Raw genomic sequence first — 54,168 nt, forward strand, 5'->3', positions numbered from 1 at the left:
CCCCGAGGCCACCCGCCACCTGCCCAAGGGCATCATCGCGAACCCGAACTGCACCACCATGGCCGCGATGCCGGTGCTCAAGCCGCTGCACGACGTGGCCGGGCTGCAGCGTCTGATCGTGTCGTCGTACCAGGCTGTTTCGGGTTCTGGACTGGCCGGTGTCGAGGAGCTCGCCTCGCAGATCCGCGCGGTGGCACCCGACGGGGAGAAGCTGGTGCACGACGGGTCGGCCGCGGAATTCCCCGCGCCGAACAACTACGTCGCGCCGATCGCGTTCAATGTGATCCCGCTGGCCGGTGCGCTGGTCGACGACGGCTCGTTCGAGACCGACGAGGATCAGAAGCTGCGCAACGAGAGCCGCAAGATCCTCGGCCTGCCCGACCTGCTGGTGAGCGGCACGTGCGTGCGCGTTCCGGTGTTCACCGGGCACTCGCTGTCGATCAATGCCGAGTTCGCCGAGCCGCTGTCGGTGGCGCGGGCGCAGGAACTGCTGGCCAAGGCGCCGGGTGTGCGGTTGGTCGATGTGCCGACTCCGCTGGCTGCCGCCGGTCAGGATGATTCGCTGGTCGGGCGGATTCGTCAGGATCCGGGTGTGCCGAGTGGGCGTGGGTTGGCGCTGTTCATCTCGGGTGACAACCTGCGAAAAGGTGCTGCTCTCAATACGATTCAGATCGCGGAAGTTCTGCTCGAGAACCGCTGAGACATCACTGAAGCGGCCCGGGTCACCTGATGGGTGACCCGGGCCGCTGTGTTTCAACGGATCGCGCGGATGCCTGGGGTGCGGGGGTCGTTGCCTACGCAGGCGAGGATGGCGCAGCCTGGGGGGATGCTGGCGAAGGGGGCGGCCAGGGGTTGGTTGAGGCAGTCGAAGACTGTGCAGCCGGGGTAGGCGCCGGGGCCGATACCGAAGACGGCCAGGAGGATGTTGGCGTCGATGAGTTTGCCTGCGTCGAATTCGAGTGGGGGTTCTACGTAGGGGTCGGCGATCGGGACCTTGGTGTCGGTGATGGCGGTGAACAGGCGGCGGAAGAATTCGTGGGGGAGTTCTTCGGCGTGGGCGAGGATGCCGCTGGGGCCGTAGGCGGTTTGGTTGCCGAAGGGGCCGGTCCACATCACCGTGAGGTCCAGGCTCGGTAGGAAGAACACATTCTGCAGGCCCAGGCCGGACATGAAAAACGTGTCGTCGGGCAGGAATTCGGGAGCTTCACCGCAATCGGCGCCCAACCAGAACAGGTAGCCGTAGCAGGGGTTGGCCTTCGACGGTGTACGGGCCGCGCGCAGATACTCCGATGACAGCACCCGGTGCGCGCCCCATCGGCCGTCGTTGGCCACGAGCAGGCCGATCTTGGCCAGGTCGTTGGGCGGCAGCATGAGGTGCGCGTACCCGTAGGTGTGGCCGGAACGGTCGCTGGCCCAGTAGTAGTCGCCGCGCGGAATGCCGAGCGGGTCGAACAGTTCTCGTTGCGCGAACTGTTGGAGGGGTTCGCGCACGGCCAGTTCGATCACATACGACAGCAGGTCGACATTGCGCTGGCTGTAGCTGAAGGTGGTGCCGGGCGGGTTGGTCAACTCCACCGACAGCGCCTGCACGGCAGAGTGCGGGTCGATCGGGATCACCGCGGTGATGCCCTCCGACAACACCCCCACCTTCATCCCCGAGGTCTCGGTGAGCAGGTTCTCCACGGTGATCGACCGGTGCACCGCATCGCCCAGACCCGGCGGCAGATAGCGGTCGATCGGGGCGGAAATGTCGAGTTTGCCTTCGTCGGAAGCGATTCCGGCCAGCATCGACACCACCGATTTGGTGACGCTCCAGATATTCCACGGCGTATTGCCGGTCTCGCCGTTGCGCAGCCCTTCACCGACGAGGCAGTTGTGCCGGAAGATCTGGACATTGAGCCGATTGCGGGTGGCGGCGAACTGCAGTGCCGCTTCGAGTTTCGCCGAATCCATCCCGACCTGTTCGGGTTGCGCACGTTCGAGGTCGCGATCGGAAGTCACCTCGCAGGTCGCACTCGGCGCGGCCCCGGCCGGGACGGCGATCAAGCTCGCCGAGGCCAGCACAGCAGCGATCGTGGATGCGAAAACGCCCGTGATGTGCCGCATGTGGGGCAGCGTAGACCCGTTTCCGCACCGTAACCCGTATAGCGGGGCCGCCGCATCCCCTATTCGCCGGTATGTTCACGTCCCCGTAATGCGTACACCGCCGCACCCACCGCGAGCACACCAAGACCCGTCAACACCGACCCGATCGGCAACGAAAACCCGACCACCACACACCCCACCGCACCCAGCACCGGAACCCACCTCGCCGGCCTGCCCTCCGCCACGGTCAACGTGGCCGCGGACAGATTCGCGACAAGGTAATACGCGAGCACCGCGAACGACGAGAACCCGATCGCCGCCCGCAGATCCACCGTCGCCGCCAGCACCGCGACCACCACACCCACCGCCAACTCGGCCCGATGCGGCACCGCGTACTTCGGATGAATCGCCGCCAACGACCTCGGCAGATGACCATCCCGCGCCATCGCCAACGACGTCCGCGACACCCCCAGGATCAACGCCATCAGCGACCCCGCCGCCGCCAACACCGCACCCACCCGCACCACCGGCGCCAACCACGACGCCCCCGCCGCCTGCACCACCTGCGCCAACGGATCACGCGCCGCCGCAAGCCCACCCGACCCCAACGTCACCAACGCGGCCACCGCCACCAGCGCGTACACCGCCAACGCCACCGCCAACGCGAGCATGATCGCGCGCGGAATAGTCCTTTGCGGATCCCGCACCTCCTCGCCGAGCGTGGCGATCCGCGCGTACCCCGCGAACGCGAAGAACAACAACCCCGCCGCCTGCAACACCCCATACGGGCCGACCGCAGCATCGAGAACTGTTGCCTCAGAACGACTTCCACCCAACCCCACCACCACAACCGCGGCCAACACCGCCAACACCAACACCACGATCACCCGCGAAGCCAACGCCGACTTCTGCACCCCCACATAGTTGACCCCCGTCACCACCACCACAGCCCCCACCGCCACCGCATTCGCCTGCCCCGGCCACGCATAACTCCCCACCGTCAACGCCATCGCCGCACACGACGCCGTCTTCCCGACCACAAACCCCCACCCCGCCAAATACCCCCAAAACGCACCCAACCGCTCCCGCCCATACACATAAGTCCCCCCCGACACCGGATACAACGCAGCCAACCGAGCCGACGACATCGCATTGCAATAAGCCACAACCGCCGCCACCCCCAACGCCACCAACAACCAAGACCCACCCACCCCCGCCGCAGGCCCCAACGCCGCAAAAACCCCAGCCCCCACCATGGCCCCCAACCCCACCACCACCGAATCCCCCAACCCCAACTCGCGCCGCAACTGCCCGTTCGAAGTCATGCGTCCATCTTTGAGCATCCGTACGGGGCCCGCGACCGGACGTAGCCGACATCACCAGGGAATTCCGAACACGCCTGCGCACTCGATAGCGGGATGGAACACTGGCAGAAGACATTTCATGTCGACAATCTGGTCAGGGGGATCAGCATGGCACCGTCGAGTCTCGACGACGCTTTTCGGGGAAACGCGGCAGATTTCAAGGCGAACGAGGTGTTCTCCGATCGCGACACCGAGTGGGCGGCGGCGGTCGAGAGCGTCCGCAACGTCTGGGAAGCCGTGTCGGCCCCGACGTTCGACGTGGAAGATCTCGAAAGTCCGCGGCGCAACGTGCTCGTCTTCTACGGCGTCGGCGGTATCGGTAAGTCGACGCTGTCGGAGCAGCTGCGGCGTCGCTTCGGCGGCGACGACGTGGCGATGTCGCACTGGGACGTGCCGGATCCGCCGCTGCCCCGGACAGTTCCGGTGTTTCTCGACCTCGCGAGAAGCACGACCTTCGACTTGACCGAAGTGATTCTGGCGATCCGGCTGGCGCTGGCCTCGCATGGGCATCGAGCGCCGGCGTTCGACCTCGCGCTCAGCCGATACTGGGAGGCCAACCGCGCCGGTGAGTCGCTCGATGACTATCTGCGCGCGCGAGGACGATTGAGCAGGATCTCGTCGAGACTGCCCGAACAGGTCAACGAACTCCTCGGTGAAGTCGCGGACAACTTCGAGTTGCCGGGCATGGTGGGCGGGTTGGTGAGTCAGAGTGTCAGTGCGCTGGTCAAAGGGCTACGCGAGCGACACGACCACGCGCTCGCGTTCCGATGCAGGCGGCTACCCGCCATTCTCGAAGCGGAGCCAGACCTCAACGCGCTCAGTTACTACCCCCACCTGCTGGCCTGGGACATCGCCCAGCTGCCGCCGAAGCAGGCGCTGTTGCCGGTCGTTCTACTCGACACCTTCGAAGACATCGCCGAGCGCGGAAACCGGGAGAACGAACGGCTGATCAACCGCCTGGTCTGGCTGATGCCGAACGTGTTGTTCGTGGTGACCGGTCGCAATCGGCTGGAGTGGGATGACGCCCGCCTACGCGAAACGCTGTGGCACACCGGGGCGGTCCGGTGGCCGTTACTGCGAGCGGAGACCGGGGAGCCACGTCAGCATCTGGTCGGTTATCTCTCGCCCCACGACCGCGAGACGTTTCTCGCGCAGCGGTTGATCAGCGATGGCCTCCCGATGATTCCGAGCGAGCACCGTCGGTTGATCGCGGACAGATCCGAAGGCCTGCCGCTCTACCTCGACATGGCCGCTTCGCTGTTCGTCGACCTTCTGCAGAGCGAGGGCACCGTCCCACCGGTCGAGGCATTCGACCGCGACTTCGAGGCGCTGGTCACCAAGACCTTTCGTGATCTCACCTCGGACGAAAAGCTGGTCGTCCGCGCGGTCAGTCTGCTTGAGTCCTTCTCGATCGAGCTGGCGACCGCCGCGGCGGGGTTAGCGCATGACAGCGCGGCGATGTGCGTGGTCGAGCGTCCGTTCGTGGAACACGACGACTCAGGGCTGTGGCCCTACCGGGTACACAAACTGGTGCGTTCTGCGATTCGCACGGCTGATTTCAACCGGAATTCGCGCGAACCGTGGAGCGACGCAGACTGGCGCCGCGCCGCGCAACGAGCGTTCGATGCGATCGGCGCGCAGTGGCGCGACGCGGCCGACGACCGCCGGGTGCTCGTGGCCTGTCTGTGCGCGGGTCTGCGACTGGCCCGCGATTTTTCGTTGCGTCTGGGATGGCTCGAAGACGCCGCCGTCGACTTCGCGCGAGACTCGGCGGTCGAAGTGATCGATATCGGCGACCCTCCGCGCGCCGTCGACGGCACACCGCTGCCCATCAGTGCCGCGGCGACCGCGCTGGCCGCGACGTTGTCGGTGGTCGCGAGCCGCAACAGTGCCCACCGGCAGTGGGTTGCGGAAAGGCTGCGCGCGATCCTCGAAACAGGCGACCTCCCAGCGCAATTGCGGGAGATCCCGATGTACTACATCGCCATGTGTGAGCGCGATCTGGGCAATTTCGACGCGTCCATGCAGGGAATGCGCGCGGTCGCACTCAGCGGTGGACGGTTGGCACCCGATGCCCGCCGCGGTCTGCACCATTTGCTGCGCAGGCTGGGCAGATTCCGCGACGCGCTCGAGATCGCCGAACAGCTCGGCGTGAACGGCAGGCAACAGCGTGCGCTCGGCGAGCTCTGGTGGTCGCAGGGAAATATCGCGCTGGCCTGTACGTCGCTGGCGGTGGCGCGAGAGCAAGCGTCGTCGAACGGCCTGTCGGGGGAGGCTGCGCTGTGTCAGTCCTATCTCGCGTTCGCCGCCGCCTTTCAAGACCGAGCCAGAGCCCGAGTTCAGGTCGACCACGCCCTCGAGCTGATCCAGAAGACAAAGGTCGGCTGGGCGGAAGTGTTGCTACAGGTCGCCGAGCTGGTCGTAGAGGCCGGGCACGATCCTGAACTCCCGCAACGGGTCGATGAAGTAGCCGCCGCTGCCACGGCTGTCGGGCTGACATCGTTGGCCGGCTATGCCCGACTGGCCGGGTGTTTCCACGCCGCCGTTGTCGATTCGCCGCAGCTGAGCGAGCGTGCTCGAATCCTGTTGCGGGAGAGTGTGAACGGTGCTGAGTTTGCGTACCTGATCGAGATCGCCTATATGCTCACCAACCAGGATTCGCCGTCGGCCCTGCGCTCGGACTGGATCGAAGGGCAGGTCACGGCGAAACAGCGGTGGAGTGGGTTGGTCACGGATCGGCGGGCCGAGCTCGCCGCTACTGGGAGGATCTGACGAATCGGGCATGGCTGAATACACGAGATTGGAAGATCTGGACCGGGGCGTGATCGCCGACCGGTATGGACTGGGTGAGATCGCGATCGAGCCGGTGCCCGGTGGCGCGGCCAATTCGAGCTTTCGCGTCCATGAGGTGAAGGGTGCGGATTACGCACTGACTGTCCTGGACAACGTTCCCGACAGCGCGCCCCTGTTGGCATCACTGATGGGCATGCTGGAAAAGCATTTCAAGACCACAGTGTTGGTTCGAACGGTCGACGACCAGCCGACGGTCGTCCTCGGCTCAGGCGGTGACTCCGAGCGCAGGGTCATGATTCTGAAGCGCTGGGTCGACGGAAACGTCTACCCCGTCTTCCCTGCCGAGCTTCTCGGCGAAGCAGGCAAAGAGCTCGCACGTCTGCACCGGATTTCCGTGGACGAGGTGGTCGGCGACGCACAGCTACCGGCGCAAGGCCGCAGGTTGTCTGCCGAACACCTTTCGCGGATCGTCGATTTCGAAGATCGGGAGTTCGCGGACTGGCTGACGCGGCGACTCGACGCGTTGGGCGACATCCATAGTGGTCGGCCGGACACGCTGATCCACGGCGACCTGTATTCGGACAACATCATCGTGGACGAAGCGGGCAACCTCGTCATCATCGACTGGGAAACCGCGTGCCGCGAGGACCCGATGCTCGATCTCGGCATGGCGATCATCGGTCTCGGTGTCGTGGACGGCAGCCTCGTGAGAGAACGTGCGGAAGCGATCGTCGAAGGCTATTCGTCCGTCATCGAGGTGACACCCGAGGAGCGGGCGGGCGTTCTACGCGGAATGGTCGAGCTCTCGGCCCTGATCATCGCCTACCACCGCTACTACCGACACAACGTCCGCTATCCGGGATCGCCCGCAGCGAACAAATATCGCGAGATGGTCGGCATCGTCGACAGCCTGGCCGCCTGCGCGCTGCACGGAAAATAGAAAACGCCGCCAGGTCGATGAGGGTGACCTGGCGGCGTCCGCTGGGGCCGACGCCCCACAAGCGCCTCTCGGCGGGTGGTCGCTCGTAGCGACTAAGGGGTGAGGCCCGGGGCTGTTCGGACGTCGACAGTGTGTTCAACAGAGGTCGGCTTCGAACTATTCCGACGGCTCGATGTGATCCGCACAACGGCACGAGGCAGGCACGGCTACGCGTACCTGCCTCGTGTGTCAGTGGGGGAAGGGCAGGCGCGGCGGCGGGGCCGCGCCGCGGAATCAGTAGTTGCTGAACCAATACAAAATGCTTGCCAGCAACCAGACGATCGCAGTTTCCATCGTCGCTCTCCTTTGTCGGTTCTTCCATCATCGCGCAAGACCCGCTGGTGCCGACAAGTTGTTCTTAAGAAGCTCTAGAGACCGACACCGCATTGTTGTTTCGGACACCGGAACATCCGGGTCCGATCGGTGGCGAGGGGTGATCGGTCGGACCCGGCGGTGCAGACCAGTGGGCGGCTCTTCCAGATGCTGAAGCCGCACTGCCGACGGTAACCGCACTGACGGGCTGGGCCGAGCAAGTTCCATGACGTGTCGTGCAGTAGTGGGCCGGGCCGGTCGCAGTGTTGGTGATCGGCCCGGCCGTTTGCGTATGTCACGGTTTCGGGTAAGGGTTGGGGGGTGGTCGATATTGCGGAGCACTCCGACGCGCTCGACCGTGCTGAGGTACGGCTGCGCGAAGAGTTCGCGACGATGTTCGAGCTGGAGACGATCCACCGTTTCCTGCACTCCTCCTACCAAGACTTCGCCGCCAGGGCGTCGGTGACCCTGTATTTGCCGTTGCTGGCCGAGCGATTCGGGCGTCAGCGGTTGCACGCGCTGGCCAAGATCGAAGGCAAGGTGGCCAAGCCGCGTCCGACGGTGCTGTTCCTGTGCACGCACAACGCGGGACGATCGCAGATGGCGTTGGGCTTCTTCGAACAGTTGGCGCTGGATCGCGCGGTGGCCTGGTCGGGTGGGTCGGTGCCCGGCGGGCAGCTCAATCCGGCCGCGGTGGCGGTGATGAGCGAAGTGGGCGTTGATATTTCGCGTGAGTACCCGAAACCGTGGACCGACGAGATCATTCGCGCCGCCGACGTGATCGTCACCATGGGCTGCGGCGACACCTGCCCGCTGGTGCCGGGGGTGCGGTACGAGGAGTGGATCATCGAGGACCCGGCCGGGCTGGAAGTCGAGCAGGTGCGGCCCATCCGCGACGACATCGGTGTGCGCGTGATGGGCCTGCTCGCCGAGTTGGGAATCGACGTCACCGAGCCTGTAGGTACGCCACCCAGCCTCTGAAATCGGTGATATCGGTGGCGGCCACGGCGGCGTCGTAGGTGCAGGCGAAGCCGACTACGCAGCGTCCGTCGGACAGATCGATGCTGGTCAGAGCCATGGGCGGCGGTAGTTCGGCGAGGAATCGGCCCAGGCCGGCGGGGGAGATCAGGAACAGTTCGCCTCGGATCGGTGCGCCCTGGCCGTCGCCGTGGCGGACCAGTCCTGGTTTGGGTGGGACGGTGTCCAGGGCGGTGAGGCGGTAGGCGTCGGTGGTGGTGATCTCGCCGGCGAAGCGGGCACCCAGTTGTTCGAGTTGCCAGTGCAGGGGTTGATTTCGCAGGTGTGCGCCGAAAACTGCAAGGGGCACACCGGTTTCGATGAACAGTGGGGGTGGGGTTCCGGTGATGCGAGCGGCTAGGTCGACGGCGATTTGGTCGGCGAAGGCGGGGACTACGACTGTTACGCCGAATGGAAGTCCTTGTGCCGTGGGTTTTCCGGGGACGGCGACGGCCGCGAGGTCGAGCAGGTTGCAGAAGTTTGTGTAGGTGCCCAGACGGCGGTTGATGGCGAGTGGGTCGGCTTCGACTTCGGCGATCGAAGGGTGTTCGGTGGTTGTCGGGAGGAGAAGTCCGTCGAAGTCGGCGAGCAGTGCCGTCGCGGTCGTGCGTGCTGTGGCCAGGTAGTCCAGGTCTTGCGCATAAGCGGATGCGTTGAGTTCTTTTGCCGCGCTGATGATTCCAGCGACAGTGGGGTCCAGTCCCGGCACACCCTTGTCGACGAATTCGCCGACGGCCGCATAGCGTTGCGCGACTATCGCGCCGTCGTAGAGCAGCCGGGCGGCATCCAACAGTGGTGAGATATCGACTTCGGTGATGCGCCAGCCTTGATCACGCAGGGCTGCAACGGTTTCGGTGAAGGCGGCACGATATGGCGCGCTCAGTGGTTCGAGATCCTCGGGGCGGGGGATCGCGAGAGAAGGTTCGGTGGATGGGGCGAGGCGGACATCGGTAGGCCAGCCTCTACTGCGCGGATCACGAGAGTCCTTGCCCGCCATGATCTTTGCGGCAGCGACAGCAAGCTCCAAGCCGGCGGCGAAAACGGTGACCGCGTCATAGTCGGCGCAGGCCGGCACCACCCCGTGGGTGGGGATCACGCCCAGCGTCGCCTTGATGCCGACGATACCGTGCAACGCGGCAGGCACGCGACCCGAACCGGCCGTGTCGGTGCCGATAGCCAGATCGACGATGCCCAGCGCGACGGCCACCGCGGACCCGGAACTCGAACCGCCCGAGATCAATTCGGGGTAGAAGGCGTTGCGCACCGCGCCGTACGGGCTTCGAGTGCCGACCAGTCCGGTCGCGAACTGGTCGAGGTTGGTCTTGCCCAGTACCAGCGCACCCGCCGTGACCAGTCGCTGCACCGCCGCGGCGGTTTCGGTGGCCTCATAAGCGAATTCGGGACACGCGGCCGTAGTGGGCAACCCCGCCAGGTCGACGTTGTCCTTCACGGCCACCAGCAGACCGGCCAACGGCAGATCCGCACCGGCGGCGACCCGACGTTCCAGCTCGACAGCCTCGGCGGCCAGCACATCCTGCGCACGCAGCGTGATCCACACCTCGGGCCGATCCACCTCGGCGATCCGGGCGTAGGCGGCGGTGACCCGCGCGGTCGGGGTGATTGCGGACATCGACGCTCCTGTTATTCGCTGCTCGACATGGCGGCGACCGCCCGCGAGATCCGTTCGAGCACCACATCCAGCGAGTCGCCGATGTGGGTGTGCAGCAGGCGCTGCGCCAGCACGAGATCGCCCGCGAGTACGGCGTCGAGAATGCCGAGGTGCTCGCTGATCGTGGTCTCGATGCGGTTGTTGATCATGAAGTCGTACATGCGCACATGCCGGATCCGGGAGTTCACCGCGACCAGCGCGCGCACCATCTCGGCATTGCCCGCCGCGGTCAGCAGCGCGACGTGGAATTCCTCGTCGACCACCACGAACCCCGGTTCCTGGGCGGGCGGATCGTCCTGCAAAGCCAGCCACTTGCGCTGCTCGGCTCGCAGCAGCGCGGCGTCGTGGGTGATCCGCGGATCCACCCGCACCCGCGTCATCCCACCCAATTCCAGGGTCAGCCGCAGCTCGTACAGATCGCGAATCCGCGCCACACTGGGCCGCACCGGACTGAACCCGAACTCCTCGCGCTGCAACAGCCCGTCCGAGCACAGCATCGTGAGCGCCTCCCGCACCGGCGTGCGAGAAATCCCGAACCGTGTCGACAACTTCGGCTCGGTGAGCCGCTGCCCGAACCGAATATCCCCGTTCATCAACTCCCCCCGCAACGTCGAATACACGACGTCCCGCAGCGGCCTCCCCGCCCCCTCGCCCGCTGCATCCACCCTTGTCGACATGGATGTATACGCTATCGACCACTAATTTCTATCAAGTGACAGAAAGTAAGCGCCACGTTATCCCTTGCTCACACACACGACCCTCACCATCGCCATCCCGACGCGGGGAGAACTTCTCAACGAACCCCGAACACCCAGGCAACCCCACCCGACCCCGGAGCCGCCCACACTGACACCACGAGCCCACCGCCGCGCTCCCCACTCCGCTAACCCGGAAGGGCAACCCATGAACCCCGCCATCCTGGCCCTCATCCTCGGCCTGCTCACCACCACGGCCCTCACCATCTACTGGCCGAACCCCCTCGACCGCGACCCCTCACCCGACCTTCGCGACGGAACAGGCAGGGACACCGGATCTCGGTAGTCCGCCGAGCCGGCGCGCTCGGCGTCGAACTGGATGCAGGCTGCGGACCGCAGCGACTCGTCGTCGACCTCGCATAGACAAGCGAAAAGCCCCCGACCGAAGTCAGGGGCTTTTCTGTGTCTCAACCAACACGTCGGGGTGACAGGATTTGAACCTGCGACCTCTTCGTCCCGAACGTTGCTCCAGGCTCCCGGCTGGTCCCACCCAGTGCCGCTGAGCTGGCTTTCTGTCACGTCGGGTGCCGATGAGTTCCGTCTGGTAGCAGCTGCCTCGCTGCCTTTTCGCTGCCTAGCTTGCAAGGTGGCATCGCTGCTTATGGCAGCGTCTCGTTCAGCGGACAAACGTGAGGACATACTCGTAGCCTGATGGGCCGTACACCACTGACATGGTATGAAGCGACCAGCCTTGCGCTGCCATCTCGTTCATCTTCTTCTCGGCCTTTCGGCTGTCACCAAAAACGACTACCTGATACATAGCCTGGATCGTACGGCGGCATAGGGCTACGCCGGGGGCGTTCAGGCCACCGGACTCTTCGGTCGCTAGGTGACTTCCCTTCCCCTGCTTCCTCATACTGGCCATCTCTGCGCTGAGGGAAGGGCTAGTCAAGGGGGCCGATAGGCATCACGGAGTGACGCGAAGCGCCCTTTACTCGCCCGCACCGAAGTCAGATCATCGGGCCATGAGGAGGCTAGGAAACCTACTGTTCCCGCGGTTGTCGACGTTGTCTGTCGGGACCACAGCCAGTCGACCGGGCAGAGTGTTGGCGGATTCGTTGTCGGCTGCGGGAGGTCGATCGGGTACGGCACCCGTCGCGCCCTGCTCTGCTCGGTTGTTGCAAGAAGTAGCCAGATAGGCGGAATGGGCGTGCTGCCACTCGCCAAAGCGGTGCCGACGCGCCCAACGCTCCCGCCTGCCGGAGCGAAGCGGAGGCCGGCGGGTTGTGCGGTGCCGCGCGGCGGCGCCGCTGGGCGGCGTCAGCCGCCCCTTGACTCTATATAGCGGAATTCGGCAACCACTTCGTGAAGTGACGGGTGCTCAACAACTTGGGGTGCCGTGAATCCGGCCCTGGCCTGCACCAGATCGGTTGTCGTACATGCCTTTCCACCATGCTCGCTCGACAGGTGAGGCAGAGGTCATGGCAGTGATTTTCGCGTCACAGGACCACGGGGCGTCAGGACGACCGAGAATCGAAGCATGAGCGGGCTCGTACTGACGACAGAGCGACGGATAGAACTGGCAGAGCTACTCAAGGACGAAGCGAGGTTGAACGCCGCGTTCCCCCACGTCGCGGACTATCTGGATACCGTGATGCGCCTGCCGGGTTCGGGGGATCGGGAGCATGATGCATCGTTCGATCTCAGGATGGTGCATTTTCTGACGGGAGGGGCGACTGTATCCGGCAACCCGTATTGGGACGTCGTGGCACCAGTCGTTTCCCGAGACAGCGAAGGCCGCCGTGGCGTTCATGGCCATTCGGGTAAGGCGCGACTGGCGTATGCGGAGACAGTCCTACAGGCCGCCTACGCGTATGCGATTCCGTCGCCTGAGACGCTGGCATGGGTCGGGGACTTCGCCGCTGGCCGCACGCTGCTGGAACTGGGAGCGGGTCGCGGGTATTGGGCTGGACAGCTCGCGGATAAGGGATGTCGGGTAAGGGCGTTCGACTCCGAACCGCCGAACGAGACGGTGAATCCGTCATTCCCCGTCGTGAGCGGGCAGAAGGCGATATGGCACCAAGTAGAGGGCCTGGAAGCGTATGCAACCGCGGACAAGGCCGATGCCGTGTTGTTCCTGTGCTGGCCGCCTGGGTGGGGGGATTCGATGGCGTCCGAAGCGCTGGCCGCGTTCGAGCACGACGGCGGTACCCAGCTCGTCTTCGTCGGTGAGCCCCAGGGCGGAAAGACTGGCGATGATGCGTTTTTCGCCAGGCTGGCCGAGCGGTGGGAGCTCGTCGCGGAGGATGCCGATTACGTGTCGTGGTTCCGTAACTGCGATGTCGCACAAGGATGGGTCTTGCGGCAGTAGCGGAACACAGAACAGCCCGGCCACGTCATCGGTGATGGTGTGACCGGGCTGGTGCTTTGACCTGGGTTAGCCGTTCGTGGCGTCCGCGGGGTTCAGCGACATGCGAAAGACGAACGCCTCGTATCGATCTCGCGGGTAGGAGACGTACGAGATCATCACGACCTGGTCGCCTGGAGCGATGAAGCGCTGGTAGACCGACTTCACCAGGCCGCCAGGCGAAGCCCTCAGCCATTCCGCGTGAGTAGCCGTCGGGAGACTGTCCGAAATCGTCTCCTCGAGGAACGTTGCACCGGCGATGCCCTCGACGCCGATCGGCTGGTAGGTGTCCGAGATCGAAATAGGCCGGCCATCTTCGCTTGCACGCGTGATGGTGTGGGTGACCCGAGTTCCTGGCTTCAGTCCGAGCGCCGCGGCCACCTCGTCGCTGGCGCTGACCTCCTGGACGTGGCGGTCGACTACGACCTTCTGCTCAGACTCGTCGTCTGACTCGCTGCGGAACGTCTCTTCGGGATCCTCGAGCTGCCGTTCCGGAGACACCCGCACCAGATTCGGCCGGTCGGCGACGAACGTCCCTCGCCGCGGCACTGTCCTCACAAGCCCCTGACTGATCAGCAGGTCGACCGCCGCGCGAATGACGATGGCCGAGACGTTGTGCTTCGTCGTGAGTTCCGCGTAGCTCGGTAGCTGAGTGCCAGGCATCAGCTTCCCGCTGCGGATGTCGCGGGCGAACTTACCGGCGATGGCTACGTACTGCGGCTCGGACATGAATTTCATCCCTCTCGCGTTGGGCGTGTGTCTTCTTTTTCAGTATACGCAACTGGTCATACACACAGGTCAATGCCCGCATACGCCCTGGTTGGCAAACGTCCAGCACTTACGACTTGCGCGCAATTGCTTGTGTGCATACACAACTGCGCATACACTAGAGTCACGGCCGGACGACGAACCGGCCAGAGACTCGAAATGTCAACCGACACAAGGAGATACGGCAATGGCCATCACACGCGGATTCCGCTTCCAGGTACCGAACTTCCGTGAGGTCTTCCCGAAAGACCTGATCCTGATGGGCGAAATCGAGCCCCTGATCAAGTACAACCCCGACCGCAACGCGATGCCCGAGCAGCGTCGCGACTTCGATCCGAAGACCGGTACCGGTACGGGCTTGCTGATGTGGAAGGCCAACGTCACCGACCCGACCGAGTTGAAGGCCAACCGTGCGTCGTTCGCGCTGTGGTTCATTGCGGAGGTTGTGCCGATCCCGCAGGCGGAGGAGAGCTTGCCGGGGATGCGTCGCCTCGTGGTCGAGGGTCTGATGGCGGAACCGAAGATCGCTGGTCAGGGTGACTTCAAGTACCAGAGCTACCAGTTCTACGCCACCGGCATCGCGGGCGATAACTCCGGCGCAAAGGGCAACCGTCCCATCGCTGACAAGGCCGCGTGATCGTCATGTCGCACATCCTCATGTCGGGCAACCTCTGCGAATCGATGACGGTCGAGTACCACGGTCCTCGTACTGACCCCGACTTCGGGTTCACGCACCCGGCGAAGGTGTGGGTTCAGCTGGAAAGCACGGCGGGGCACTCGACGGTGTTCCTCACTATGGACCATGTTCGCCAGCTCGCCGAGCAGCTGCCGAGCTTGCTGATGGTCCACGACGCCGCCGAGCACGTCCGTACTGAGCAGATCGCCGCCGTGTTGGCCGCGACTGAGCCCAAGGCGGCGTGACCGTGAGTACGGCGGATCAGCAGCCCCAAAGTGTTCGGTGGGCGCGCTGGTCCGCCGTTCTCGTTGTCTCGGTTATCGGCCTGGCCGCGTTCGTGCTGTCGTTCGCGGCCCTGCGTGACCTCGCGGTCATGGCCCACACACCTACTCATCTGGCGTGGCTGTTCCCGGTCATCGTGGACGGCACCATCATTCAGGCCACTATCGCAGTGTTGGCGCTGGCCGACAGTCCCGAACGATCGTTCTTCACTCGGGTCCTGATCGCCGGGGCGACGGTCTCGATCGGCGGGAACATCGCTCACGCGCTGGCCTCGGGTCACGGTGCTGGTGCGGCGATCCTCGCGGTGATCGCCCCGGCTGCTCTGCTGCTGGATACCCACGGCCTGGCCGTGCTGCTCCGCGCCCGAAACGCCCCTACCGCCGAACCAGCGACTGTGCCCGAACCCGCTGTACCCGAACCGAGTTCGACGACTGCGCCGACTCATTCACCGAATCCGCTGGCGTCTATTCAGCCGATCACCGTGCCGCCGGTGCGGGCGGTCCAACCCTTCCAACCTCCGCGCCCTACCCCGGTCGCGGCTCCTACCGGGAGTTACTGACATGGCAAACACTGATCCCTTCGTCCCGATCTATTACGACAACGCCACCGACGTGGTGCCCGTGACCGGTGACCTCAACGCGGGCTACCTGCACCACCTGGGCCTGGTCGCGGTGTCCATCGACGGTGGTGCACTGTTCCTGGAACCCACGCAGGCCGCGATCCTGGTCGACCTGCTCACTGCGGCCCTCAACGACTACACCTTCACGCTGCGGGCGGTGGCGTGATGTTGGACCTGCTGCGCTTGGTCGCGGTCTGTGTGCTGCTGGTCGTGGGGATCGTGTTGTTCCCGCTGGCACCGATGATGTTCGGCGACAGTCACGACGACGCCCCGGTCATGATCTCCACCGACGTACCGCCGACTCCGGCCTGTGCGATGTTCTGCGATGACGGCGGGGTGCGGTGATGGGTACGACCATTGTTTCCCTGTCCACCGTGATCGCCGCTGGTGTGCTGCTGTGGTGGCGTCACCTCGACGGCGTGGTCTACCTCGGCCGCCAGGTCGATCCCCTCGACGCAGTGCCGGCGGAATTGCGCACCGCCGCCGTGATCCTGACCAACGAACGCCAGCTCGCCCTGATGTGGTCCGCGCTGGGCCTGGGTGCTCCCGGTTGCTGGCCGACCATCATCGGTGGTGTCGATCGAACCCCTTCCGGCGCCGTGCTGGAAGTGCAGATCGTGGGCGGACAGAAGCTCACGGACTGGACCAACGACGACACCGCCGACGCCCTGGCTCAGTACCTCGGTGTCCCGAAAGTGCTTATCTCCCAAGCCGGTCCGGGATTCGTTCGCCTGGAACTGTGGTGCTTCGACACCCTCGCCGAACCCGTCGAACCCGTTGTCTCGGTGCAGGACGCGACCGGGGTGGACCTGGAAGCGATCCCGGTCGGTGTGCACGAAGACGGTCGGTTGTGGCTGCTGCGGATCTTGGGTGCTCACATCCTGCTCGCTGGTGCCACCGGATCGGGTAAGGGCTCGGTGTTGTGGTCGATCGTGGCCGCACTGGCTCCCGCGGTGAAAGCCGGTTACGTCGATGTGTGGGTCGCAGATCCCAAGGGCGGCATGGAATTCAGCCGCGGGGAAGACCTGTTCACCCGTTTCGAGTGGGACTCGGCAGGCATTTTGGCCATGCTCGGCGAGGCCGTGGCGCAGATGCGCGAACGCACGTCCAAGCTCAAGGCCGCCAAGGTCCGTAAGTTCGTGCCTTCCCCGGCTGATCCGCTGGTGCTGATCATCGTCGATGAGGCTGCTGCCCTGTCGTCGTATGCCACCCGTGAGGAGCAAGAAGAGTTCCGTCAGCTCACGGGCTTGTTGCAGACCCAGGGCCGTGCGGTCGGGTATTCGGTGGTCTCGGCGGTGCAGGACCCGTCCAAAGAGACCATGCCGAACCGGCAGCTGTTCACCGTCCGGATCGGTTTGCGCCTGGACGAGCCGACCCAGATCAAGATGGTCCACGGCGAATCGGCCAAAGACCGTGGTGCTCGGTGCGATGAAATCCCTACTGCTACACCGGGTGTGGGTTATGTCGCCGAAGACGGTCGGGCGGGATTTTCTCGGGTGCGTGCGTTCTGGGTGTCCAACGACGATATCGACACCCTCGTTGCTACGTACGCCCCTGATCGGCCTGACTACACCCCGCAGGGTGACTACACCGATTTCGATCCCGACTTCATTCCCGGTGAAGACGGCGACCTCGGGCGGGCGGCATGAAACGCGGCCTGGTTACCGAGTCTCACGTGGTCATCTACTGCGATACCTGCGGTGATGTCCTCACCGACGCTGATGGGGAATCGATCTGTTTCGACACGACCAGCCAAGCCATCTCGTTCCTGAGCGTGAAAATCGGCGGCTGGATCTACGACGGCGATCGGATCACCTGCGACGCCTGCACGGCCACTGCCGAATGCGAAGCGAACGGGCATCGCTGGCCGCCGACCTGGCAACAGGCGATCTGGGCCAACTCGTCCGTCGAAGCCGACTGCCACACCTGCGGAATCACCAAATCCGAACTAGCACAGGAGAACTGATCATGGCACGTAAAAGCACCCGCACCGGTCTCGCGGACGTCATCGACTTCCAAGCCCGTTCCCGCTGCCGGTCCGAAGCTCGCGGCCTGGACCCGGTCACCGTCGCGGTGAACCTCCTGGCCGATACCGGCTCGATCCCGGCCACCTGGGACTACGACCCCGACCCGTACGGCACCGCGGCATGAAACCCCCAGGCAAAGACCGCGCCCGGTTCTGGGGCCTGCTCGCCGCCGGTCAGGTGCACTCGCTGCGCAAGGCCAGAACGGTCGCAGACGCCTACATCGCCGCCTGCACCAAACGCAATTCCACCGTGGTCTACCGGGTGGCCGAACACGACACCTGGCGCACCTACTCCGATGACACACCCGTCACCACCCAGCTCGAATTCGATTGGAAGACACGATGACCCGCACAACCACCACAACCACGAACGTCCCCGAGTTCGCTGACGTGATCATGGATCTGCTCGGCCGTGCACTGATCGGCATCGTGGTCGCGGCATTCCACCTGGCTCGATGGGCGGTCCTGTTCCCGATGGTCTCCGTCCCCGCCGGCCTTTCCGTCGCGGCCGGATGGTTCTACGGCTGGGCGTTCGGGATCGTCGTGGCGGTGCTGACAGTCGCGGGGATGGTGCTGTGGCGAGTGTTGAGTCCGCAGACCTTCGAGCGCTGGCTCACCGGTCGTATCCGGTCCCGGTTCCTGGCTTGGTTCCGCTACCGCCGGGTCTGGGTCAAGATGATCACCGCCTGCGGCCTGGCTACTCGTGACGGTGACCGGGTGTTCATCCCGCGGCTGATCTCGGTGCACATCGGCGAATCCCTCGACATCGTCCGTGCTCGCATGTTGGCCGGTCACTGCCCCGATTCCTGGACCAACCGCGCCGATCACTTCGCTCACGGATTCGGTGCTCAACAGGCCAAAGTCGGGCTCATCGGCCCTGGCCTGGTCGAAATCACCTTCCGCCGTTGCGATTCGCTGGCCGAGCCGATCATCGTGGACTTCGGTTCGCGCACCGATTCGACGGTCTCGCCACTGCGCAAGGCCGCATGACCACCGCTACCGACACCCATCTAGCTGAGGGAGGCCACACCATGGACAACGCCACCAACACCGCCGAATCCACCCCTGCGGCCTCCCTCGGCCGTACCACCGCCGCCCAACGCCGCGCACTGCCCAACCTGCGCGACATCGCCGAATCCGCCGCCGAGAAAGAAGGGGTGTGCGCGCGGGTGCTGCCGATGCGGGCCGTGGATGACCGCACCGGCAACATCAGCTACGTCGGCGCCCCCTGCAAGTCCCGCAACGAAGCAGTCTGCCCGGCCTGCGCCAAAGCATTCCGCCACCTGCGCATGGACCAGTGCCGCGAAGGCTGGTGCCTGGCAGCCGAACCCGTCGACACCCCCGTGGAACCGACCCAGGCACAACGTGAATTGTTGACCGCCCGCGCTGAGCTGTTCACCCAATACCACGACGCTCGCCGCGACGACGATCACGAACTCGCCGAATCCATCGCCGCCCTGGTGGCCGACCTCGACGCCGAGCTGCGTGAACTCGGCGTGCGTGGCCGGTTCCCGACCCTGCACGACAAGCCCCGCCGCAAAGCCAAGTCCACCCGCCGCCGCCAGGACGTGCCGAACCTGCCCCGGCGCAAGGTCGAAAAGCGCACGGTCGGCGCGGTCTACAACGGCTACCAGCCCTCGACGTTCCTCACCCTGACCCTGGACGGATACGGCGCGATCAACTACGTCTACGACCCCAAAACACAGAAGACGGTCTCGGATGGCTCCCCTGTCGATCCCGACAGCTACGACTACACCCGCGCTGCTCGCGACATCGTGCACTTCGCGGCCCTGTTCGATCGGTGGGCGCAAAACCTGCGTCGTGCTGTGGGCTGGGACGTGCAGTACTTCGCCACGGTCGAACCCCAGAAGCGCGGTGCCCCGCACCTGCACATCGCGATCCGCGGATCGGTGTCGAACAAGCTGCTCAAGGCCGTCACCGCGGCGACCTACCGTCAGATCTGGTGGCCGCACTTCGACCGACCCGTCTACGAGACCGGGCACATGCCGGTATGGGACTACGAGGCCGGCCTTTTCTGCGACCCCGACACCGGCGAACCACTACCGACCTGGGATGAAGCCCTGGACGTGATGGATTCCGTCGATGATCTCGAACCCGCGCACGTAGTCCGCTTCGGCCAACAGTCCAAACCGATCCAGGTCATCGGCGGCACCGACAAGGCAGAACACCGGGTGCGCTACCTGACCAAGTACCTCACCAAGGACGTCGCCTCCCTGCTCGAACCGGGATCACGCCGCGTAGCCGAGCACTACGACCGGCTGCACGCGGAACTGTGCGTGACCCCGTGCTCCCCGCGGTGCGGCGTCTGGCTGCGCTACGGGATCGTTCCCAAGGGCGCGACCGAGAAGACCCAACCCGGCCGGTGCAGGGGCAAGGCGCACCGTCGCGACACCCTCGGCCTGCCCGGTCGGCGGGTGCTGGTGTCGAACAAGTGGACCGGCAAGACCCTGCCCGACCACAAAGCCGAACGCGCGGAATTTGTTCGGCAACAGCTCGCTGCGGTGGGGATCGTCAAGCCGGACACCTCACACCTGCGGGTGTACCCGGTCCCTCCCGGTGACCCGGACGCGCCACCGCGGGAACACCTCGTCATCGCACTGGTAGCGGCTCGATCGAAGTGGCGAAACGAGTACAACGCCGCCCGCCTGGTGCTCGCAGGAGGTCGGCCCGACGAACCGGCAGGAACACATAAAAGTGGTGTGCCACAACGTAATTCATCCGTTCGGCAATCAGCAGCATAAGGGGAAAGCAATGGAATTGATCAAGGGTGGGCGCCGGGCTGAACCTGCGACCTACACCGTCGATGAGGTCGCGGCACTACTCGGTATCTCCCGAGGCGTGGCGTACCAGTGCGTCCATGACGGCGAGATCCCGGCCAAGCGGATCGGTCGGCGCTGGGTGATCTCCCGCGCAGCGTTCTCGACCTGGCTCGAAACATCAGACAACCTTCCGAAAGCGGTGTAACACAATGGGATTCATTGATCAGACCGACGCGGGAAAGTGGAAAGCGTTCTGGCGTGAGCCGTCCGGCACGCAGCGTTCCAAGACGTTCCGGACGAAGAAGGAGGCGAGCACCTTCCTCGCTCAGGTCGAGCTGTCGAAGTCGAGCGGCATCTACGTGTCGCCACACGCGGGCAAGGCCCTGTTCGGTCCTCACGCTGAGGAATGGATGAAGTCGTGGAACACAGAGCGGACAACGATGGCGCGCGATGAATCGATCATGCGTACTCACGTCCTGCCGAAGTGGTCGGCCTGGCAGCTCGGCAAGATCGACCATCTGTCGGTGCAAACCTGGCTGAGCGAACTGGGGGAGGGGCGTTCTCGTGCAACGGTTGCTGAGGCCAAGCGGCTCCTGTCGGGGGTGATGAGGTCGGCGGTGAATAACCGGCTGATCGGGTCTGATCCGACTGCGGGCGCGCGTATTCCGAAGCGGCGCGAACGGGACACCGATGAGCGGCTACTGACTCGGGAAGAAGTTCGGCAACAGCTTCTCCCGGCGATCCAACCGGCTCGGTATCGGGCTCTCGTCGCGTGCGGTGCCTTCGCTGGCCTGCGGTGGGGTGAGGCTGCGGGGCTGTGCGTGGATGCGGTCGACGTCGACGCCGGACTCATTCACGTGATCCGCACCGTGACCGAGGTGGCTGGGCATGTCGAGTTCAAACCTTTCCCGAAGTCGCGCGCTGGTCGTCGGTCTGTCCCGATTCCCGGCTGGCTGGTCGATGATCTACGCGAGCACATCCGCGAACACGATCAGGGCATGAACGGCTTGATCTTCACCAACGAGGTCGGCGGGCCGCTTCGTCGTACGCTGTTCCGCTCTCGGGTCTGGCGTATCGCGCTGGTTCGCGCCGGCCTTCTCGGTGAGGTATCCGAGGTGGATGGGAAGTGGGAAGCCGTGTGGAAGACCGCTGACGGGGAGGTCGACGCGGAGGTGTTCAGCAAGTACGACCAGGCCGTGCGGATGGTGGCTCGGTCGGAATTCGGAGGGGTTCGGTTCCATGACCTCCGAGATATGTTCGGGACGTGGCTGGCCGATGATGGCGTTCCGCCGCACAAGATCGCCGTCGTGATGGGGCACGAAAATGTCGCGACGACCTACCAGCACTACATCCGCAAGACCGACGATCACGACGCTGTCCGCCGGTCGATGGGTGACGAATGAAAGCTGGTGCTGCCTTTTCGCTGCCTCGACGGACCTGCACCGGGTGAAATGACCCGGACATGCAAAAAGCCTCTGACCTAGAAAACCAGGTCAGAGGCTTTTTGGTGTCTCAACCAACACGTCGGGGTGACAGGATTTGAACCTGCGACCTCTTCGTCCCGAACGAAGCGCGCTACCAAGCTGCGCCACACCCCGTGAGGCGAACCTGAAGTAGCTTACAACGTGCGGTCGGTAATCGTTAAATTGGCTGGTCAGCAGCCTAGCGGGCGACGGCTTCCGAGGTGGAGATGCCGTAGCCGGTGTCGGCGGAGTCGCGCTTGGGTTGGGCGCCGACCAGGGTGAGCAGGGTGGCTTCGGGGCGGCAGCAGAAGCGGTAGGGGGCCCAGGGGGAGGTGCCGATGCCTGCGGAGACGTGCAGTTGGGTGTGTTCGCCCCACTGGGAGGCGCCCTTCACACGGGAGCGGTCGATGCCGCAGTTGGTGACCAGTGCGCCGTAACCAGGCATCACGAGTTGGCCGCCGTGGGTGTGGCCTGCCAGCACCAGGTCGTAGCCGTCTTCGGCGAAGCGGTCGAGCACGCGCGGCTCGGGGGAGTGGGTGACGCCGATGCTCAGCTGGGCGAGCTGGTTGGGTGCGCCGGCGACGGTTTCGTAGCGGTCGCGCTGGATGTGCGGGTCGTCCACGCCGGCGGTGGCGATGCGGATGCCCGCCACTTCGAGGTCGCGGCGGGTGTGGGTCAGGTCCAGCCAGCCGCGTTCGGTGAAGGCGGCGCGCAGGTCCTTCCACGGCAGCGGGTCACCGTAGACGCGGCGGTGATCTTTCTTGAAATACTTCAGCGGATTCTTCGGTACCGGTGCGAAATAGTCATTCGAACCGAACACGAACAGACCAGGCCGGGCGAGCAACGCACCCAGCGATTGCACGACGGCGGGCACGGCCTTGGGGTGCGAAAGATTGTCACCGGTATTGACGACCAGGTCGGGTTCGAGGCGATCGAGTTCGCGCAGCCACTGCTGTTTGAGCTGCTGGCCCGGCATCATGTGCAGGTCGCTGATGTGCAGAATCCGCAACGTCGGCGAACCCGGCGCCAGCACCGGCATCGTGGCTTCGCGCAGGACGAACGCGTTCCGTTCGATCAGCGTGGCGTAGCCGATGCCTGCGACGGCGGCCCCAGCGGCTCCCAACGCGGTTCGGCGGACAGCGGACGTCGAGATAACGGGCATTTGCCCAGCATAGGCGACCTCATCCCGGATCGGCGTATGTGTTTCCGCACAAACGGTCGGGATTTTCCGCACCGGTCGAAATGTAATGGGCACCTGGGGGGCGAACGACTACGGTAAACCGCATGTCGGAACTGAAAGCCAAGCTGCGCGCGGATATGACCACCGCGATGAAAGCCAAGGACAAACTGCGTCTCGCGACCCTGCGGATGCTGCTCGCCGCGATCCAGAACTCCGAGGTCTCGGGAACCGCGGCGCACGAGCTCTCCGATAACGATGTCGTGGCGCTGCTGCAGAAGGAAGCGAAGAAGCGCAACGAGGCCGCGGTGATCTACGAGCAGAACGGTCGCGGGGAACTGGCCGCGAACGAGCGCGCCGAGGAAGAGATCATCGAGGAATACCTGCCGACTCAGCTCAACGACGCCGAGGTGGCGCAGGTCGCCGATACCGCGATCGCGCAGGTCGCCGAGCAGCTCGGGGAGCGTCCGGGGATGAAGCAGATGGGTCAGGTCATGAAGGCCGCGACCGTGCTGGCCGACGGTAAGGCCGACGGGTCGCGGATCTCGGCCGCGGTCAAGGCTCGACTGTAGGAACCAGCGCTGTAGCAACCAGCGCAAAGGGGCCGTCATCCAGTTCGGATGACGGCCCCTTGTGCTGTGACTAGCGCGGCACCGGGATCGGGATCGGTGGCAGACGCGGAATCTGCGGCAGTCCCGGGATCACCGGCGCGGGCGCGGACGGCGGCGGATTGGTCGGCGCGGGCACGCGGACGGTGCCGTCACTGATGTAGATCGTGACCACCGAGCCGGGGATGGCCGAGCCGTTGGGCGAACTGCCCATCACCGTGCCCTTGGGCTGTGAACCGGCCCCGGTCACCGCGGAGACCTGGAAACCCGCGCCGGACAGGATCGAGGTGGCCTCGCCCTGCGACTTGCCCGCGACGTCGGGGACCTGCGAGTTGTTGGCGCCGCGCACGTACTTGTCGTCCACGGGCGGCAGTGCGGGCGGCGGGAACCGGTCGAGCATCGGTTTGATGGCGTTGAACCAGGTGCGGGCGGGCTCGTTACCGCCGTAGAGGTCGCCGCTGCCGCAGTTGCGCAGCGGGGACGAGCAGATCTCGCCGGGGGTGGGGCTGTCGCCGTAGACGTAGACCGACGAGGCCAGCGCGTTGGTGAAGCCGAGGAACGCCGAGGAGCGGTGGCTTTCGGTGGTGCCGGTCTTGCCCGACATCGGCGCGGCCCAGCCCGAGGCGCGTGCGGCGCCCGCGGCGGTACCGCTGATGTCGTCCTTGCTCATCGCGTTGGCCAGGGTGTTGGCCAGGCCGGGGTCGACCACCTGCTCGCAGGCCTGCTGGGTGAGCGGGACGGTCTTGCCGCTGCGGTCGACGACTTCCTTGATCGGCGACGGCGGGCACCACTTGCCCGCCGAGCTCAGCGTGGCGGCCACGTTGGTGAGCTCGAGCGGGTTGATCGCGAACGGGCCCAGCGTGAACGAACCCATGTTGTTGTTCTTGATGTGGTCGGCCAGGCTGGCGTTGCCGCGCCCGGAGGTGCCGGGATCGGTGTAGGACCGCATGCCCAGACGCACGGCCATGTCCACCGCGGCTTCCACGCCGACGTCCTGGATCATTTTCACGAACGTGGTGTTGGGCGAGGTGGCCAGCGCGTCGGTCACCGACATCGAGCCGGGGTAGGCGCCGGCGTTCTTCACACACCACGCGTCGGCGGGGCAGCCGGGGGAGTTGGAGTAACCCATGCCGCGCGCGGCGTAGGTGCCGGGCACGTCGACCTGGGCGGCGATGCCCAGGCCCTTCTCCATGGCGGCGGCGGTGGTGAACAGCTTGAAGATCGAGCCCGCGCCGTCACCGGCCATCGAATACGGCTGGCCCAGCAGCGTCTCGTTGGCGTCGCGGTTGAGGCCGTAGGTGCGGCTGGAGGCCATCGCGAGCACGGGGTGCGAGTCCTGGCCGGGGCCCACCACCGACATGACCGAGGCGATGTCGTCGAGGTTCGGGTCGGCCTGCTCGTTGACCGAGCGTTTCACCGATTCCTGCAGCACCGGATCCAGGGTGGTCTTGATCAGGTAGCCGCCCTTGTCGATCTGTTCGCGGCTGATCCCGGCCTCGGCCAGGTACTGCAGCGCGTAATCGCAGAAGAAGCCCTTGTCGTTGGCGGAGATGCAACCGCGCGGCAGGCCCTTGGGTTCGGCCAGCACGCCCAGCGGCTCGGCCTTGGCCTTGCTGAACTCCGCGGCGCGGTGCGGGATGTTCTGCATCAGCGTGTCGAGCACCGTGTTGCGGCGGTCGGTGACGCCCTGCACGTTGGTGTACGGGTTCAGCTTGGAGCTGGACTGCACCATGCCCGCCAGCATCGCCGACTGAGTGATGTTGAGCTGGGAGGCATCGATGCCGAAGTAGGTCTGCGCGGCGTCCTGGATGCCGTACGAGCCGTTGCCGAACGGCACCAGGTTCAGGTAGCGGGTGAGGATCTCGTCCTTGCTCAGCTCGCGATCCAGCGTGAGCGCCATCCGGATCTCGCGCAGCTTGCGCGCCGGTGTCGTCTCGATCGCGGCGCGGCGTTCGGCGTCGGTCTTGGCGACCACGAGCAGGTTGAAGTTCTTCACATACTGCTGGTCCAGGGTCGACGCGCCCTGCTGCACCGCACCGGAGGAGGTGTTGGTGAGGAACGCGCGCAGCGTGCCCTGCCAGTCCACGCCCTTGTGGTCGGCGAAGCGTTTGTCCTCGATGGACACGATCGCCAACTTCATGTTGTTGGAGATCTTTTCGCTCGGCACTTCGAAGCGGCGTTGCTCGTACAACCACGCCAGCGGCGACCCGTTCGCGTCGACCATGGTCGACACGGCGGGGACCGTGCCTTCCACCAGTTCGGCGGACACGTTGTCGACGGCATCGGCGGCGCGGTTGGAGATGAACCCGAATCCACCGGCCAAGGGGAACAACAGCCCAGCGACAAGCACGGCGGCCAGCGCGCAGCTGCCGGCCAGCCTCGCGAGCGTTTGAGTGATCGGCACGATCCCAGACTAGAGGGTGGGGTCGACAGGTTCATGGGTGTGCTGCTCGAGGTCGCATGTCCGGCCGATGCCGAGGGGGTTGCTCGGGCGTGTCAACAAAATGATCACATCGGCGTGTCGCGACCGGCCACGCCGGTGATCAGCACTACTGCGCGGTTCTGGCCCGATTTGAAGGGACGGTCGTACCAAAAAATCGGGGGGCGGTCTTGCGCAATCGCCATACCTTTACCTAGATTGAGTACCCAGTGTGATAGAGCTAACACTCAAAGTGGAATGTGGTGCGGACCGCAGCGGTAGTTGGGTTGCTGTGATCCGCGCTCGCGATTCTGGAGCGCCGCACAACGGTGTTCGGACTGCAAAGGGGCACATCAAATGCACATCACAACCCCCATCGCCCGACTGGATGTAGAGCAGGCCGAGGCAAGGATCGCTTGGGTTGCCCAGGCGCGATGCAAGGAAGTGGACCCTGATCAGCTGTTCGTTCGCGGTGCGGCACAGCGCAAGGCGGCAACCATCTGCCGTCATTGCCCGGTGCTGATGCAGTGTGGTGCCGACGCTCTCGACAACCGGGTCGAGTTCGGCGTGTGGGGCGGGATGACCGAGCGGCAGCGGCGTGCGCTGCTGAAACAACATCCGGACGTGACGTCCTGGTCTGAATTCTTCAACGCCCAGCGCCAGCATCAGGTAGCGATCTAGCAGGTCGATACCGGACTGTTATCACAACGGCGCCGAGACCGCGTGGTTTGCGGAATCGGCGCCGTTGGCCGGTGTTGCTTCGAGTGCGAGCTATAGCCGAATTGTCTGAATCGATCGGGCTGTGGCCGCAGCGATCAGGCCGAGGCCGGGGTACCGGTCAGCTGATCGCCGACCGCGCGCAGTGCTTCCAGGTCCGAGACCTCGAAGGGCAGCGCGGTCACCGAGACGATCTTCACCCGAGGATGCGCGCCGGTGAAGCGATGCAGCAGGTGCCGCTCGCGCGTGGCGGTGGCGACCCGGTCGGCGTGGATGCGCAGCACCGCGGCGGTCAGCGGGTCGGCATCGGCCAGCTGGTCCGCGGCGGTCTGCGCGTGATCGCCGGACAGCCCCGACAGCGCGGGGTGCGTGCGGTTGAGCACCAGCCCGGCCAGCGGCATGTTCTCCGTCGACAGCCGGTCCACGAAGAACGACGCCTCGCGCAGTGCGTCCGGTTCCGGCGCGGCGACCACCAGGAAGTGCGTGCCCGGCGTGGACAGCATCGCGAACGTGCGCTGCGCGCGGTCCTGGAACCCGCCGAACAGCGATTCCAGCGACTGCAGGAACGTCGAGGCGTCCTTGAGCATCTGCCCACCGACGATGGTCGACACTCCACGCATCGCCAGGCTCATCGCCCCGGTGACGATCCGGCCCACGCCACGACCGGGCGCCATGATCAGCCGGATCATCTTGCCGTTGAGAAACGTGCCGAGGCGCTTGGGCGCGTCGAGGAAGTCCAGCGCGTTGCGCGAGGGCGGTGTGTCGACCACGATCAGGTCCCACTCCTTGCGCGCGGCCAGCTGCCCCAGCTTCTCCATCGCCATGTATTCCTGCGTGCCACCGAACGACGACGCCACCGTCTGATAGATCGGATTGGCGAAGATCTGCTCGGCCTTGTCGGCGCTGGTGTGCTCGAGCACCATGTCGTCGAAGGTGCGGCGCATGTTCAGCATCATCGCGTGCAGCTCACCGGGCACCTCGGGGCCCAGATCCACGCGCTGCGGAGTGTTGTCCAGCTCGGCAACGCCCAGCGACTGCGCCAGCCTGCGCGCGGGGTCGATGGTCAGCACCACGACCTTGCGGCCCGATTCCGCCGCGCGCAACGCGATCGAGGCGGCGGTGGTGGTCTTGCCGACCCCGCCCGACCCGCAGCACACGATCACCTTCGCGGTGGGATCGGCGATGATCTGCGCGACGTCCAGCAGCGGCGGGGTGGACACGTGCTCGCTCATCGGACTCCCTGCGCGGATAGCTGTTCGGCCAGTTCGTAGAGGCCACCCAGGTCCATGCCCTCGCTCAACGCGGGCAGCGACAACTGGGGGACATCGATGCCGGCCAGTTCGACGGCACTGGCGTTCTGTGCGGTCAGGACGATCGCGTGGTCGACCGTTTCGGCGATCAGGCCGTCGAAATCCGATTCCGACACGGTGATTCCGGCCTTGGTCAGGCCGGCGGCGATGGCGGTGGTGTCCAGCTCGCCTGCCACGGCCGCGTCGCGCTGCGACGGGGTGAGTTCGGCGGTGGCCGCCCGGTTGACGATCACCGTGCCGACCCGCAGGTCGTTCGCGGTCAGTTCGGCGATCGCGTCGGCGGTCTCCTGCACCGGCAGCGCCTCGAGCAGCGTCACCAGGTGGATCATCGTCTGATCCGAGTGCAGCAGCTTGGACACACCCTCGGCCTGCGAGGCGATCGGACCGCCCTTGGCGATCTCGGCCATGGCCGAGGTCACGTCCAGGAAGCTGGCGATCCGGCCCGTCGGCGGGGCGTCCACGACGATGTCGTCATAGGTGGGCTTGCCGTCCTTGCCGGTGCGGACCACGCATTCTTTGATCTTGCCCGTGAGGATCACGTCCCGCAGACCGGGTGCGATGGTGGTGACGAACTCGATCGCGCCCATCCGGCGCATCGCGCGACCCGCGAACCCCAGGTTGTAGAACATGTCGAGGTACTCGAGGAACGCGTACTCGATGTCCAACGCGAGCGCGGTGACCTCACCGCCGCCGTCGGCGCTGGCGATATGGGTCTCGGTGGGCGGCAACGGCGGCCGGTCGAACAACTGCGCGATGGACTGGCGGCTTTCGACTTCGACCAGCAAGACCTTGCGTCCCCCGGCGGCCAGCGCCAGCGCGAGTGCGGCCGAAACGGTCGACTTGCCGGTGCCTCCCTTGCCGGTCACGTAATGCAAGCGTGCCTTGGCCGCGCGTTGAGGCCATCCGGTCGACGGTTCGGGAACCGACGAAACCGGCTCTGCTGTTGGTGCTCCCACGTCGCCGAGCCTATAACCCGTTTCGCCGTGACGTTCGGGGTGAGCCCTAAACTCACACCATGAGTGAAGTCACCCTGTGGGAGTACGCGACCGTGCCGCTGTTGACGCACGCGACAAAGCAGATCCTCGATCAGTGGGGGTCCGACGGCTGGGAACTGGTTTCGGTGCTGCCCGGCCCGACCGGCGAACAGCACGTCGCCTACCTGAAGCGGCAGAAGTAGCCGTGGCCACCGCGTGGAAGGACGCGTTGGACCGGCTCGGTGTCACGCTGCCGCCGGTCGCCGCGCCTGTGGCGGCCTACGTCCCGGCGGTGCGCACCGGTTCGCTGGTGTACACGTCGGGCCAACTGCCCTTCGTCGACGGTGAACTGGCGTCGGTGGGCAAGGTCGGCGCCGAGGTGGATGTCGAGCAGGCCAAGGAGGCGGCTCGACTGTGTGCGCTGAACGCGTTGGCGGCGGTGCACGATCTGGTCGGCCTGGATCAGGTGGTTCGGATCGTGAAGGTCGTCGGATTCGTCGCCTCGGCACCGGGATTCAACGATCAGCCGATCGTGATCAACGGTGCGTCGGAGTTCCTCGGTGAGGTGTTCGGCGAGGCGGGCGTGCACGCGCGCTCGGCCGTCGGCGTCTCCGAACTGCCGAAGAACACCCCCGTCGAGGTGGAATTGATCGTCGAGGTCGGTTAGGCAGCCGCTATGGCACTGGAACATCCCGCGTACAGCCATGTTCGTCAGGTCACCCCGACGGCGTCCGTACTTCTGGCCGACAACCCCGGTCAGATGACGCTCGACGGCACCAACACCTGGCTGCTACGCGGCCCCGACAGCGACTCTTTCGTGGTCGTGGATCCGGGACCCAAGGACAAGAAACACACCGCCGACATCGTCGAAGCCACCGGCGGTCGGATCGCGTTGACCCTGATCACCCATCACCATCCCGATCACACCGGCGGTATCGATCACCTGGTGAAAGCCACCGGGACGCCGGTGCGTTCGGCCGATCCGAAGTACCTGCGCGGTGATGTCGTGCCGTTGGTCGACGGCGAGATCATCGAGGCCGCCGGCCTGCGGATCACCGTGCTGGGCACGCCCGGTCACACGTCCGATTCGGTGAGCCTGCTGCTGGACGACGCGGTCCTCACCGGCGACACGGTTCTCGGGCAGGGCACCACGGTGCTCGAATCCGCGCCGGGTGCGCTGGCCGGGTTCTTCGCGTCACTGGAAAAACTGCGTGAAGTCGGCGCGGGCAAGGCGTTGCTGCCCGCGCACGGACCCGACCATCCCGATGCCGCGCCGGTCGTGCAGTACTACCTCGATCACCGCCGTGAGCGACTGGATCAGGTCAGGGCCGCGCTCGTCGAATTAGGGCCTGACGCAGGCGCTTTCGCGGTGGTCCGCAAGGTGTACGCCGATGTGGACAAGCGGTTGTGGCCGATCGCGCGAAGTTCGGTGCAGGCGCAGCTGGAATACCTGCGGGCCGAACAACACTGACCACTGCTCGATCGCCGACGCAACTTGTCGGCGATCGAGTTGTGCGTGAAACGCAGACGTCCCGGCACGACGAAACCGCGACGGTGTGGACGAGGCCCTCTCCTCGTGAGCCCACACGCATGCGCGGTCCCGTCGTACCGGGACGGCAGCAGTTCTACGTCAGCGGGCGCGACGTGCCAGACGCTCGGAATCCGAGATCAGCACGCTCTTGCCCTCGAGGCGCAGCCATCCGCGATGTGCGAAGTCGGCCAGCGCCTTGTTGACGGTTTCCCGGGAAGCACCGACCAGCTGGGCGATCTCCTCCTGGGTCAGGTCGTGGGTCACGCGCAGCGCGCCCGCTTCCTGGGTGCCGAACCGCTGCGCGAGCTGCAGCAGTGCCTTCGCGACGCGACCGGGCACGTCGGTGAAGATCAGGTCGGCGAGGTTGTTGTTGGTGCGGCGAAGGCGTCGTGCCAGCACGCGCAGCAGTTGCTCAGCGATCTCGGGGCGCTGATCGATCCACGACTTGAGTGCGTCGCGATCCATCGTCACGGCGCGGACCTCGGTGACCGTGGTGGCGGTCGAGGTACGCGGGCCCGGGTCGAAGATCGACAGTTCACCGAACATGTCGGACGGACCCATGATGGTCAGCAGGTTCTCCCTGCCGTCCGGGGACCGTCGGCCGATCTTCACCTTGCCCGTCGTGATGATGTACAGCCGATCGCCGGGTTCGCCCTCGTTGAAGATGACGTGCCCGCGCGGAAAATCCACCGGCTGCAACTGCTTGGCGAGCGCGGCCACCGCGGTGGGCTCGACGCCTTGGAAGATGCCTGCTCTGGCGAGGGCCTCGTCCACGAATGTGCTCCTTATGGGATATGGCTTGCGAACCTGGTCGAGCGAATCGACCAACCGCGCAGTCTACGCGGGATTCCGGCACCACAGTGACAGACACCACGTAAAGAGTGGATTGCGCGATGTGCGCACAGTGTGAATCGGCTGGTCAGCTCGCCTTTGCTACATCCAGATCCGAGTTTTGGGTACGGCGCTTGCGCACGCGCGCCACAGCGGCGGGCAGGCCGAGCTTCGTCAGCTCTTTCACTTCGGCGTTGCTGGCGCTGTCCAGGTACTTTTGAACCTCTTCGTCGGGTTCGAGAAGCTTTCTGAGCCGATTCTCGACCCGCTCCATCCCCAGCGCGAACAGCATCAACAGCACTGGGAAGAGCACCACAGCGAGTCCTTGCATGTCTGGCAGTAAACACGGTCCAGGTCTCAGATGGAACACAGCGGGCAATCTGGCGAGGCAATGTTGTCGGAGTGGTTCCGTATGGTGAAGCGGTGCCTGTTTCCCCTGCCCCCGCCGCCGCAGGCGATGCCGATTCGACCGCGGTTCCCACCGGGATCACCGCTGCCCGCAAGCGGAAGAATCGTGCGATAGCTGGGGAAACGCGGATCGGTCTGGTCCGGCGCGCCCGCCGGATGAACCGCACGCTGGCCGAGGCGTTCCCCGGTGCGCACTGCGAGCTCGACTTCACCACTCCGCTGGAACTGGCCGTAGCCACGATCCTGTCCGCCCAGTGCACCGATGTGCGGGTGAACCTCACCACTCCGGCCCTGTTCGCCAAGTACCGCGGCGCGCACGACTACGCCCAGGCCAACCGGGTGGAGCTGGAGGAATACATCAGGGCTACCGGCTTCTACCGGAACAAGACCAGCTCCCTGATCGGCCTGGGTCAGGCCCTGGTCGAAAAATATGACGGTGAATTGCCTCACACCCTGGACGAATTGGTGAAATTGCCCGGGATCGGGCGCAAGACAGCCAACGTCATCCTCGGCAACGCCTTCGACGTTCCCGGCATCACCGTCGACACCCATTTCGGCCGCTTGGTGCGCCGTTGGAAGTGGACCGACGAGGAAGATCCGGTCAAGGTCGAGCACGCGGTAGGGGAGCTGTTCGAGCGCAAGGACTGGACGATGCTCTCGCACCGGGTGATCTTCCAGGGTCGCCGCGTGTGCCATGCCCGCAAGCCGGCCTGCGGTGCGTGCGCGCTGGCTAACGACTGCCCGTCGTTCGGGCTCGGTCCCACCGATCCGGCGGTGGCCGCGGAGTTGGTGAAGGGGCCCGAGCGCGAACATCTGCTGAAGATGGTCGGCCTGTGAGCGAACTTCTGCGAAGGCCTGCGGTGCGGTGGGTGCTGGCCGCGGTGATCGTGGTGTTGGCGGCGACGGTGGCGTTGTGGCCGCGGGAGGGGACGGGGAACACGGGGGTGGTTTCGCAGACTTCGCGACAGCCCTCGGGCGTGTCGGCGGAGGAGCGTGCGGCTGCTGGGTTGTCGGCGTGTCCAGGACCGGCGGCGTCCGACCCGGGAACGGGAGCGGCTGGATCCGCACCGCAGGCGACCGAGCCCGGACCGCGGGCGAACGAATCCGGACCGCGGGCGACCGAGACGGGATTGCGGTCGGCTGGATCGGGGCCGCTGGCTGGAATCCAGCTGACCTGCCTGGCTGATGGACAGCCGGTGGACCTCGCGGCGGCGCTGGCCGGAAAGCCCGCGCTGCTGAACCTGTGGGCCTACTGGTGTGGCCCCTGCGCCGTGGAACTTCCGCATCTGCAGGAATTCGCCCAGCGGGCGGGCTCGGCGCTGACCGTCATGACCGTGCACAGCGATCCCGACGAGGCGAAGGCGTTGTCACGCTTGAGCGGCCTCGGCATCACCCTGCCCGGTGTCGAAGACGCGCAAGCCGCGGTGCGCAGCGCGGTCGGTGCACCTGCCGTGCTGCCCATTTCGGTGCTCGTGCGGGCCGACGGCAGCATCGCGAGTGTGGAAGTGCGAACTTTCGCCGACGTGGCCGACATCGCGGATACGGTAGCCGCGAAGCTCGGGGTCACGGTATGACAGAGGACGTGATGGTGGCGTGCGGATCGAAGGCGATGGCGTGAACGAGGTAGGCAAGCTCGACGATTCCGGCATTCCGCCCTGGTTGCGCACCGCGATCCGGGCGGGCGGCCCCGACGCCGACGACACGCTCGCCAAGTCCCGCGCCCTGCGCCGGGCCATGTCGCTGACGGGCAAACCACGCCAGGCCGCGGTGCTCGTGCTGTTCGGCGGCTCGCCCGACCCCGACGAGTCCGCGCCGGGTGGCCTGCCCGCCGACGCCGATGTGCTGCTCACCCAACGTGCTTCGACCATGCGCCAACACGGCGGCCAGATCGCGTTCCCCGGTGGCGCCGCGGATCCCGGCGACGGCGGTCCGATCGGCACCGCACTGCGCGAGGCCGTCGAGGAGACGGGTCTGGACCCCGCCGGTGTCGCACCGTTTGCCGTGCTGCCGAAGCTGTTCGTTCCGCCGTCGAAATTCGATGTCACCCCGGTGCTCGGCTACTGGCGGGCACCCACCGCGGTGCGCGTGGTCGATCAGGGCGAAACCGAGCGTGTCGTGCGTGTTCCGCTGGCCGAATTGCTCGATCCGGCACACAGATTCATGGTCCGTGGCAGTCTCGGCTACCAGAGCCCCGCGTTCCAAGTCGATGGGATGCTGGTCTGGGGCCTCACCGGCGGTATTCTCGCCGGCATCATCAAATCAGCTGGGTGGGAACAAGATTGGGATCGGGGCGACGTGCGTGACCTGGAGAGCTCGCTGGCTGCGGTCGGAATGACGCTGTGACCCCGTCGGTGTGGCTGGACATCGCGGTGGTGCTGATCGCACTGGTCGCGGCGTCCACCGGCTGGCGGCAGGGTGCGGTGGCGTCGGCGCTGGCGTTCTTCGGTGTCGCGCTGGGCGCGGTCGCGGGCATTCTGATCGCACCGCACATCCTGAAGCATCTCAGCGAGGGTCGCAGCCGGGTGCTGGGCGGCATCCTGCTGATCGTGCTGCTGGTGATCATCGGCGAGGTCGCGGGCATGGTGCTGGGCCGAGCCGCGCGCACGGGCATCCGCCAGCCGGTCGCGCGCAGTGTCGACAGTGTCGTGGGCGCGGTGCTGCAGGCGGTGACCGTGCTGGTCGCGGCCTGGCTGCTCGCGCTGCCGCTGGCCACCGCGTCCCAACCGGCCGTGGCCGCCGCGATCAACGGTTCGAAGGTGCTCGCCGACGTCAACTCGGTGGCACCGGACTGGTTACGCAAGGTCCCCAACGAGTTCTCCCGACTGCTGGACACCTCCGGACTCCCGGATGTGATCGGCCCCTTCGGTCGCGCGCCGATCGCAGCGGTCGAACCCCCTGACCCCAGCGTGCTGGCCAGCCCCGTCGCCGCTTCGCTGCAACCCAGCGTGCTGCGCATCCGCGGCACCGCCCCCAGTTGCCAGCGCGCGCTGGAAGGTTCGGGTTTCGTCGTGGCCCCCGAACGCGTGATGACCAACGCCCACGTCGTGGCAGGCACCAACGCGGTAGCGGTCGATACCGCCCGCGGCGCCCTCAACGCCACCGTCGTGCTGTTCGACCCCTCCAAGGACATCGCGATCCTGAGCGTGCCCGGCCTGACCGCCCCCGTCCTCCCCCAAGCCCCCGAGCCCGCCAGCTCCGGCGAGAGCGCGATCGTCCTCGGCTACCCCGGCGGCGGCCCGTACACCGCCAGCGCCGCCCGAGTCCGCGAAACCCTTGACCTCACCGGCCCCACCATCCACCGCGACGGCACCGTAGAGCGCGAGGTCTACACCGTCCGAGGCCAAGTCCGCGCAGGCAACTCCGGCGGCCCCCTGGTAGACACCGAAGGCCAACTCCTAGGCGTAGTCTTCGGCGCCGCAGTAACCGACGACGACACCGGCTACGTCCTGACCCTCAACGAGGTCGCCTCAGAACTAGCCGCAGCCACCCCCAGCACCACCCCCGTAGACACCGGAGCCTGCGTCCTGAGCTGAGTTTTTGGAGCGCTGGCGCGCTCGAGCGGGCCCCGGGGGGCCCTGATCTTCCCTCCCTGCGGGTGCTCCTTCGTCGCACCCTCCGGTCAGTCCAGATCAGGGCGGGGCCCTTTGGTAGGGACTTCCTGGTGGCTACCCGAACCGAAAAGGTGGTGGCTCAGGGCGAAACCAAATCATCATGCGGCGACCCGTTCTGCTCCCGCCACCGCGTAGTCAACACCTCATTGACCCTGCTCGGATTCTCCTGATGCGCATAATGCCCAGCCCGCGGAATCGACACCAACGTCCGGTTCGGCGACAACGCCTCCCCCCGCTGAAACGTCGCATCGAGCAGATAATCATCCTGCTCCCCCCGCAACATCACCACCGGTATATCGATCGGCGTCCGCATAGTCGCCATGAACCGCTTGCCATCAGGCCGCCACTGACTACGGAACGCCCACCGCTGATACTCCAACGCACTGTGCGCGGCCCCCGGAATCCGGATGGCATCCCGCATCCGCGAGGCAGTCTCGACGAATTCCGCACTGCCCGACCATGATTCACCGACCCGACCGTGCAGCAACCGCTCCACTTCGGCCCCACCACGCCGCGTGAGCAGGTTCTCGGGGTACCGCGGCAGCTGGTACCGCAGGAACTCCGGCAGCCACGCCGCCCGCTGCGCCGGATCCCGCAACACAGCACTTTTCAAAGCAGCGGGATGCGGCGAACTGACCAGCGCGATCGAGCGAACCAGTCGCGGGTGCAACACCGCGGTAGCCCAGCAGACCAGCCCACCTTCGGCGTGACCGACGAGAGTGGCCTGCGTGTGGCCCAGCGCGCGGATCAGCCCGGCGATGTCACCCGCGAGGGTCCATCCGTCGTAGCCGCGCGGTGGTTTGTCGGTATCGCCGTACCCGCGCAGGTCGACCGCGACGGTGCGATATCCGTGGTCGGCCAGGGCGGTCAGCTGATGCCGCCACGACCACCAGAAGTCGGCGAAGCCGTGCAGCAGCAGCACCAGGGGGGCGTGCGCGCGGTCGGGACCGTCGGCTTCGACGATGTGGAAGCGGATTCCGTTGGCGTGCACGTCCCGGTGGGTCCACGGTCCGTCGAAGCGGACGCTGGAGGGATCCGGGAATGAGTTGGACGACACGCCGATCGAGCCTAGTGGGCGGGTCCGGCTGTCGCGACCGGGCCCGCCGGGCGCGTCAACGGTTACTGGACTTCTCCAACGATGCGTGGGGTGTGTGCGCGCTGTCGCGGTGTGCGAACGCCGCGGGCAGCACCTCGGCGGTCTGCTTGAGCGAGCCGATCGTCTTCTCCGGCGCGCGCACCTTGCGTACCTTGAGCCAGCCCAGCAGCGCCAGGCCCACGGTGGCGAGCACCATCAGCACGAACACGATCAGGAACGCGGCCCAGCGGGCCAGCCATACGTCGAGCAGTTCGGCGATGAAGAAGAAGAAGAAGAACGAGCTGAACAGCAGCACCACCAGCGCGAGGATGAAGAAGACGCTGCCGGTGAGCCCCTTCTTGATCTCGCCGGTGACTTCGGCCTTGGCCAGTGCCACTTCGGCGCGCACCAGCGTCGACATCTGTTCGGTGGCGTCGCGCACGAGGCTGCCGATGCTGGCCGATCCGGGCGGATTGGCGTCGGTCAACGGGATCGAAGTGACCGTCCGACCGTCATTTCCGCCTTGGGTGTAACTCACTTCGTCGACCCTTCTCCCTGTGGTAACTGGTCTGCATCACGGCGCGCGGAGTGCACACGTCCTCGGCGCAACAGTAGCGCCGATCCGATCAGCGATGCTGCCATCGAGGTCACCAGAACGGCGGCCTTCGCAAGATCGATGGCCTCGGTGCCTACGTCGGCGAGCGCGAGTTCCGCCACGAGCAGGCTAACGGTGAACCCGATCGCGCCCAGTACCGACAGGGCGAACATGTCGCGATACTCCAGTCCCGCTGGGCGTTTCGCCACGCCGAGCCGGATCGCGACCCAGCTCACGCCGAAGATTCCGATGGTTTTGCCCAGCAGCAGACCGAGGATGATCGCCAGGGCCAGCCGGTCGGTGAACAGCGAGCCGAACACGTCGCTGTTGAGCGGCACCCCCGAGGCGAACAGCGCGAACACCGGCACGCAGAATCCGGCCGAGATCGGTTGCACCACATGCTCGAGGTGGGTGGCGGGCGCGGTTTTCTCGCCCGGATCCTTGCGCACGCGAGTGAGCAGGCCGAGCGCGACACCGGCCAGCGTGGGGTGGATGCCCGCCTCGTGCAGCGCGTACCAGCAGATCAGCGCGACCGGAATGTAGAACAGCGGCGTGTGCAGCCGGAACTTCTGCGCCAGCGCCCATGCCGCGCAGCAGGCGATGGCGGCGGCCAGCCACAGCAGCGACAGCGAGGCGGTGAACAGCACCGCGATGAGCACGATGGCCAGCAGATCGTCGACCACGGCCAGGCTGAGCAGGAACACCCGCGCGCTGGTGGGGATGCGGGAGCCGGTCATCGCGAGGATGGCCAGGGCGAACGCGATGTCGGTGGCCACCGGGATGGCCCAGCCGTTCTCCATGCCGGGCACGCCGTGGCCGACCACCAGCGCGATCGCGGCGGGGGTGACCACGCCACCGACCGCGGCGATGATCGGCAGCGCGGCCCGTTTCGGGTCGGCCAGCTCGCCCACGGCGAATTCACGTTTGAGTTCGAGCCCGGCGACGAAGAAGAAGATCGCGAGCAGCCCGTCCTTGGACCAGTCGGCAAGCGTGAGGTCCAGGTGCAGCGGGGGGATGGCGGGGTGGGTGTCGATCAGCGTTTGATAGCTGGCACCCCATGGCGAGTTCACCCAGATCAGGGCCACGGCAGCGGCCACGAGCAGCAGCGCACCGCCGACGGTCTCGGTGCGAAGGTAGCGGGTGAGCTCGGAGCGGACGCGCGTGATCAAGGGCAAGCCTTTCGGCAGAGGTCGACGGGGTCGCGGCCGCTGTCCGGCTTCCCGGATTCACGACCGCACGCCGACCAGACTTCCCGGCACACCTGAAGTCATGAGCCTAACGGACCCGGACGGCCACAGCGCGTTGCCGCCGTCCGGGGTCGGTCAGTTGTTACCCGCGCGGATGGCCTCGAATACGCCCGGATCGACCAGGGTGGAGGTGTCGCCGAGCTCGCGTCCCTCGGCGATATCGCGCAACAGCCTGCGCATGATCTTGCCGCTGCGCGTCTTGGGCAGCTCGGGCACGATATGGATCTCGCGGGGCCGCGCGATCGGGCTGATCTCCTTGGACACCGCCGCCTTCAGCTCACCGACCAGGTCGTCGCCCCGCACGGCCGACCCGGTGAGGATGACGAACGCGACGATCCCCTGCCCGGTGGTGTCGTCGCTGGCGCCCACGACCGCGGCTTCGGCCACGGCCGGATGCCCGACCAGCGCGGACTCGACCTCCGCGGTGGAGATCCGGTGACCCGACACGTTCATCACGTCGTCGACCCGCCCGAGCACCCACAGGTCGCCGTCGGCGTCGAGTTTGGCGCCGTCCCCGGCGAAGTACCACCCCTGTTCGGCGTAGCGCTCCCAGTAGGTGGACCGGTAGCGGTCCATATCGCCCCAGATGCCGCGCAGCATCGACGGCCACGGCTTGTCGAGCACGAGGTACCCGTTGGCCTCGGTCTCGCCCAGCTGAACCGGGTTGCCCTCTTCGTCGACGACGGTGGCGGAGATGCCGGGCAGCGGTCCCATGGCGGCGCCGGGTTTGGTGGCGGTGACGCCGGGCAGCGGCGAGATCATGATGGCGCCGGTCTCGGTCTGCCACCAGGTGTCCACGATGGGAGTCGCGTTGGCGCCGAACACTTCTCGATACCAGCGCCATGCTTCGGGATTGATCGGTTCGCCGACCGAACCCAGCAGTCGTAAGGTGCTCAGATCGTGCGCGTCGGGGATCTCGCGCCCCCACTTCATGAACGTGCGAATCAGGGTGGGAGCGGTGTAATAGATTGTGACGCCGTATTTTTCGATGATCTCGAAGTGGCGGTGCTCGTTGGGGGAGTTGGGCGTGCCCTCGTACACGACCTGGGTGGCCCGGTTGGCCAGCGGCCCGTAGACGATATAGCTGTGCCCGGTGACCCACCCGATGTCGGCGGTGCACCAGTAAACGTCTTGTCCTGCTTGATGATCGAAGACATTGTGGTGCGTGTACGCGACCTGCGTGAGGTACCCGCCGGTCGTGTGCAGAATCCCCTTGGGCTTCCCGGTGGTCCCGGAGGTGTAGAGGATGAACAGCGGGTGCTCGGCCGGAAACGGCTGTGCCTCATGCGAAGGTGAAGCAGCAGACACGGTTTCGTGCCACCACAGGTCGCGACCTTCGGTCCAGGGCACCTCGGTCCCGACCCGGCGCACCACCAGCACGTGCTCCACCGAGGACGGGTCCGAACCCAGCGCCTCGTCGACGGCGTCCTTCAACGGTGCGGGCTTGCCACGCCGCCACTGCCCGTCGGTGGTGATGATCAACCGCGCCTCGGCGTCGTCGACCCGCTGTCGCAGCGCGCTGGGCGAGAATCCGGCGAACACGACCGAGTGCGTCAGGCCCAGCCGCGCGCACGCCAGCATCGACACGATCGCCTCGGGCACCATCGGCATGTAGATGGCGACGCGATCGCCTGCTTCCAGTCCGAGTTCGGTCAGGAAGTTGGCGGCCTGGGAGACCTCGGCGAGCAGTTCGCGGTAGGTGATGTCGCGGGAGTCGCCCGGTTCGCCTTCCCAGTGGATGGCGACCTGTTCGCCGTGCCCGTCGATGACGTGTCGGTCCACGCAGTTGTAGGCCACGTTGAGCTCGCCGTCGGCGAACCAGCGCGCGACCGGAGCGTCGGTCCAGTCCAGCACCTGGGTGAAGGGTGTGTGCCAGTGCAGCCGGTTGGCCTGCTCGGCCCAGAAGCCGTCTCGGTCGGTCTCGGCACGCGCGTAGAGGGCGGCATCGGCATTGGCGGCGGCGGTGAACTCCGCGCTGGGCGGATACGAGTCCTGGTGGCCTGCAGCGGTTTCGGTCATGTTGATTCTGCCTCACATGCCTGGTGCGGTCGGGTCGGTCGCCGGGTGTGGCCCAGCGGTATCGACAGTAGTCAACACGGGCGGGCGGGGTCGCGCAGTTGTATCGGCCAGGTTTCCCGCGCGGTCAATAGGGCTAGTTCATCCGATGACTTCCCGGACAAACCGGGCGGTCGCGGGCTATCGTTTTCAGTCAACCGTTCAGCTGATGGTTCCGACTTTTGTTCATATTTTTCCTGCCGAGCATGAGGGGCTCGGCATTTTTTCCTGCGTTTCCACCGAGTAACCGTATTGATACATGTGAAGTGAAAATGGCTCGGAATGGTGATAAATCGGCCGCGAGCCGCTAACCTCCGACCGTTAGCCACGGAATTGAACCGGGAGAGAGCGTTGAGATTCATCAGAGCGACCGCGCTGGTTGCGGCGGGACTGGCGGCCACGAGCCTCAGTCTTACCGCGTGCTCGTCCGATGACAGTGCTGATTCCAGCATCGTCACCACGAATGCGGGCGAGCCGCAGAACCCGTTGGTACCCAGTAATACCAACGAGAACATGGGCGGACGAGTTGTCGACCGTTTGTTCGCCGGGCTGAAGTACTACGACGCCAACGGCGAAGCCCACGACGAGATGGCCGAGAAGATCGAGACGACCGATCGCAAGTCGTACAAGATCACCATCAAGCCGAACTGGAAGTTCACCGACGGCACCACGGTGACGTCGAAGTCCTTCGTCGACGCGTGGAACTACGGCGCACTGGCCGACAACGCGCAGCTGCAGAGCTACGCGTACAGCCCCATTGCCGGGTTCGACGAAGTCAGCGCCGAGAAGCCGACGGCCAAGACGATGTCGGGCCTGAAGGTCGTCGACGATCGCACCTTCACCGTCGACCTCAAGGCACCCTCGATCGACTTCGAGAGCGCCCTGGGTTACACGCCGTTCTATCCGCTGCCCGAGGCGGCATTCAAGGATATGAAGGCGTTCGGTGAGAAGCCGATCGGCAACGGCCCCTACGCATTCCAGACGTGGGAACACAACGTCAAGATCGATCTGACGCCCAACCCGGATTACCCCGGTAACCGCAAGCCCAAGAACAAGGGCATCAGTTTCGTGATGTACCAGTCCTACGACACCGCGTACGCGGATCTGCAGGCCGGTAACCTCGACGCGCTGGACACCATTCCCGACAGTGCGCTCACCAGTTACAAGAGCGATCTGGGCGACCGCGCGATCACCAAGCCGACCGCGCAGAACCAGCACATCGGTATCCAGACCAACGTGCCGCACTTCGCCGGCGAAGAAGGCATTCTGCGGCGCAAGGCCATCTCGATGGCCATCAACCGCCCGCAGATCGCGGACAAGATCTTCAACGGTCTGCGCAACCCGGCCAAGGACTTCACCGCGTCCACGCTGCCTGGCTTCAACGCCAAGCTGCCGGGTTCGGAATGGCTGGACTACAACCCCGAAGAAGCCAAGAAGCTGTGGGCACAGGCCGACGCGATCTCGCCGTGGGCGGGTAGCAAGTACTCGATCACCTACAACAGCGACGGCGGCCACCAGGCCTGGGTCGAGGCTGTGGCCAACAGTGTGAAGAACACGCTGGGTATCGACGCGGTCGCCAACCCGATGCCCACGTTCAAGAACATCCGTGACGCGGTCACCGACGAAACCATCGGCACCGCTTTCCGTTACGGCTGGCAGGGTGACTACCCGACGATGATGCAGTTCCTCGGATCGCAGTACTACAGCTACTCCGAGACCAACAACGTCAACTTCAACAACCCTGAGGTCGACCGTCTCTTCGACGCCGCGCTGGCCGCGCCGACGAACGAGGCTTCCTACAAGCTGATCGAGCAGGCTCAGACGATCATGCTGAAGGAAATGGTCGACATCCCGGTGTTCGACTATGTCGCCGCCGCGGGCATCTCCGACAAGGTCAGCAAGGCCGAGCTCGGCTGGAACGGCTTGTTCGACTTCGAGAACATCGAGAAGTAGAACTCGACAGTGGGCCGAGTCACGCGAATGTGACTCGGCCCCTTTCGTTTTCGGAGGAAATGATGGCTTGGTACATTCTTCGGCGTCTGCTCCAGATGATCCCGGTATTCCTGGGCGCGACGCTACTCATCTACGCGATGGTATTTCTGATTCCGGGTGACCCGATCAAGGCGCTGGCGGGCGAGAAACAGCTCACGCCGGCGGCCGAGGCGGTGCTGCGTGCGCGCTACCACCTCGATCAACCTTTCATCATGCAATATCTGCATTACCTGAAAGGCATTCTCACACTGGACTTCGGCACCTCGTTCTCAGGGCGCCCGGTGCGTGACGAACTCGTGCGCGCGTTCCCGATCACCATCAAGCTCGCGTTTCTCGCGGTGCTGATCGAGGGCTTCTTCGGGATCGTGTTCGGTCTGATCGCGGGATTGCGCAAGGGCAAGCTGTTCGATTCGACCATGCTGATCGCGAGTTTGGTGATCATCGCGATGCCGGTGTTCGTGGTCGGCTATCTCGCGCAGTTCCTGCTCGGTGTGAAGTGGGGGATCGCCCCGGTCACCGTCACGGGCAAAGCCAGTCTGGGTGAGCTGATCGTACCCGCGTTCGTGTTGGGTTCGCTGTCTTTCGCGTATGTCTTGCGATTGACCCGAAACTCGGTGGCGGAGAACAAGTCCGCCGATTTCGTGCGCACCGCCACCGCGAAGGGGCTCAGCCGCCGCCGGGTGGTGAACGTGCACATTCTGCGCAACTCGATGATCCCGGTGGTCACCTTCCTCGGCGCCGATTTCGGCTCGCTGATGGCGGGCGCGATCGTCACCGAGGGCATCTTCAACATTCCCGGCGTCGGCGGCACCATGTACCAGGCGATCATCCGCGGCGAACCGCCCACGGTGGTGTCGTTCGTGACGGTGTTGGTGGTGCTGTTCCTGCTGATGAACCTGCTCATCGACCTGCTCTACGCCGCGCTGGACCCGAGGATTCGTTATGCATGACAAACAACAGCATTTCGTAGCCGCCGCCGACGAGGTGGAGGTGCTGGCCACCGACCGGGTGGTGGACAAGGGCACGCCGACCAGCATCTGGGGCGACGCGTGGCGCAGGCTGCGCCGCAACCCGGTGTTCCTGGTCTCGGTCGTGCTGATCACGTTCGTCATGCTCGTGGTGGTGTGGCCGTCGTTGTTCACCAGCCAGGACCCGCGCGCGTGTTTCGGCGAGTTCGGCATGGACGGCCCGCGTGAGGGTCACCCGTTCGGTTTCGACAAGCAGGGCTGTGATGTGTTCGCGCGCACCATCTATGGCGCGCGAGCGTCGGTGACGGTCGGCATCGGATCGGCGTTCCTGTTCCTGATCGTGGGCGGTCTGCTGGGCGCGATCTCCGGTTTCTACGGTGGCTTCCTCGACACGATCGTGTCGCGTATCGCCGAGATCTTCTACGCCATCCCGATGGTGTTGGCCGCGATCGTGCTGCTGCAGCTGCTGCGGCCCGCGGGGATCATGACCGTGATCGGAATCCTGGTCGCGTTCACCTGGCCGCAAGCCGCGCGTATCACCCGTGGTGCGGTGATCGAAGCCAAGAACGGTGAATATGTCACCGCGGCAAAGGCATTGGGCGTGTCTCGGATCGGCACGCTGATGCGGCACGTGCTGCCCAACTCGGCGAGTCCGCTGATCGTGGTCGCCACGATCTGGCTCGGTGTCTTCATCGTCACCGAGGCGACGCTGTCGTTCCTGGGCGTCGGTCTGCCGCCCGACATCGTGGCGTGGGGCGCCGACATCAGTCGCGCCAAGAACGAGATCCGAACCTCGCCGATCCTGTTCTATCCGGCGACCGCGCTGGCCATCACGGTGCTGAGCTTCATCCTGCTCGGTGACGCGGTGCGCGACGCGCTCGATCCGAAGGAGCGCACCCGATGACTGTCGACAAATCCGTACCGTTGCTCGAAATCCGTGACCTGGACGTCAGTTTCACCTCCGACGGCAAGAACGTGCCCGCCGTGTGCGGCGTGAACCTGACCGTCTACCCGGGTCAGACCGTGGCGATCGTGGGCGAGTCCGGTTCGGGCAAATCCACGACCGCGCACGCGATCATCGACCTGCTGCCCGGCACCGGCAAGGTGACCGGCGGCTCGATCATGTTCGACGGCAAGGACCTGACCACGGCGTCGGAGAAGGAGATCGTCGCGGTTCGCGGCAACGGCATCGGCCTGGTTCCGCAGGACCCGATGTCGAACCTGAACCCGGTGTGGAAGATCGGCTTCCAGATCCGGGAAACGTTGGTGGCCAACGGTGTCTGCACCGGCGCCGAGGCCCGCAAACGGTCGGTGGAGTTGCTCGCCGAGGCGGGCATGTCCGATGTCGAACGTCGCGTGAACCAGTACCCGCACGAGTTCTCCGGCGGTATGCGTCAGCGTGCGCTGATCGCGATGGGGCTGTCGTGCAGGCCGAAACTGCTGATCGCCGACGAGCCGACCTCGGCGTTGGACGTGACTGTCCAGCGCCAGATCCTGGGGCATCTGGAAAAGCTCACCACCGAGCTGGGCACCGCGGTGCTGCTGATCACCCACGATCTGGGTCTGGCCGCCGAACGGGCCGAGCACCTGGTGGTGATGTATCGCGGCAAGGTGGTGGAATCCGGTCCGGCGCTGCAGATTCTGCGCGATCCGCAGCACGCGTACACCAAGAAGTTGGTGAATTCCGCACCGTCGCTCGCGGCTTCGCGGATGTCGTCGTCGCGGCAGCGGGCGCAGGTGCGCGCTGCGGCGGTCGAGGTCGCGGAGCAGGCGTCCGATGATCTGTCCGACACCGTGTTGGATGTGCGAAACCTGTCCAAGGCGTTCAAGATTCGCGGCAAGCGGCCGTGGCAGTCCACGGACTTCATCGCCGTGGACGACGTGAGTTTCACGGTCGAACGCGGCACCACCACCGCGATCGTGGGCGAATCGGGCTCGGGCAAGTCGACCATCGCGCAGATGGCGCTGGGCCTGCTCGAACCGACCTCGGGCAGCGTCTGCTTCGACGGCAAAGACGTGGCGAAGCTGGACAGCAAGGGCGCCTTCGCCTTCCGGCGCCGGGTACAGCCGATCTTCCAGAACCCCTACGGTTCACTGGATCCGATGTACTCGATCTTCCGCACGATCGAGGAACCGCTGCGGGTCCACAAGATCGGCACACCCGCCGAACGGGAAGCGACCGTGCGCGACCTGCTCGACAAGGTCTCGCTGCCCACCTCGGTGATGCGGCGCTACCCCAACGAGCTGTCGGGCGGTCAACGCCAACGCGTGGCGATCGCCCGCGCGCTGGCACTGTCCCCGGAAATGGTGGTCTGCGACGAGGCGGTCTCGGCCCTGGACGTCCTGGTCCAAGCCCAGATCCTGACCCTGCTCAACGACCTGCAAGCGGAGTTGGGCCTGACGTACCTGTTCATCACCCACGACCTGGCTGTTGTCCGGCAGATCGCGGACAATGTGCTGGTCATGCGTGAGGGCAAGGTGGTGGAAGCGGCTACGACGGACGAGGTGTTCGCGTCGCCGCGTGAGGAGTACACGCGGGCGTTGCTCGAGGCGATTCCTGGTCGGGAGTTGCTCACGGGGTAGGTCGGGGCGCGCGTCACGGGGGAGGCGTGGCGCGCGCTCGGGGTGGATGTGACGGTGGGGCCCGCGCTGTCCGGGCGGTAACCTGCTTGCCGTGACTGATCCGCTGCAGCCCCTGGTCGACCTGCCCGGCGTGCGTGAAGCCGCCGACAAGGCGCGCGACGCGCTCGCGGCCGTGCACCGGCACAAGTCGAACCGGCGCGGCTGGGCGACCACCGCCGCCGAAGCCGCCGTGCGTGCGGCTCGTTCCTCCGCGGCCATCGAAGGCGCGAGCACCGAGCTGCCCGCCGACGGCCAGGTCACCGACCCGGTGTTGGCCGGCGCCTTGCGGGTGGGCCAGGCCCTCGACGGCGACGCCCTCAACAACCTCGTCGGCACCTGGCGACGTGCCCCCCTGCAGGCCCTGGCCCGCCTGCACCTGCTCGCCGCCGCCGACCTGGTCACCGACGAACAGGACCTGGGCCGCCCCCGCTCCGCCCCCGGCGTGGCCGAACGCCTCGACCTACTCGCGCAAACCATCCACACCAGCAAGGCCCCCGCCCCCGTGATCGCGGCCATCGTGCACGGCGAACTGCTGTCGCTACGCCCCTTCGGCACCGCCGACGGCGTCGTAGCCCGCGGCGCCTCCCGCCTGGTAGCGGTAGCCAGCGGCCTCGACCCCCACAGCCTCGGCGTCCCCGAAGTCTTCTGGCTGCGCCGCCACCCGGCCTACCTCGACGCCGCCGCGGGCTTCGGCCTCGGCACGATCGAGGGCGTCGGCGGCTGGGTCGTGTTCTGCTCCGGCGCATTGGAAGACGGTGCCCGCGAAGCGAACTCGATCGCTGACTCAGCCGCGGGCTGACACACACGAAACGGGCGGCGTTGTCGATTGCTCGACCTCACCGCCCGCGTAGCACGGAACACCGGGTTACCAGGCGTGCAGAGTGGGTTGTGTTCGGTGGCCTCGGCGTTAATCCCAGCCCCGCCGGTTCTTCCCCGCAACCTGTGCGAGGCTTCCGCCGACGTCGGCTCGGATTTCGCAGGCCCACAACCGTTTCGGCCTTGTCGCGGCGCGCTGCGCGTGGGTGCCTGGCGTCCGTGCTGGGAAGGTGGGATGGGAGGCGAAACCTTCTCTTCCGGCTCCGTCTTGGCCTTCCGTCCTTCCGTGACTCCATTCTTACACTGTGACCGCACTCGCATCAAGGGTTTCGCGGGCATTACTGAATCCCGCAGAATTCGGCGTGTCACCCGGAGATTCGTGCTCGTTCCGGGTCAGCGCCGTTTGCGCAGCAGCCAGTAGCTGATCGTGCCCGCGACGATCGCGCTCAGTCCCACGGCGGCCGTCGCGGCGACGGTGGTGGTCGACGGTGTCTGGAATCGCGACCACAGTGACACCGGATTGGAGAAGGTGAGTACCGGCCAACCGTGCGTGGCGGCCTCCTTGCGCAACCCGCGGTCGGGGTTGACCGCGGTCGGATGGCCGACCACGCTCAGCATCGGCACGTCGGTCACCGAGTCGGAGTAGGCGTAGCACCGCGACAGGTCGTAACCCTGTTCGGCGGCCAGCTTTTCGATAGCGGTGACCTTGCCCTCGCCGTAGCAGTAGAACTCGATGTCGCCGGTGTACTTGCCGTCTTCGACCACCATCCGCGTCGCCTCGGTGTGCGAAGCGCCCAGCGCTTCCGCGATCGGCCCGACCATCTCCTCGCCGGAGGCGGAAACGATCACCACATCGTGGCCGCGAATCTTGTGATCGGCGATCAGATCCGCTGCCTCGGCGTAGATCAACGGGTCGACCAGATCGTGCAGTGTCTCGGCCACAATGCTTTTGACCTGTTCCACATCCCAGCCCGCGACCATGTTGGCCAGGTTTGCCCGCATTCGTTCCATCTGGTCGTGATCGGCGCCGGAAAGCAGGAACAAAAAGTGTGCGTAGCTGCTCTCCAACACGGCCCTGCGGTTGAGCAGACCCTGCGCGTAGAAGGGTTTGCTGAACACGAACGCACTCGACTTCGCGATCACTGTTTTGTCCAGATCGAAGAACGCCGCGACCCGTCCGCCGGGCACCGGGGCACGGCCCGACGTGCCCAGTGTCGGTTCCGTGGGCGAGGTCTGGTCGCGTTCTGGCGTCACGACAACAGAATAGGCACCCGCCGCGCGCGCCGCAGGATCGGCTGCCCGGACCATGGAAAAGGGTTTGCCGTGGGGACGCCGGATGAGGCGAATCGCCGAAGAATGTCGGCAAATGCTACTTGCGCCCGTCGCGGGGTGTGGGTGTAGTATTGCTGGCACCTGGACTTGTTCCAGGCGCGTTCAGCCCGACCCCCCGGGGCTGAACCCGACGGCCCCAGCCTCCTCCCCCCCGGCTGGGGCCGTCCTCTATTCCGGGCCAGAACGTAAAAGTTCTCCACACCCCCGAGTTATCCACAATCAGCGTTTTCGGGGTGTTGACAACTTCGGTATTCGGCCACGCTGAGTCGTATGAACCTCGCCCCGATTCGCGGCAACTCCCCACCTCCGGCGCGCACCGCACCACCTCTAGCGAGCACGGGCCTACCGATCGCGCCGGCTCTCGTACTCGTGCGAGACGAACGGTTACGCGCGGAGGTGCGCAGGGTCGCGGCGGCTGCCGAACGTGTCACCGATGAACGGGTGATGCCCGTCGGTCGGCACGCGTGGTCCGGTGCGGGGATGGTGATCCTCGATACCGACGCCGCCCTCGCTGCCGCGCTTGCCGGGTGTCCGCGGCGGTCGGGGATCGTGCTCGTCACCGAAGGTGAACCCGCCGTTCCTGATTGGCAGGCTGCCACCGCTGTCGGTGCGGAACGGGTCGTGGCGTTGCCGTCGGGTGCTGTCGCGCTGGTCGAACAGTTCGCCGAACATGCTGAATCCCGCACGGGTGAGGGGATCGTGATCGCCGTTGTCGGTGCGGGCGGTGGTGCGGGGGCCTCCACGCTCGCCGCCGCTACCGCGCTGCGTGGAGCTGCGCGTCGGGTTCGCCGTGACACGGTGCTGATCGACGGTGCCCCCCTCGATGGGGGGATCGATCTGGTGCTCGGTATGGAGAATGTGCCCGGCCTGCGTTGGCCAGATTTGGTGATCGAGGACGGTCGGGTATCGGCTGCGGCTCTGCACAATGCGTTGCCTGCGGCGTCGCCCGGGTTGGCGGTGTTGTCGTGCGGGCGAGCGCGGCCCGCTATCCCGGGTCATGGGCGTTCGCCGGCCGCTTCGGGAGGTCACGCGCCGATCGGGCCGACCGCTTCGGGAGGTCACGCGCCGATGGGGCGGGCTGCCTCGGGTGGTCATGCGCCGATCGGGCGGGCTGGATCGGCCGGTCTTGCGATGGTCGATCACCTGGGCGGCGAGTCATCCTTTGTGAATAACTCTGGGGCGCAAGGGTACTCGTCGCAGCCGGGCTCAGTCGCCGGCTGCACGCGGATTGCGGATTCACTGACCGAACTTTCTCCGGCGGCGATGCGTGCTGTCATCGAATCAGGCCGGGACGCAGGCGATCTCGTGGTCTGCGATGTGTCCTGCGAACGAGGGCCGGCGGCCGACGCGATGCTCGATGCCGCCGACTTGGTCGTGCTCATCGTCCCAGCCCGACTGCGCTCCATCGCCGCGGCGGAAGTCGTTTCGGCCTACCTGGGTGAACGAAACCCGAATCGCGGCTTGGTAGTTCGCGGTCCCGCACCCGGCGGACTGCGCGGCGCGGAAGTAGCCGAGCTGCTCGGTTTGCCGCTGCTGGCTGCCGTCCGAGGCCAAGCCGGCCTGGCATCCCGCCTCGAACGCGGCGGCTTGAGCGTCCGCCGCCGGGGTCCGCTTCGCGATGCCGCCGATGCCGTTCTCGCCATGGTTGGAGCGGATGCCCCGTGAGTACGCGACGAGGTCTCGCCAAGGTAGGAGCGAATGCCCCGTGAGTATGCGATGCCATTTTCGCCATGGGCGGAGCAGACGCCCCGCAAGTGTGCGGTGCCGTGCTCGCCGTGGTCAGAGCCGATGCTCCGCGGTGGCGCGATGACTACTTTCGTCACCGTCGACTTGCTCGAACGGGTTCGTGAACGGCTTGCCGAACATCCCGGCGTGCCCGATGCGGCACAGCTGGCCGCCGCGATCCGCACCGAAGCGGGCGGAGTGCTCGCCGACACCGACCTGCTGCGGGCCTTGCGACTGCTACAAACCGAGATGACCGGGGCCGGACTGCTCGAACCGTTGCTGCACGACCCACGCGTAGCGGATGTGCTTGTCACAGCGCCAGATTCGGTGTGGATCGATCGCGGGCACGGACTCGAGTTGACCGATGTTCGCTTCGCCGATGAAGCCGCGGTGCGCCGCCTCGCCCAACGTCTGGCGCTGGCGGCCGGTCGCCGCCTCGACGATGCCCAACCCTGGGTCGACGGCAAACTCGCCGGCACCGAAGCCACCTTGGGCGATGCATTCGGAGTCCGACTACACGCGGTCCTGGCACCGGTTGCGCACGACGGCACCTGCCTCTCCCTGCGCATCCTCCGCCCAGCCACCCAAGGCTTGGACGCACTGGCCGCCGCCGGATCGATTCCACCGGACGCCCGGCGCCTACTCGGCGACATAGTCCGCGCCCGCCTCGCGTTCCTGGTCGTCGGCGGAACCGGCGCGGGCAAAACTACGATGTTGTCCGCATTGCTCGCCGCGGTCGACCCGGCCGAACGGATCATCTGCGTAGAAGACGCCGCCGAGCTCGCACCGGTTCATCCGCACGTAGTGCGCCTGGTCGCTCGAACCGCGAATGTCGAAGGCGTAGGCGCGGTTACGGTCCGCGACCTCGTCCGCCAGGCACTGCGTATGCGACCCGACCGCATAGTCGTCGGCGAAGTCCGCGGCGCCGAAGTCGTCGACCTGCTGACCGCCCTCAACACCGGCCACGACGGCGGCGCGGGCACCGTGCACGCCAACTCACCACAGGAAGTACCCGCCCGCCTAGAAGCCCTCGCGGCTCTGGGCGGCATGGACCGCACCGCACTACACAGCCAATTAGCTGCCGCCGTCCAAGTGGTCCTGCATGTCCACCGCCGATCCGACGGAACCCGAGCCCTGCGCGAAATCGGCGTACTGCAACGAGATTCCGACGGCGTACACATCGCACCGGCCTGGCGATCCGACAACCAGCCAGCTCCCGCCGCCCCCGAGCTGCGCAGGCTGCTGGAGATGCGACTCGGATGAGGTACGCGAAAATCGAAGTAGCGGTTGATGGTTGGGGAACCCGAAGAGCAGGTGTCTCGCTCGTGGCGGGAGGCCACGCACGGGGCGGACCGTTGAGTCGGACTGCACGTATCCCGATTGAGGCGGTAGGTGGTTGGTGCACCCGAAGTGCACGCATTTCGCTCGTGGCGGGAGGCCGCACGCGGGGCGGACCGTCGAGTCGGACTGCACGTATCCCGACCGAGGTGGCGCTTGGTGGGTGGTTCAGCCGAAGTGCACGTATCTACTCGATGGAGGTGGACTGGTGGGCAGTGCGCTGCTGTGTTGTGCGGTCGCGGTGCTGGTGCTGCCGGTGGCTGGTGGGCAGCGGCGGTTCGCCCGATTGTTCGGGGCGGGCAGGAATCGTGCGCCGAGGCGGGTACCTGTGGAGTGGTGTGCAGGAATCACGTTGGGGTGCACGGCGTTTGCGCTCGGGCCCGGGATTGGGGTGGCGGCGCTCATGTTGGGAGTCACTGTCGCAGTGCGGAGGCGGCGTAGTCGTGGCGACCGCGAGCGACGCCGCGAATGCGGGTACCTGTTGGCAGGCCTCGAAGCCGTGGTCGGCGAACTCCGCGTCGGCGCACACCCCAGCGCGGCCGCCGAATCCGCCGCAGGCGAGTCGCGCGGCGAGGCAGCACGGGTACTGGCGATCAGCGCAGGGCGTAGTCGACTCGGCGGCTCCGGTGCCGACGGCTGGATCCAACCGGATTCGATTGTCGCCGAAGAACTGTCGAGGATCGCCGCCGCCTGGCGAGTGGCCGAAGAGCACGGCTTGGCACTCGCGGAACTACTGTCCGCCGCCAGAACCGACCTACTCGGCCGCATCCGCTTCCGAGACCGCACCGAAGCCGCCCTGGCAGGCGCCCGAGCCTCGGCCACCGTCCTGGCCGGCCTCCCACTGGTAGGCATCGGCCTGGGCCAACTGATGGGCGCCGCACCCCTGACCATCCTGTTCACCACCCCGGCAGGCGAACTGTTACTCCCACTCGGCGCAGCCCTGGCCTGCTGTGGACTCCTGTGGACAGATGTCATCACCCGCAAGAGCACAGCCTGACCCCGCTCCACGTCACGCATTCACCGGCGCGGGAGCGGCCGATGGAGGCGCGCTGCGTGACTCAGCGTCGGTCATCGCAGGGGCCGTCGCCGCATCTGCGGCTGGTGTGGAGGCCTGTGGACAGGTGTGGGCGGGGTGTGGACAGGTGTGGATAGGTGCGGGCGGCGCGTGGATGGGTGCAGGCGGGGTGCGGACAGGTGGGTATGGGTGCGGACGGCCCGCGGATGGGTACGGGCGGCGCGCGGATGGGTGGGGATGGTGCGGGCGGCGCGTGGATGGGTGTGGGCAGGGCGTGGACAGGTGTGGATGGGCATGGATGGGTGCGGACAGCTGTGGACGGGTGCGAGCGGGGTGTGGACGGGTGCAGGCGGGGTGTGGACAGGTGTGGATGGGTGTGGATCGAACTTCGAGGAGGGAATTGCTGTGCGGGAGTTGATGAGTGCCCTTTCGCCGGAGGCGTTGTTGCTCGCGGCGGTGGCGATGGTGTTGCTACCCGGACGGGTGGCGGTCAGTCGTCGGGTGCGCGCGCTCGGATCGGCGCAGGTGAGTACGCCGGCGATCGGGTTGGGGACTGCGAGAGTTGATCCGCTCGGGTCCGCTTCGGCGTTCGATCTGCTCGCCGCCTGTTTACGGGCGGGACTGCCGATGGCTGCGGCCGCGCGGGCGAGCGCCGTCACCGCCCCGCCGGTGCTGCGGGCCGCATTGTGCAGGGCCGCAGACCTTCTCGCGCTGGGTGCCGATGCCGCCACCGCGTGGGAACGGGCAGCCGCTGATGCGGTCGGATCGCCGGGTGCCGACGAGGTGGAGTCGCTGGCCAGGATGGCGCGCCGCTCGGCGCGGTCGGGTGCGTCGCTGGCCGCCGCGGTCGGCGAACTCGCCACTCAGCGCCGCGAAGCCGTGGAGGACGCGGCCGTCGCGCGCGCCGAACGGGCGGGCGTGTTGATCGGCGGACCGCTCGGCCTGTGTTTTCTGCCAGCCTTCGTCTGTCTCGGCATCGTCCCGGTCGTCATCGGCCTCGCGGACACGGTGCTCGGCGGCGGTGGGCTGCTATGACCGGCCTCGACGAGGCCGCCGAATCTTCACCGCGCGGAAAAGCCGTGCGGTGCAACCAGAGAGGGGATCACGATGAAGTTCGTTCGCACCGTAAGCACGGAGGCCCGCGCTCGCTTCCTGCGCCTGCTGATCGACGACGCAGGCATGAGCACCGCGGAATATGCCATCGGGACCATTGCCGCGGCGGCCTTCGGGGCCGTGCTCTACGGGGTGGTGACCGGGGACAGCATCGTCACCGCGCTGACCGGCATCATCGACAAGGCGCTGAACACGAACGTGTAAACAGCCGCACCACAACAACTCTCGGCGACGACGCGGGTGCGGTGACGGTCGAGGCCGCCATCGCCCTCGCCGCCCTGGTGTGCGCGGTGGCCCTCTGTATCGGTGCTCTACTCGCCGCATCCACCCAGGTCCGCTGCGTCGACGCCGCCCGCGAAACCGCCCGCCTCGCCGCCCGCGGCGACACCACCCACGCCCTCGCCGCAGGCAGAACAGTCGCCCCGCCAGGCGCAACCATCGACCTGCGCACCGAAGGAGACCGCGTAGTAGCCACCGTCACCGCCGACACGCCACTCCTACCCGGCCTCCGCTTACACGCCGAAGCGGTAGCCGCCACCGAACCAGGAGTCGGCCGGTGATCACAAGGCTCGCAGCAACCTTGCGTCGGCCCGATCGCCCACCACCTGCCGAGAGGCCGGACCCGCCGCTGACGATCGCGCTCAACCCCGGCTACCTGACCGAGCGCCCGGCCGCGCTGCACACCGAGCGCCGGGCCGCGCTGCACGCCGAGCGCCGGGCCGCGCTGCACGCCGAGCGCCGGGCCGCGCTGCAC

57 protein-coding genes and 1 tRNA gene (1 of these 58 cut by a window edge) are annotated in these 54,168 nt (G+C 66.1%); 40 read left to right on the forward strand and 18 right to left on the reverse strand.

Translation table 11 applies throughout. From position 1 onward, the window contains the following. A protein-coding gene (locus tag ACFWU5_RS18850; protein ID WP_379246974.1) for an aspartate-semialdehyde dehydrogenase crosses the window boundary here: on the forward strand, positions 1 to 700 show its 3' portion. The gene continues 335 nt to the left of window position 1, outside the view; 700 of the gene's 1,035 nt are visible here — the last part of the coding sequence; its start codon lies off the left edge, out of view; its stop codon occupies positions 698 to 700. A 53-nt stretch (positions 701 to 753) separates the two neighbouring features. On the opposite strand, the gene ACFWU5_RS18855 is transcribed toward ACFWU5_RS18850, so the two are convergent. Continuing rightward, positions 754 to 2,106, reverse strand: coding sequence for a serine hydrolase domain-containing protein (locus ACFWU5_RS18855; RefSeq protein WP_379246976.1), 1,353 nt, complete (start codon positions 2,104 to 2,106; stop codon positions 754 to 756). A 59-nt stretch (positions 2,107 to 2,165) separates the two neighbouring features. After that, complete coding sequence (locus ACFWU5_RS18860; protein ID WP_379246978.1) at positions 2,166 to 3,410, reverse strand: APC family permease; 1,245 nt, start codon at positions 3,408 to 3,410, stop codon at positions 2,166 to 2,168. 147 nt (positions 3,411 to 3,557) lie between these two features. Between ACFWU5_RS18860 and ACFWU5_RS18865 the strand changes: the two genes are divergently transcribed. The 3 genes from ACFWU5_RS18865 (at position 3,558) to ACFWU5_RS18875 (ending at position 8,514) form a co-directional block, all read left to right on the forward strand. Further along, entirely contained in the window at positions 3,558 to 6,221 is a 2,664-nt protein-coding gene (locus tag ACFWU5_RS18865) for a hypothetical protein (RefSeq protein WP_379268085.1), read from the forward strand. Between the two features lie 10 nt (positions 6,222 to 6,231). Further along, positions 6,232 to 7,182, forward strand: coding sequence for a phosphotransferase (locus ACFWU5_RS18870; RefSeq protein WP_379268086.1), 951 nt, complete (start codon positions 6,232 to 6,234; stop codon positions 7,180 to 7,182). Between the two features lie 672 nt (positions 7,183 to 7,854). Beyond that, positions 7,855 to 8,514: an arsenate reductase ArsC gene (locus ACFWU5_RS18875; protein WP_379268087.1), complete on the forward strand. Its 660-nt coding sequence runs from the start codon at positions 7,855 to 7,857 to the stop codon at positions 8,512 to 8,514. Here the strand turns inward: ACFWU5_RS18875 and atzF are convergent. Together atzF and ACFWU5_RS18885 are read right to left on the reverse strand one after the other, a co-directional pair. Then, positions 8,480 to 10,180 carry an allophanate hydrolase gene (gene atzF / locus ACFWU5_RS18880; RefSeq protein ID WP_379268088.1) on the reverse strand — a complete coding sequence of 567 codons (1,701 nt, stop codon included), beginning with the start codon at positions 10,178 to 10,180 and terminating at the stop codon, positions 8,480 to 8,482. The two genes, ACFWU5_RS18875 and atzF, sit on opposite strands and share 35 nt — an antisense overlap. Positions 10,181 to 10,191: 11 nt before the next feature. Further along, complete coding sequence (locus ACFWU5_RS18885) at positions 10,192 to 10,896, reverse strand: GntR family transcriptional regulator (protein ID WP_379268089.1); 705 nt, start codon at positions 10,894 to 10,896, stop codon at positions 10,192 to 10,194. A gap of 226 nt (positions 10,897 to 11,122) precedes the next feature. On the opposite strand from ACFWU5_RS18885, the gene ACFWU5_RS18890 reads away from it, so the two are divergent. Beyond that, complete coding sequence (locus tag ACFWU5_RS18890; protein ID WP_379268090.1) at positions 11,123 to 11,260, forward strand: hypothetical protein; 138 nt, start codon at positions 11,123 to 11,125, stop codon at positions 11,258 to 11,260. A gap of 330 nt (positions 11,261 to 11,590) precedes the next feature. Here the strand turns inward: ACFWU5_RS18890 and ACFWU5_RS18895 are convergent, their stop codons facing one another. After that, positions 11,591 to 11,734 (reverse strand): hypothetical protein, encoded by a 144-nt coding sequence (locus tag ACFWU5_RS18895; protein WP_379268091.1) that lies wholly within the window; start codon positions 11,732 to 11,734, stop codon positions 11,591 to 11,593. 720 nt (positions 11,735 to 12,454) lie between these two features. Here ACFWU5_RS18895 and ACFWU5_RS18900 point away from each other — a divergent pair. After that, positions 12,455 to 13,285 carry a hypothetical protein gene (locus ACFWU5_RS18900; protein WP_379268092.1) on the forward strand — a complete coding sequence of 277 codons (831 nt, stop codon included), beginning with the start codon at positions 12,455 to 12,457 and terminating at the stop codon, positions 13,283 to 13,285. Between the two features lie 66 nt (positions 13,286 to 13,351). Here the strand turns inward: ACFWU5_RS18900 and ACFWU5_RS18905 are convergent, their stop codons facing one another. Further along, positions 13,352 to 14,050: a GntR family transcriptional regulator gene (locus ACFWU5_RS18905; protein ID WP_379268093.1), complete on the reverse strand. Its 699-nt coding sequence runs from the start codon at positions 14,048 to 14,050 to the stop codon at positions 13,352 to 13,354. A gap of 226 nt (positions 14,051 to 14,276) precedes the next feature. Here ACFWU5_RS18905 and ACFWU5_RS18910 point away from each other — a divergent pair, with 226 nt between their 5' ends. Genes ACFWU5_RS18910 through ACFWU5_RS18970 form a run of 13 tightly spaced genes read left to right on the forward strand, consistent with a single transcriptional unit; the run spans position 14,277 to position 21,875 of the window. Then, positions 14,277 to 14,726 carry a hypothetical protein gene (locus tag ACFWU5_RS18910; protein ID WP_379268094.1) on the forward strand — a complete coding sequence of 150 codons (450 nt, stop codon included), beginning with the start codon at positions 14,277 to 14,279 and terminating at the stop codon, positions 14,724 to 14,726. Positions 14,727 to 14,731: 5 nt separating this feature from the next. Beyond that, complete coding sequence (locus ACFWU5_RS18915) at positions 14,732 to 15,010, forward strand: hypothetical protein (RefSeq protein WP_379268095.1); 279 nt, start codon at positions 14,732 to 14,734, stop codon at positions 15,008 to 15,010. 2 nt (positions 15,011 to 15,012) lie between these two features. Continuing rightward, positions 15,013 to 15,606: a DUF2637 domain-containing protein gene (locus ACFWU5_RS18920; RefSeq protein WP_379268096.1), complete on the forward strand. Its 594-nt coding sequence runs from the start codon at positions 15,013 to 15,015 to the stop codon at positions 15,604 to 15,606. A gap of 1 nt (position 15,607) precedes the next feature. Next, positions 15,608 to 15,832, forward strand: coding sequence for a hypothetical protein (locus ACFWU5_RS18925; RefSeq protein ID WP_379268097.1), 225 nt, complete (start codon positions 15,608 to 15,610; stop codon positions 15,830 to 15,832). Beyond that, entirely contained in the window at positions 15,832 to 16,011 is a 180-nt protein-coding gene (locus ACFWU5_RS18930) for a hypothetical protein (protein WP_379268098.1), read from the forward strand. Before ACFWU5_RS18925 ends, ACFWU5_RS18930 begins: the two co-directional genes overlap by 1 nt. Beyond that, positions 16,011 to 17,315 carry an FtsK/SpoIIIE domain-containing protein gene (locus ACFWU5_RS18935; RefSeq protein WP_379268099.1) on the forward strand — a complete coding sequence of 435 codons (1,305 nt, stop codon included), beginning with the start codon at positions 16,011 to 16,013 and terminating at the stop codon, positions 17,313 to 17,315. The genes ACFWU5_RS18930 and ACFWU5_RS18935 overlap by 1 nt, the downstream gene beginning before the upstream one ends. Beyond that, positions 17,312 to 17,632 (forward strand): hypothetical protein, encoded by a 321-nt coding sequence (locus ACFWU5_RS18940; RefSeq protein WP_379268100.1) that lies wholly within the window; start codon positions 17,312 to 17,314, stop codon positions 17,630 to 17,632. Before ACFWU5_RS18935 ends, ACFWU5_RS18940 begins: the two co-directional genes overlap by 4 nt. 2 nt (positions 17,633 to 17,634) lie before the next feature. Next, complete coding sequence (locus ACFWU5_RS18945) at positions 17,635 to 17,817, forward strand: hypothetical protein (protein WP_379268101.1); 183 nt, start codon at positions 17,635 to 17,637, stop codon at positions 17,815 to 17,817. Next, positions 17,814 to 18,038, forward strand: coding sequence for a hypothetical protein (locus ACFWU5_RS18950; RefSeq protein ID WP_379268102.1), 225 nt, complete (start codon positions 17,814 to 17,816; stop codon positions 18,036 to 18,038). Before ACFWU5_RS18945 ends, ACFWU5_RS18950 begins: the two co-directional genes overlap by 4 nt. After that, a complete protein-coding gene (locus ACFWU5_RS18955) occupies positions 18,035 to 18,682 on the forward strand; it encodes a hypothetical protein (protein WP_379268103.1) in 648 nt (215 codons plus the stop codon). The genes ACFWU5_RS18950 and ACFWU5_RS18955 overlap by 4 nt, the downstream gene beginning before the upstream one ends. Then, positions 18,679 to 20,454, forward strand: coding sequence for a replication initiator (locus tag ACFWU5_RS18960; RefSeq protein WP_379268104.1), 1,776 nt, complete (start codon positions 18,679 to 18,681; stop codon positions 20,452 to 20,454). The genes ACFWU5_RS18955 and ACFWU5_RS18960 overlap by 4 nt, the downstream gene beginning before the upstream one ends. 10 nt (positions 20,455 to 20,464) lie before the next feature. After that, positions 20,465 to 20,677: a helix-turn-helix domain-containing protein gene (locus ACFWU5_RS18965; RefSeq protein WP_379268105.1), complete on the forward strand. Its 213-nt coding sequence runs from the start codon at positions 20,465 to 20,467 to the stop codon at positions 20,675 to 20,677. Positions 20,678 to 20,681: 4 nt separating this feature from the next. Further along, positions 20,682 to 21,875: a tyrosine-type recombinase/integrase gene (locus ACFWU5_RS18970; RefSeq protein ID WP_379268106.1), complete on the forward strand. Its 1,194-nt coding sequence runs from the start codon at positions 20,682 to 20,684 to the stop codon at positions 21,873 to 21,875. Between the two features lie 121 nt (positions 21,876 to 21,996). Here the strand turns inward: ACFWU5_RS18970 and ACFWU5_RS18975 are convergent. Together ACFWU5_RS18975 and ACFWU5_RS18980 are read right to left on the reverse strand one after the other, a co-directional pair. Continuing rightward, positions 21,997 to 22,070, reverse strand: a tRNA-Pro gene (locus tag ACFWU5_RS18975). 64 nt (positions 22,071 to 22,134) lie between these two features. Further along, positions 22,135 to 23,097 carry a metallophosphoesterase gene (locus ACFWU5_RS18980; RefSeq protein ID WP_379247027.1) on the reverse strand — a complete coding sequence of 321 codons (963 nt, stop codon included), beginning with the start codon at positions 23,095 to 23,097 and terminating at the stop codon, positions 22,135 to 22,137. 122 nt (positions 23,098 to 23,219) lie between these two features. On the opposite strand from ACFWU5_RS18980, the gene ACFWU5_RS18985 reads away from it, so the two are divergent. Next, entirely contained in the window at positions 23,220 to 23,684 is a 465-nt protein-coding gene (locus tag ACFWU5_RS18985; protein WP_379268107.1) for a GatB/YqeY domain-containing protein, read from the forward strand. Positions 23,685 to 23,754: 70 nt separating this feature from the next. Here the strand turns inward: ACFWU5_RS18985 and ACFWU5_RS18990 are convergent, their stop codons facing one another. Beyond that, a complete protein-coding gene (locus tag ACFWU5_RS18990) occupies positions 23,755 to 26,124 on the reverse strand; it encodes a penicillin-binding protein (protein ID WP_379268108.1) in 2,370 nt (789 codons plus the stop codon). 372 nt (positions 26,125 to 26,496) lie between these two features. Here ACFWU5_RS18990 and ACFWU5_RS18995 point away from each other — a divergent pair, with 372 nt between their 5' ends. Then, the gene (locus ACFWU5_RS18995; protein ID WP_379238653.1) at positions 26,497 to 26,820 is read left to right on the forward strand and encodes a WhiB family transcriptional regulator; all 324 of its coding nucleotides are present in this window, start codon (positions 26,497 to 26,499) and stop codon (positions 26,818 to 26,820) included. Between the two features lie 134 nt (positions 26,821 to 26,954). Here the strand turns inward: ACFWU5_RS18995 and ACFWU5_RS19000 are convergent, their stop codons facing one another. Together ACFWU5_RS19000 and ACFWU5_RS19005 are read right to left on the reverse strand one after the other, a co-directional pair. Next, a complete protein-coding gene (locus ACFWU5_RS19000; RefSeq protein WP_379247030.1) occupies positions 26,955 to 28,088 on the reverse strand; it encodes an ArsA family ATPase in 1,134 nt (377 codons plus the stop codon). Further along, positions 28,085 to 29,122 (reverse strand): ArsA family ATPase, encoded by a 1,038-nt coding sequence (locus ACFWU5_RS19005; protein WP_379268109.1) that lies wholly within the window; start codon positions 29,120 to 29,122, stop codon positions 28,085 to 28,087. The genes ACFWU5_RS19000 and ACFWU5_RS19005 overlap by 4 nt, the downstream gene beginning before the upstream one ends. A 59-nt stretch (positions 29,123 to 29,181) precedes the next feature. Between ACFWU5_RS19005 and ACFWU5_RS19010 the strand changes: the two genes are divergently transcribed. Genes ACFWU5_RS19010 through ACFWU5_RS19020 form a run of 3 tightly spaced genes read left to right on the forward strand, consistent with a single transcriptional unit; the run spans position 29,182 to position 30,611 of the window. Further along, on the forward strand, positions 29,182 to 29,343 hold the full coding sequence (locus ACFWU5_RS19010; RefSeq protein WP_101464811.1) for a DUF4177 domain-containing protein: 162 nt from the start codon (positions 29,182 to 29,184) through the stop codon (positions 29,341 to 29,343). A gap of 2 nt (positions 29,344 to 29,345) precedes the next feature. Next, positions 29,346 to 29,807, forward strand: coding sequence for a RidA family protein (locus ACFWU5_RS19015; RefSeq protein WP_379247033.1), 462 nt, complete (start codon positions 29,346 to 29,348; stop codon positions 29,805 to 29,807). A gap of 9 nt (positions 29,808 to 29,816) precedes the next feature. Continuing rightward, entirely contained in the window at positions 29,817 to 30,611 is a 795-nt protein-coding gene (locus ACFWU5_RS19020) for an MBL fold metallo-hydrolase (protein WP_379268110.1), read from the forward strand. 159 nt (positions 30,612 to 30,770) lie between these two features. Here ACFWU5_RS19020 and ACFWU5_RS19025 read toward each other — a convergent pair whose 3' ends face one another. After that, the gene (locus ACFWU5_RS19025) at positions 30,771 to 31,445 is read right to left on the reverse strand and encodes a Crp/Fnr family transcriptional regulator (RefSeq protein WP_040703546.1); all 675 of its coding nucleotides are present in this window, start codon (positions 31,443 to 31,445) and stop codon (positions 30,771 to 30,773) included. 145 nt (positions 31,446 to 31,590) lie between these two features. Next, on the reverse strand, positions 31,591 to 31,833 hold the full coding sequence (locus ACFWU5_RS19030; protein ID WP_379268111.1) for a hypothetical protein: 243 nt from the start codon (positions 31,831 to 31,833) through the stop codon (positions 31,591 to 31,593). Between the two features lie 155 nt (positions 31,834 to 31,988). On the opposite strand from ACFWU5_RS19030, the gene nth reads away from it, so the two are divergent. Genes nth through ACFWU5_RS19050 form a run of 4 tightly spaced genes read left to right on the forward strand, consistent with a single transcriptional unit; the run spans position 31,989 to position 35,443 of the window. After that, positions 31,989 to 32,747 carry an endonuclease III gene (nth, locus tag ACFWU5_RS19035; RefSeq protein WP_379268128.1) on the forward strand — a complete coding sequence of 253 codons (759 nt, stop codon included), beginning with the start codon at positions 31,989 to 31,991 and terminating at the stop codon, positions 32,745 to 32,747. Then, positions 32,744 to 33,484, forward strand: a complete 741-nt coding sequence (locus ACFWU5_RS19040; RefSeq protein ID WP_379268112.1) for a TlpA family protein disulfide reductase — start codon at positions 32,744 to 32,746, stop codon at positions 33,482 to 33,484. The genes nth and ACFWU5_RS19040 overlap by 4 nt, the downstream gene beginning before the upstream one ends. A gap of 40 nt (positions 33,485 to 33,524) precedes the next feature. Further along, a complete protein-coding gene (locus ACFWU5_RS19045; RefSeq protein ID WP_379268113.1) occupies positions 33,525 to 34,253 on the forward strand; it encodes an NUDIX hydrolase in 729 nt (242 codons plus the stop codon). Beyond that, positions 34,250 to 35,443, forward strand: coding sequence for a MarP family serine protease (locus ACFWU5_RS19050; protein ID WP_379268114.1), 1,194 nt, complete (start codon positions 34,250 to 34,252; stop codon positions 35,441 to 35,443). Before ACFWU5_RS19045 ends, ACFWU5_RS19050 begins: the two co-directional genes overlap by 4 nt. Positions 35,444 to 35,600: 157 nt before the next feature. On the opposite strand, the gene ACFWU5_RS19055 is transcribed toward ACFWU5_RS19050, so the two are convergent. The 4 genes from ACFWU5_RS19055 to acs all read right to left on the reverse strand — a co-directional run bounded on the left by ACFWU5_RS19055 (position 35,601) and on the right by acs (position 40,457). Continuing rightward, entirely contained in the window at positions 35,601 to 36,578 is a 978-nt protein-coding gene (locus tag ACFWU5_RS19055; protein ID WP_379268115.1) for an alpha/beta fold hydrolase, read from the reverse strand. Positions 36,579 to 36,633: 55 nt separating this feature from the next. Continuing rightward, positions 36,634 to 37,134, reverse strand: coding sequence for a phage holin family protein (locus tag ACFWU5_RS19060; RefSeq protein ID WP_379247047.1), 501 nt, complete (start codon positions 37,132 to 37,134; stop codon positions 36,634 to 36,636). Beyond that, positions 37,131 to 38,360, reverse strand: a complete 1,230-nt coding sequence (gene nhaA / locus ACFWU5_RS19065; RefSeq protein WP_379268116.1) for a Na+/H+ antiporter NhaA — start codon at positions 38,358 to 38,360, stop codon at positions 37,131 to 37,133. The genes ACFWU5_RS19060 and nhaA overlap by 4 nt, the downstream gene beginning before the upstream one ends. A gap of 153 nt (positions 38,361 to 38,513) precedes the next feature. Next, positions 38,514 to 40,457, reverse strand: a complete 1,944-nt coding sequence (gene acs / locus ACFWU5_RS19070; protein WP_379268117.1) for an acetate--CoA ligase — start codon at positions 40,455 to 40,457, stop codon at positions 38,514 to 38,516. A 387-nt stretch (positions 40,458 to 40,844) separates the two neighbouring features. On the opposite strand from acs, the gene ACFWU5_RS19075 reads away from it, so the two are divergent. From ACFWU5_RS19075 to ACFWU5_RS19095, 5 genes are all read left to right on the forward strand, one after another. After that, entirely contained in the window at positions 40,845 to 42,446 is a 1,602-nt protein-coding gene (locus ACFWU5_RS19075; protein WP_379241005.1) for an ABC transporter substrate-binding protein, read from the forward strand. 62 nt (positions 42,447 to 42,508) lie between these two features. Next, the gene (locus ACFWU5_RS19080; protein ID WP_379241006.1) at positions 42,509 to 43,435 is read left to right on the forward strand and encodes an ABC transporter permease; all 927 of its coding nucleotides are present in this window, start codon (positions 42,509 to 42,511) and stop codon (positions 43,433 to 43,435) included. Next, a complete protein-coding gene (locus ACFWU5_RS19085) occupies positions 43,428 to 44,357 on the forward strand; it encodes an ABC transporter permease (protein WP_379241007.1) in 930 nt (309 codons plus the stop codon). The genes ACFWU5_RS19080 and ACFWU5_RS19085 overlap by 8 nt, the downstream gene beginning before the upstream one ends. Further along, positions 44,354 to 46,036 (forward strand): ABC transporter ATP-binding protein, encoded by a 1,683-nt coding sequence (locus ACFWU5_RS19090; protein ID WP_379268118.1) that lies wholly within the window; start codon positions 44,354 to 44,356, stop codon positions 46,034 to 46,036. Before ACFWU5_RS19085 ends, ACFWU5_RS19090 begins: the two co-directional genes overlap by 4 nt. A 91-nt stretch (positions 46,037 to 46,127) precedes the next feature. Continuing rightward, entirely contained in the window at positions 46,128 to 46,874 is a 747-nt protein-coding gene (locus ACFWU5_RS19095) for an oxidoreductase (protein WP_379241009.1), read from the forward strand. Between the two features lie 410 nt (positions 46,875 to 47,284). Here ACFWU5_RS19095 and ACFWU5_RS19100 read toward each other — a convergent pair whose 3' ends face one another. Then, positions 47,285 to 48,103, reverse strand: coding sequence for an HAD-IB family hydrolase (locus ACFWU5_RS19100; protein WP_379241536.1), 819 nt, complete (start codon positions 48,101 to 48,103; stop codon positions 47,285 to 47,287). Positions 48,104 to 48,493: 390 nt separating this feature from the next. Between ACFWU5_RS19100 and ssd the strand changes: the two genes are divergently transcribed. The 7 genes from ssd to ACFWU5_RS19135 form a co-directional block, all read left to right on the forward strand. Further along, positions 48,494 to 49,888 carry a septum site-determining protein Ssd gene (gene ssd / locus ACFWU5_RS19105; protein ID WP_379268119.1) on the forward strand — a complete coding sequence of 465 codons (1,395 nt, stop codon included), beginning with the start codon at positions 48,494 to 48,496 and terminating at the stop codon, positions 49,886 to 49,888. A 141-nt stretch (positions 49,889 to 50,029) separates the two neighbouring features. Beyond that, complete coding sequence (locus tag ACFWU5_RS19110; protein WP_379268120.1) at positions 50,030 to 51,211, forward strand: TadA family conjugal transfer-associated ATPase; 1,182 nt, start codon at positions 50,030 to 50,032, stop codon at positions 51,209 to 51,211. 556 nt (positions 51,212 to 51,767) lie between these two features. After that, positions 51,768 to 52,283: a type II secretion system F family protein gene (locus ACFWU5_RS19115; RefSeq protein ID WP_379268121.1), complete on the forward strand. Its 516-nt coding sequence runs from the start codon at positions 51,768 to 51,770 to the stop codon at positions 52,281 to 52,283. Positions 52,284 to 52,718: 435 nt separating this feature from the next. After that, a complete protein-coding gene (locus ACFWU5_RS19120; protein ID WP_379268122.1) occupies positions 52,719 to 53,336 on the forward strand; it encodes a type II secretion system F family protein in 618 nt (205 codons plus the stop codon). Positions 53,337 to 53,408: 72 nt separating this feature from the next. Then, entirely contained in the window at positions 53,409 to 53,618 is a 210-nt protein-coding gene (locus ACFWU5_RS19125) for a DUF4244 domain-containing protein (RefSeq protein ID WP_379268123.1), read from the forward strand. Positions 53,619 to 53,659: 41 nt separating this feature from the next. After that, positions 53,660 to 53,974 carry a TadE family type IV pilus minor pilin gene (locus tag ACFWU5_RS19130; RefSeq protein ID WP_379241017.1) on the forward strand — a complete coding sequence of 105 codons (315 nt, stop codon included), beginning with the start codon at positions 53,660 to 53,662 and terminating at the stop codon, positions 53,972 to 53,974. Then, positions 53,971 to 54,168, forward strand: a 198-nt coding sequence (locus ACFWU5_RS19135) for a hypothetical protein (RefSeq protein ID WP_379268124.1), incomplete at its 3' end; no start/stop codon positions are given. The genes ACFWU5_RS19130 and ACFWU5_RS19135, both read left to right, overlap by 4 nt.

It is taken from the genome of Nocardia sp. NPDC058640 (assembly GCF_042716995.1).
Lineage (GTDB): Bacteria > Actinomycetota > Actinomycetes > Mycobacteriales > Mycobacteriaceae > Nocardia.

Excerpts from the sequence above, each read along its gene's own strand:
- ACFWU5_RS19090 (WP_379268118.1), top strand. The coding sequence starts at position 44,354 with ATGACTGTCGACAAATCCGTACCGTTGCTCGAAATCCGTGACCTGGAC.
- ACFWU5_RS18950 (WP_379268102.1), top strand. The coding sequence starts at position 17,814 with ATGAAACCCCCAGGCAAAGACCGCGCCCGGTTCTGGGGCCTGCTCGCC.
- ACFWU5_RS18925 (WP_379268097.1), top strand. The coding sequence starts at position 15,608 with ATGGCAAACACTGATCCCTTCGTCCCGATCTATTACGACAACGCCACC.
- ACFWU5_RS18895 (WP_379268091.1), bottom strand. The coding sequence starts at position 11,734 with ATGTATCAGGTAGTCGTTTTTGGTGACAGCCGAAAGGCCGAGAAGAAG.
- ACFWU5_RS18905 (WP_379268093.1), bottom strand. The coding sequence starts at position 14,050 with ATGTCCGAGCCGCAGTACGTAGCCATCGCCGGTAAGTTCGCCCGCGAC.
- ACFWU5_RS18860 (WP_379246978.1), bottom strand. The coding sequence starts at position 3,410 with ATGACTTCGAACGGGCAGTTGCGGCGCGAGTTGGGGTTGGGGGATTCG.
- ACFWU5_RS19020 (WP_379268110.1), top strand. The coding sequence starts at position 29,817 with ATGGCACTGGAACATCCCGCGTACAGCCATGTTCGTCAGGTCACCCCG.
- ACFWU5_RS18855 (WP_379246976.1), bottom strand. The coding sequence starts at position 2,106 with ATGCGGCACATCACGGGCGTTTTCGCATCCACGATCGCTGCTGTGCTG.
- ACFWU5_RS18955 (WP_379268103.1), top strand. The coding sequence starts at position 18,035 with ATGACCCGCACAACCACCACAACCACGAACGTCCCCGAGTTCGCTGAC.
- ACFWU5_RS18940 (WP_379268100.1), top strand. The coding sequence starts at position 17,312 with ATGAAACGCGGCCTGGTTACCGAGTCTCACGTGGTCATCTACTGCGAT.
- ACFWU5_RS19030 (WP_379268111.1), bottom strand. The coding sequence starts at position 31,833 with ATGCAAGGACTCGCTGTGGTGCTCTTCCCAGTGCTGTTGATGCTGTTC.
- ACFWU5_RS18965 (WP_379268105.1), top strand. The coding sequence starts at position 20,465 with ATGGAATTGATCAAGGGTGGGCGCCGGGCTGAACCTGCGACCTACACC.
- atzF (WP_379268088.1), bottom strand. The coding sequence starts at position 10,180 with ATGTCCGCAATCACCCCGACCGCGCGGGTCACCGCCGCCTACGCCCGG.
- ACFWU5_RS18915 (WP_379268095.1), top strand. The coding sequence starts at position 14,732 with ATGTCGCACATCCTCATGTCGGGCAACCTCTGCGAATCGATGACGGTC.
- ACFWU5_RS19125 (WP_379268123.1), top strand. The coding sequence starts at position 53,409 with ATGAAGTTCGTTCGCACCGTAAGCACGGAGGCCCGCGCTCGCTTCCTG.
- ACFWU5_RS19110 (WP_379268120.1), top strand. The coding sequence starts at position 50,030 with ATGACTACTTTCGTCACCGTCGACTTGCTCGAACGGGTTCGTGAACGG.
- ACFWU5_RS19080 (WP_379241006.1), top strand. The coding sequence starts at position 42,509 with ATGGCTTGGTACATTCTTCGGCGTCTGCTCCAGATGATCCCGGTATTC.
- ACFWU5_RS18930 (WP_379268098.1), top strand. The coding sequence starts at position 15,832 with ATGTTGGACCTGCTGCGCTTGGTCGCGGTCTGTGTGCTGCTGGTCGTG.
- ACFWU5_RS18870 (WP_379268086.1), top strand. The coding sequence starts at position 6,232 with ATGGCTGAATACACGAGATTGGAAGATCTGGACCGGGGCGTGATCGCC.
- ACFWU5_RS18865 (WP_379268085.1), top strand. The coding sequence starts at position 3,558 with ATGGCACCGTCGAGTCTCGACGACGCTTTTCGGGGAAACGCGGCAGAT.
- ACFWU5_RS19120 (WP_379268122.1), top strand. The coding sequence starts at position 52,719 with ATGAGTGCCCTTTCGCCGGAGGCGTTGTTGCTCGCGGCGGTGGCGATG.
- ACFWU5_RS18910 (WP_379268094.1), top strand. The coding sequence starts at position 14,277 with ATGGCCATCACACGCGGATTCCGCTTCCAGGTACCGAACTTCCGTGAG.
- ACFWU5_RS18960 (WP_379268104.1), top strand. The coding sequence starts at position 18,679 with ATGACCACCGCTACCGACACCCATCTAGCTGAGGGAGGCCACACCATG.
- ACFWU5_RS18900 (WP_379268092.1), top strand. The coding sequence starts at position 12,455 with ATGAGCGGGCTCGTACTGACGACAGAGCGACGGATAGAACTGGCAGAG.
- ACFWU5_RS18935 (WP_379268099.1), top strand. The coding sequence starts at position 16,011 with ATGGGTACGACCATTGTTTCCCTGTCCACCGTGATCGCCGCTGGTGTG.
- ACFWU5_RS19085 (WP_379241007.1), top strand. The coding sequence starts at position 43,428 with ATGCATGACAAACAACAGCATTTCGTAGCCGCCGCCGACGAGGTGGAG.
- ACFWU5_RS18970 (WP_379268106.1), top strand. The coding sequence starts at position 20,682 with ATGGGATTCATTGATCAGACCGACGCGGGAAAGTGGAAAGCGTTCTGG.
- ACFWU5_RS18945 (WP_379268101.1), top strand. The coding sequence starts at position 17,635 with ATGGCACGTAAAAGCACCCGCACCGGTCTCGCGGACGTCATCGACTTC.
- ACFWU5_RS18980 (WP_379247027.1), bottom strand. The coding sequence starts at position 23,097 with ATGCCCGTTATCTCGACGTCCGCTGTCCGCCGAACCGCGTTGGGAGCC.
- ACFWU5_RS18985 (WP_379268107.1), top strand. The coding sequence starts at position 23,220 with ATGTCGGAACTGAAAGCCAAGCTGCGCGCGGATATGACCACCGCGATG.
- ACFWU5_RS18890 (WP_379268090.1), top strand. The coding sequence starts at position 11,123 with ATGAACCCCGCCATCCTGGCCCTCATCCTCGGCCTGCTCACCACCACG.
- ACFWU5_RS18885 (WP_379268089.1), bottom strand. The coding sequence starts at position 10,896 with ATGTCGACAAGGGTGGATGCAGCGGGCGAGGGGGCGGGGAGGCCGCTG.
- ACFWU5_RS19010 (WP_101464811.1), top strand. The coding sequence starts at position 29,182 with ATGAGTGAAGTCACCCTGTGGGAGTACGCGACCGTGCCGCTGTTGACG.
- acs (WP_379268117.1), bottom strand. The coding sequence starts at position 40,457 with ATGACCGAAACCGCTGCAGGCCACCAGGACTCGTATCCGCCCAGCGCG.
- ACFWU5_RS18995 (WP_379238653.1), top strand. The coding sequence starts at position 26,497 with ATGCACATCACAACCCCCATCGCCCGACTGGATGTAGAGCAGGCCGAG.
- ACFWU5_RS19000 (WP_379247030.1), bottom strand. The coding sequence starts at position 28,088 with ATGAGCGAGCACGTGTCCACCCCGCCGCTGCTGGACGTCGCGCAGATC.
- ssd (WP_379268119.1), top strand. The coding sequence starts at position 48,494 with ATGAACCTCGCCCCGATTCGCGGCAACTCCCCACCTCCGGCGCGCACC.